This window comes from Serratia quinivorans, assembly GCF_052113645.1.
Taxonomy (GTDB): Bacteria; Pseudomonadota; Gammaproteobacteria; order Enterobacterales; family Enterobacteriaceae; genus Serratia; species Serratia quinivorans_B.
Map to the genome: position 1 here is coordinate 1 of NZ_JBIEIU010000016.1, position 57,671 is coordinate 57,671.

The window sequence follows — 57,671 nt, forward strand, 5'->3', positions numbered from 1 at the left end:
TCGAGGGAGTATTTTGGTTTTGCCATAAAAAACTGCACCTTATTCAGTTGGGTGTCCAACTTTTGGGGTGCAGTTCACATGACTGAACGGGCTTTTCTGAAAGTGGTCGGCGAGAGAGGATGACTAGCATCTGCGATGCTGCCCTGCGGGCCGTTGCCAAAGCAACGTTGTCTCGCTGCGCTCGGCTCAAACCTCCTTCGGAGGTCTCATCCTATAAACTACAGATGTAAAAAAACCCGCTAAAAGCGGGTTTTTTTGAATGTGGTCGGCGAGAGAGGATTCGAACCTCCGACCCACTGGTCCCAAACCAGTTGCGCTACCAAGCTGCGCTACTCGCCGATTTCTTGTTGCAGATACTACTAAATTTTATCGCTTATGTCTATGTAAATATTAAATTTATTAGACATTTTGTGTGGTGCGAAGAGAGGGACTTGAACCCTCACGTCCGTAAGAACACTAACACCTGAAGCTAGCGCGTCTACCAATTCCGCCACCTTCGCACAGTCACAAAACAGCTTAAAATTCTTCACTTCTCTTAGGAAGTGGGGTGGCTAATGGGACTCGAACCCACGACAACTGGAATCACAATCCAGGGCTCTACCAACTGAGCTATAGCCACCATTACTTCTTAACGACTTCACGCGGTAATACTACCACCGCAGCTCTTGCACACAAACTTAATGGTGCGCCCGACAGGATTCGAACCTGAGACCTCTGCCTCCGGAGGGCAGCGCTCTATCCAGCTGAGCTACGGGCGCATAGCGCCGTTGCGGGAGGGGATACTACGGTTTTAACCCAATCCTGTCTAGTGCTTTTTCGCAGAAATGTTGTGTTTGATTACGCTTTGCTCACTCCTGCACAGGAAAGCGCTATCCGCAGCCCCTTTTCACCGGTTATTGCTGTGTTTCTGTCCGTTTTTCAGCCGGATGATGTTTCTTGTGCATGCCGAAAACAAAGTAGCACAGGCTGACTGCCGCTAAGAAAATCGCCCCGACCAGCAGAGAAATACGCGTATCCGGGTTAATTCCCATGCCGATCAGCACGCAGACCAGGAAAGCAATGGTCAGATAGTTCACATACGGGAACATAATCGACTTAAAGCCGTGGGTTTTAATCGCTTCTTTATGAGCACGACGGAAATACAGTTGGCTAATCAGCACCACAAACCACGGCACCATGCCCGGCAGCACGCTGGCACTGTAGACATAGACGAACACCGCCTGCGGATTGGGAATGAGATAGTTCAACCCGGAACCGACCAGCAGACAGGCGATGGTCACGGCGATACAGTTCACCGGCACGCCATTGGCGGACAGCTTGGTCAGCGATGCAGGTAACTGACGGTTCTTGGCCAGCGCATACAGCATACGGCCACCGCTGTACATCCCGCTGTTACAGCCTGAAAGCGCCGCGGTCAGCACCACAAAGTTAATGATACCGGCGGCAGCGACGATGCCGATTTTGGCAAAGGTCAGCACAAAGGGGCTGCCTGCGGTGCCAATACCGTTCCAGGGGAAAATAGTGACAATGACAAAAATAGCGCCAACGTAGAAAATCAGGATGCGCCACAGGATATTGTTAATCGCACGCTTCAATGTCACCTGTGGGTTCTTGGCCTCGCCGGCGGTAATGCCGACCAGCTCAACGCCCTGATAGGACGCCACGACAATGCAGAGCGCAAACAGGAAGCCCTTCCAGCCACCGGCAAAGAAACCGCCGTGTTCGGTCAGGTTGGCGAAGCCTATGGGCTGGCCACCGTTACCGAAGCCAAAGAAGATCACCCCCAGCCCCACCAGAATCATCACAATGATGGTAGTGACCTTGATCATGGCGAACCAGAACTCCAGCTCACCGTAAAGGCGCACCGCCGCCAGGTTGGCCAACGCCACCATCGCCACGGCGATCAACGCCGGTATCCACTGCGGGATTTCCGGGAACCAAAACTGTACGTAGACCCCGACGGCGGTGATTTCCGAGATACCTACGGCAATCCACATAAACCAATAGCCCCAGGCGGTCAGGTAGCCAAAATACGGACTCATGTATTTATGGGCATAAACGGCAAAGGAGCCCGCGACCGGTTCAAGGAACAGCATTTCGCCCATCGAGCGCATGATAAAGAACACGAACAGACCGGCGATGATATAAGCCAACAACACTGACGGCCCCGCCCATTTCAGCGTGCTGGCCGAGCCCATAAACAGGCCGACCCCGATGGTCCCCCCCAGAGCAATCAGCTCGATGTGCCGGGCTTCCAGCCCCCGGTGTAGTCCTTGCGGTTTCTCTTTGTGTGCCATAAATCCTCAATGATATTTTTTGATTATGTTTGCATGCCGGCCGTTACCGGTCGTTATTGTTTTAATGAAAAATAGCGTAAATCCTCTCCCGCCGCTCTGGCGGACATCAGCTTGTGATGGGACGGTCTTACGGCGAGAAAAGCGTCGTTCAGCGCTATCACGCGGGCGCCAACTGCGGGGGATAATTTCCGGACGGTATCGTTTCGCATTTTGCCGCTATAAGCAAACCGCAAATTAAAACTTTATGGAATAAAAACGAGGGAGTTTAGGGGCTGAGGTTATAGGGATGCGGGTTAATCGGCCATAAAGCAGGTTATTTGAACAACGTATTGCATCAGGGCGGAATAATCCGCCCCAACGTCGTCGTTACATCTTGCCGCGATAGTAGTAGCCGACAAACTTCAGCAGCTTCAGTTGGCGGCCAAGGCGGCTCGGTTGGCTTAGCAAACGATAGAGCCACTCCAGACCGAGATGCTGCCAGATCCTGGGTGCACGCTTCACGTGGCCCGTGAACACGTCGTAGGTACCGCCTACGCCCATATACAGCGCCTGGGGATGCACTTTACGGCAGTCACGCATCAGGATTTCCTGTTTCGGCGACCCCATGGCAACCGTCACTATGGCGGCACCGCTGGCGCGGATGCGTTCAAACAATGCGTCCCGCTGTTCAGGCTTGAAATAGCCATCCTGGCTGCCTACCAGGTTCACATTCCACTGGCTGCGCAGCTTCTGCTCGGTTTCCGCCAGTACCGACGGCTTGCCGCCAATCAGGAATACCGGCGTACCCTCACTCCCGGCACGCTGCATCAGCGCTTCCCACAGGTCGGCACCCGCAACGCGTGATACTTCCGCCCCCGGGTATTTACGACGGATCGAGCGCACCATGCTGATCCCGTCGGCATACTTGTATTCCGCTTCATCCAGCAAGGCGTGCAACGCCGTGTCGTCTTCCGCTTTCAATATCTTTTCGGCGTTCATCGCGACCAGCGTGCCCTGTTTTACCCGGCCACCGTCAAACAGAAAATCCAGGCATTGCGCCATATCGCGAAATCCCCACAGGCTGAAACCGCGCAGCACGTATTGAGGAACCGAAATTTTTGCTTCCATCGTTATTATTATCCTTACAGAAGGCCATCGGCCCGCACGGATGATGACAGCGTACGCGTACGCAACACCCGTGCCTTAATCAACCCGGCAGTGTCAAACAGCCAGTACAGCAATTTCGCCACCAGCAAACAGGCACCAAAAATAAGGCAGAAGAACACCACCCGCGAGACAAACGAATCCACCCCTTCCCGCGCCAACACGATGATGTTGAATACCGCGCCAAAACAGAAACTCTGCAATATCGCGGCTTTATAGCGGTTAGGTTCGCTTTTGCCCATCTCATACAGCCAATCAAACCACTTGATGATCATGCCAACCACTATGGCGCCAACCGGAATAAACAGCGCACCGCCCATCACCACCAGCGAGCCGATCAGCGTCGGCGAGATAGCCAGACCGGAATGGTTATTCAACACTTCCCAGGTGAAATAGTTGGCGGTATTGAGCACCGCATCCGGTCGTCCCGGCCACAGCCAGGCCGGAATGAACACGTAGAAATCACGCACTATCGGTGCCAGGCCCTGGAAATCAATCTTGTCGTAGTTTTGCAGCAACAACGCCAGGTTTTCCCACGGCGAGAAGGTATCGCGCGTCAGGTAAAGGAAAGTATAAAACGCTTCGGGACCGCTGACGTCCAGACTGTAGCGCTTCAACGCCAGCCAGAACATGCCGACGATGCCGAACACGCCGGCAGCCACCAGCATCCACAGCGAGATCCAGCCGCGCACGATGCCGATAAACAGAAACAACGAGAAAGCAATAATGATATTGGCGCGGGTACCGCCGACAATCACGTAGGTCAGGAGGCCAAACGCCACCGTCGCCGCCAGGAAAAAGAACCAGGCGCGCAAATCTTGCTTCAGGAAATACACCACCAGCATCGCCGGGATGAAGAAATAGAAGAACCGCTTGAGCGCAACGCCGGAGACGTCACTGGAGAAAATCTGGCTGTAAGAGTTGAGCTTGAACAGCAAGAAACCGTTTTGCATGAAGAAAATGCCCACGGTGCCGATCGCGACCAGCGCCAGCAAAAGCCAGGTCAGATGGGTTTCCACCCGGTTCATGGTGAATACCGGTTTACGCGGCTGCACGCTGCGTTTGCGTAGCCGGGTTTTATAGCTGACGTAATAAATCGCATAAAACGCGGTGGCGGAGAGGATGGCATACAGCAGGAATTCTGCCGGCACCACCTCAACGTCAAACTGAAACGCCAGCAGGCAGGTCAGCGGGAAACCGAAGTAAAAAGTCAGCAGATACAGTAGCGTAAAGAAAACGTTGAAATTAAAGCGGACACGCCGAAACTCCTGGTAAGCCAGCGTAAGAATAAACAGCACGCTCACCAGATAGACGACGAACAACCCGCCAAATTGCGCCAGCGTCATGACTTGTCCCCTGCCGCCAGGGTTAATGCCTGTTGCCAGCCATCAACATAGTTGGGGTTAAAGAAGGCAATAGCCTGCTTATCGACTGACGCCAGTTGCCGCTGTGCTTCGCGCACTACCGCCTCATCCAGCGAATCGCCGTAGAACAGCACCGGCAGATGCTGTTCCGCCAGATCCTGCCAGAACGGGTTCTGCCGGCTCAACACGAACGGGACGCCAAACTGGATCAGCAGACACAGCGTACCTATGCCCTGCTGGCGGTTAAAAATAAAGTAACCGAGATCGCACTCGCGCAGAATATTCAGGTAATCGTCGAACGCCACCTGCTGCGTCAGCACCTGCAGGTTCTTGGCGCTGAACAACGCCAAGCCGGCGGCGCGCACCTGTTCAATATAAGCGTCGTTATTGGCCGGATAGCCCATCGGCAGGATCACGCGAACCTCCGCACCAAACTGCTGATGAATCGCTTGCAGCGCCTCAACGTGGCGGTTGGTGCGATCGCCGGAGTTCCCCACCAGAATGGTCATCGGCCCGGCCAGGTTTTTCTCTACCTCAATACCGGTTAACGCCGGGTCCATCCGTGTCGGGAAATACAGCAGAGAGGCCGGCACGCGCACATGGCGCTGCTGGTAGTGGATCACATCGCCGCGGGTAGCAAACACGTGCCCGACTCTGCCCTGCGCAATACGACGCAGGATATAGAACAGGCGGAATTTCCAGCTGGTCGCATCTTCGTACAGGTCAGCGCCCCAGATATGCCAGCTCACCTGGTGGGCCTTGATTTTACCGCTCAGTAACGCCAGCCACAGCGTGGGGTTAAACTGACCGTGCAGGAAGAAACGCTGATTGCGATCGGCCTGAGCACGGGCAATGACCGCCATCGCCAGGCTTTTCTTGTCCGGATGGCATACAATGTTCAGCTCGGGGAACGGCCCTAACGCCGCAGCGTCTTTGGCGGCTACCATAAAATGACACGTCTGTTCGGACGGCAGGCGTTTCGCCAACACATCGTTGAAGAAACGCAGCACCGTCTGATTGTGATGCGGGATATCAGATCCCAGTACGTGAATCAGTGTGGTCATACTCGTCTACGATAAAGAATAAATACGCAGCTACAGAGCGTGAAATACACGATGTAGGTTGCCATGTAGGCCTGTGCCGCTCCCAGCGCGCCGTGCAAGGGTATCAACCAATGCGAGAACAGCGTTAACAACAGGAACTGACTGACTTCGGTCAGGATATAAAAACGCAGCGACGCCTTGGCGATGACCAGGTAGCCGAACACATAAGCGCCAACCTTCAGGACATCCCCCACCAGTTGCCAGGCAAACAGATCGCGCATCGCGACGAACTTGTCCGTGAACAGCAACCAGATGGCGAAATCGCGCAGCAACCAGACCGTGAAACTCGCCGCCGCCACCGCGGGCAGCACAAATTTCAGCGAGCGCACAATCTCCTGCGAGATGGCGCTTTTTTCCTTCAACCGCGACAGCGTGGGCAACAGATAGACGGTAAACGAGGCGGTGATAAACTGCAGGTAAGCGTCGGAAATACTGCTGACGCCCTGCCAAATCCCCACCTCATCCCAACTGTAATGGCTGGCCAGCAGGTTACGCATCATCACATAGGCCACCGGCAGCGTCACTGAAGTGATCAACGCCATAATGGTGAACTTGCCGAGATGGCTAGCCAACGCTTTGTCCCAGGCCAGCGCCAGATAACGCAGCGGCAAGGTTTTGCGCCGCCACAGCATAAAACCGGCAGGCAGCACCACCAGTGCCGGCACCAGCGCCAACCCCGCCAGCGCGCCTTCATAGCCGCCCAGCTTAAAGCACAGGTAGTAGGCCACCACGCCAATCAGGCTGCCGCCAATCACCGCCAGTGCATTGCCCATCGCATCACGGTAGCCTTTCAGCACCGCCATAAACAGGTTGGCATAGGCAATACCCATCTGAATAAACGCCACCGCCCGCACCACGCCGACATAGTCCGCATGGCCGAACAGCCCGATGCTGATAGGCTCCGCCGCGAACAGAAACACCAGCGCCAACAGCGTGGAGAAGCCCAGCACGATGCTTGACGCCGTGCCGACAGCCAGCCGCAGCCGCTGTGGATCCTGATGATATTCGGCAACGTATTTGGTGATGCCGTTAAAAATCCCGGCACCGGACAGTACGCCCAGCACGGTAATCAACTGGCGGAAGTTACCCGCTTGCCCAACCCCGCTGGGGCCAAACGCCACCGCCAGCAGTTTCACCACCAACAGCCCCACGCCAATTTTGATCAGCGTGGAACCGGCGGTCCAAATCGATGCTTTTGCCAGCGACATATCAGGCGCAGAAGCTAAGAATGGTATTGATCACCGTACGCTGAGTGACATCTGACATATTGTAGAACAACGGCAGGCGTACCAGACGGGCGCTTTCCTGGCTGGTGAAGCGGTCTTCACCGGCAAAACGGCCAAAACGATCGCCCGCTGGGCAGTCGTGCAGCGGGATATAATGGAACACCGCCATGATTTCGGCTTCTTTCATATAATCGATAAATGCCGTGCGGTCTTCAACGTCACGCAGCTTGATATAGAACATGTGCGCATTGTGTACGCAGTCTGCCGGAATGGTCGGCAGCGTGATACGTCCGGCCTTCGCCAATGGCAGGAAACTGTCGTAATACTTCTGCCACAGCGCCAGACGGCGTTGGTTGATACGTTCGGCGGCTTCCAGTTGGCCCCACAGATAGGCAGCCTGCAGATCTGACATCAGATAGCTGGAACCAATATCGCGCCAGGTGTATTTGTCCACCTGTCCACGGAAGAACTGGCTGCGGTTGGTGCCTTTCTCACGAATGATTTCCGCCCGGTCAATCAGCGTCGAATCGTTGATCAGCGTGGCGCCGCCCTCACCGCCTGCGGTGTAGTTTTTGGTTTCATGGAAGCTAAAGCAACCAATATGGCCGATAGTCCCGAGCGCTTTGCCCTTGTAGGTGGCCATCACACCCTGCGCGGCATCTTCCACCACGTACAGGTCATATTTTTTCGCCAGCGCCATGATGGTATCCATCTCGCACGCCACACCGGCGTAATGCACCGGTACGATGACTTTGGTCTTATCGGTGATAGCCGCTTCGATTTTGCTTTCATCGATGTTCATGGTGTCCGGACGCAGATCGACAAACACCACGGTGGCGCCACGCAGCACAAAGGCGTTAGCGGTTGAAACAAAGGTAAAACTCGGCATGATCACTTCATCGCCCGGCTGGATATCCAGCAGGATCGCCGCCATCTCCAATGAGGCGGTACAGGACGGCGTCAACAGCACCTTCGGGCAGCCAAACCGCTGTTCCATCCACTGTTGGCAACGGCGAGTAAAACCACCATCTCCGCACAGCTTGCCACTGTCCATCGCAGCCTGCATATAGTCAAGTTCAGTGCCAACAACCGGTGGAGCGTTAAATGGGATCATGTTTTCCTCTGTATAACCAATACGAGGTGCTTTCAATAACAGCACCCTGTCGTTGATAGAGCCGTAATGCGGCTAAATTGCCGAGCTGGGTCGCCACCCGCAGGCGCTGCTGGGAACCTTGTCGGCACTCTGTAATGGCCGCCGCCATCAAGCGCGCGCCAATCCCTTTGCCTGACGCGCCGGGGAATGCCGCCAGCAAGCCGATTCGCGCCTCTTGGCTGCCGATATCGCGCAGGCTGACAAACCCCTCCGGCTGCCCGGCCTCATCCAACGCCAGCAGGCACTGGTGGTCAAAGGTTCCCAATACCGCTTTCTCGATCCAGGCGGCATAGAAGCGCCCACTGTCTTGGGCATCGTACCAAGGGGCACGGAAACGGCTGGCGGTGAACACGCTGGCTGCCGCCGCACGCAGGGCCGGAATATCAGCCGGTACTGCAGGGCGAATCGCCAGCGGCGGCGCACTTTGCGACGATGCACATTCCGTGCCAATATTCAGCACCAGATCGACTTCAGCCTCGACCAGTTGGAAACCCAGACCAGACAATCCATCTGCCCAAGCGGTTTGATGCGCCGGAATTTTGGCCTGCACCAAGGCATAGGCGGCCAAATCGGCCTCGGTAAGTACCGGGGCTGCCGTGGAAAAGTTGAGTTTTGCGCTGTTAAGGGCGAAAAACTCAGTTTCCCAGGCTAAAGGTTCAATATTGGCGTGGACGCGCATGCAATAAATCCAACAGGTACTTGCCGTAACCGGTTTTGACCAACGCCTGTGCGGCGCGTTTCACGCCATCGTCATCCAACCAACCATTGCGCCAGGCGATCTCTTCCAGACAGGCAATTTTAAAACCCTGACGTTTTTCCACCGTCTGCACGAAGCTGCTGGCTTCCAGCAGGCTGTCATGAGTCCCGGTATCCAGCCAGGCGAAACCGCGGCCCAGCAGTTCAACGGTCAGTTCACCACGTTCCAGATACATCTGATTAATACTGGTAATTTCCAGTTCGCCGCGTGATGAAGGTTTAACCTGTTTGGCAAACTCCACCACCTGACTGTCATAAAAATACAGGCCGGTAACCGCCCAATTGGACTTAGGTACGGCAGGCTTTTCTTCAATCGATAAAGCGCGGAAATTATCGTCAAACTCCACCACGCCAAAACGTTCGGGATCCATCACCTGGTAGCCGAACACGGTAGCCCCTTGCGTGCGCGCAGCGACCGTTTTCAATTTCGGGCTGAACCCTTGACCGAAGTAAATATTGTCACCTAACACCAAACAGCTCGGTTCGCCGGCCAGAAATTCTTCACCGATCAGGAACGCCTGCGCCAAACCATCGGGACTCGGCTGCTCGGCATAGCTGAGATTAATACCGAACTCTTCGCCGCTGCCCAACAGGCGTCTAAATGAAGGAAGATCTTCCGGTGTGGAAATAATCAGGATGTCACGGATCCCCGCCAGCATCAGCACTGACAGCGGATAGTAAATCATCGGCTTATCGTAGATCGGGAGCAACTGCTTGGATACGCCACGAGTAATGGGATGCAAACGAGTACCGGAACCACCCGCCAGAATAATACCTTTCATACTCACTCCAGAATCCACAGGGCTGCCACTCAGGCAACCCGGGTTAGATTTAGTCGGATAAACCTAAACGCTCACCCGCATAGGAACCATCCTGAACGCGACGCCACCAGGTTTCATTGTTCAGGTACCAGGAAACCGTTTTGCGAATGCCGCTTTCAAAGGTTTCTTGCGGGCGCCAGCCCAGCTCCCGGTCAATTTTCCCGGCATCGATCGCATAGCGCATATCATGGCCTGGGCGATCCTTGACGTAGGTGATCAGATCGCGGTATTTCTCCACGCCCTGAGGTTTGTTCGGTGCCAGTTCTTCCAGCAGATCGCAAATGGTCTGCACGACTTCGATATTTTTGCGCTCGTTGTGGCCGCCGATATTGTAGGTTTCACCCACCACACCTTCAGTAACCACCTGGTACAACGCACGCGCATGGTCTTCAACATACAACCAGTCACGCACCTGTGCACCATTGCCATATACCGGCAAAGGTTTACCGGCAACGGCATTGAGGATCACCAGCGGGATCAGTTTCTCCGGGAAGTGATACGGGCCGTAGTTATTGGAGCAGTTGGTGACCAAGGTCGGCAAACCGTAGGTACGCAGCCAGGCGCGGACCAGGTGATCGCTGGAAGCCTTGGAGGCTGAATACGGGCTGCTTGGCGAGTAAGGCGTGGTTTCGGTGAACAGATCGTCCGTTCCGTGCAGGTCGCCATACACTTCGTCGGTGGAAATGTGGTGGAAACGGAAGCTCTGCTTCTTCTCCGCATCCAGCGGCTGCCAGTAATGACGGGCCGCCTCCAGCATGGTGTAGGTGCCCACCACGTTGGTTTCAATAAAGGCTGCCGGGCCATCGATCGAACGGTCGACGTGGCTTTCCGCCGCCAGGTGCATGATCACATCCGGCTGATACTGGGCAAACACCCGATCCAGCGCTGCACGATCGCAGATATCCACCTGTTCAAACGCATAGCGTTCGCTATCGGCAATCACCGCAAGCGATTCCAGGTTACCTGCATAAGTCAGTTTATCCACCACCACCACGCGGTCCTGCGTGGCGTCAATAATATGCCTGACTACTGCGGAGCCGATGAAACCGGCCCCACCGGTAACTAAAATACGTTTCAACGCCATACTCCTTTGGTATCGACTACCCAGGATTGCGTGATCTCTTCCGGCTTTATCGCCTTGAATTGCTTATGATCGACCAGCATCACGAGCACATCCGCCTGCTGCAGCGCATCGGCCATCGCTTTCAGCGTCACATGGCCGGCCAGCGATTTCGGCAGTTGCTCAACGTTTGGCTCTACCACCAGGGTTTCGCCAACGTGCCAATCGGCAATCAAATGCGCCACTTCCACCGCCGGGCTTTCGCGCAAATCGTCGATATTCGGCTTGAAGGCCAGGCCGAAGCAGGCAATTTTCACTTCCGATGCGCGCTTGTCAGTGGCCGCCAGACAGTCGGCAACCGCCGCTTTCACACGATCAACCACCCACAGTGGTTTTCCGTCATTCACCAGACGCGCGGTATGAATCAAACGCGCCTGTTGCGGATTCTGCGAAACGATAAACCAGGGATCGACCGCAATGCAGTGACCACCGACGCCAGGGCCAGGCTGCAGAATATTGACCCGTGGATGGCGATTCGCCAGGCGGATCAGCTCCCAAACATTGATGCCCTGATCGGCGCAAATCAACGACAGCTCATTGGCAAAGGCGATATTCACATCGCGGAAGCTGTTTTCGGTCAGTTTGCACATCTCAGCGGTGCGTGAATTGGTGATCACACACTCGCCCTCGAGGAAAATTTTGTACAGCGCGCTGGCACGGTCCGAGCATTTTGGCGTCATGCCGCCAATCACGCGGTCGTTCTGAATCAGCTCAACCATCACCTGCCCCGGCAGCACGCGCTCCGGACAGTAAGCAATGTTCACGTCGGCGGCCTCACCGGCCTGCTGCGGGAAGCTGAGATCGCTACGTGCCTCGGCCAGCCACTGCGCCATCTGCTCAGTGGCGCCCACCGGTGAGGTGGACTCCAGGATCACCAGATCGCCTTTTTTCAGCACGGGTGCCAGTGATTTGGCCGCGGCTTCGACATACGCCAGGTCCGGCTCATGGTCACCTTTAAACGGCGTCGGTACCGCGATCAGGAAAGCATCTGCGGCCAGGGGTTTGGTCACCGCTTGCAGATAGCCGCCGTCGACCGCGTCTTTCACCACTTTATCCAGATCGGGTTCAACGATATGGATCGCGCCGCGATTAATGGTATCCACCGCATGTTGGTTAACATCTACGCCCACCACTTTCTTCTTGCGGGAGGCAAACGCCGCCGCCGTTGGCAGACCGATGTAACCCAGGCCGATAACCGAAATAGTGTTAAAACTCATAGTGTCACCTGATGATTCTTCAAAGCTTCCAGAATACGCTGGCAGGCATGCCCGTCACCGTAAGGGTTATGCGCCCGGCTCATGGCATGATATTCATTTTCATCCGTCAGCAACCGGTTAACCGCATCAACAATTTTGGTCACGTCGGTCCCCACCAGACGTACCGTGCCCGAATCTACCGCTTCCGGTCGCTCGGTGGTGTCACGCATCACCAACACCGGTTTCCCCAATGACGGCGCTTCTTCCTGAATGCCGCCAGAGTCGGTCAGGATCATATAAGCGTTAGCCATCAGATACACAAAGGGCAAGTAATCCTGCGGGTCGATCAGGATGATATTATCAATCCCTTTCAGAATGCGGTTGACGGGCTCGCTGACGTTGGGATTGAGGTGCACCGGATAGACCACCTGCACCTCTGGATGAGTACGGGCAATTTCTGCCAGCGCACTGCAGATTCGCTCAAACCCACCGCCAAAACTTTCACGTCGATGGCCCGTCACCAGGATCAACTTTTTGTCGGCGTCCAGGAACGGGTAGCGTTGTGCCAGGCTGTCATGTAATACGGCATCCCCCATCACCCGATCGCGTACCCAGAACAACGCGTCGATCACCGTGTTGCCCGTGACGAAGATATGATCATCCGGCAACAGTTCGCGCAACAGGTTCTGCCGCGAGTTTTCCGTCGGGGCAAAATGGTACATGGCCAGATGACCGGTCAGCTTGCGGTTGGCCTCTTCCGGCCACGGGGAGTAAAGGTCGCCGGTACGCAGACCCGCCTCTACATGCCCAACCGGGATACGCTGATAAAACGCCGCCAAACTGGTCGCCAGCGTGGTGGTGGTATCACCGTGAACCAACACCACATCCGGTTTGAACTCTTCAAGAACGCCTTTCAGGCCTTCGAGAATACGGCAGGTGATCTCACTCAATCCCTGGCCCGGCTTCATAATGTTCAGATCGTAATCAGGCACAATCTCAAATAACCTCAATACCTGATCCAACATCTCACGATGCTGTGCCGTCACGCAGACTCTTGATTCAAAGGCTTCATCCTGAGCCAGGGCATGTACCAGCGGTGCCATTTTTATGGCTTCAGGTCTGGTGCCGAAAACAGTCAACACTTTCACAGCGAATCTCTTATTGTCGGTTAGCCGCAGGCGTACCTGCGAATTGGGCGCATACGCGCCCATCAGCGAATTATTATATTATTTTTAATTACGCGGCCGACGCACCAGGGCAACACCTGCGCCAACCAAAGCGCCCATTGCGCCCCACATGATCAACCAGAATATCCGTCGCGGACTGTCACGTTTTACCGGTTCTTCCGGGGTCCGCAAATAGCGGTAAGTCTGAAATTTCTCGTCCAGCGTTGGGCCTACGTTCAAGGTCGCCAGCATCGCACGATTTTGATCATAATCCAGATCGAAAGTGGGTCCCGAAGCCTGTAACCCTTCCAGACGCGCCTGCAGCATAGGTTTACCCAGCAGGAACAAATCGGAGTCTGGCAACTGTTCTGCCGGCGTATCGGTCTGAGTCCGGCTGATCCCCTGCGTCTCGGCAATTTTTAACGCCTGTTGGATGGTGTTAAGCTCGCGCTTATACACCGCCTCCGCCACCGCTTCCTGACGCTTGACCTGCGCTTTCATCGAGGTGGTTCGAGCCGCCCAGGCGCCCTGGATCTCTTCGTTCAAATGTTGAGCCGCACGGTGGCTGGCAAACGCCACATACTGACGCAGCAAGCGGTTGGCATCTACCGCCGTTTCCGCCGTCAGCTTCACACCGTCGTTCGGCGCTTTTTTATCATCGCGCGGCGTGAACTGAATGTTGTTAATCAGTTCATCGAGCAAGGCCGCATCGGCAGCTGCATCGCCTTCCTGCCGTTGTTTGTAATAATCGCTCTGCAGCCAGAAGTCACGGCGCGTGTCATAGGCTGCCAACTGCATAATAAATTCATTATAGGCTTCGTCAGCAATGCCCGGCTGTTCGGAAACTGCAGCCGGCAGAGTACGCACATCCAGATTACGCAGGAATTGTTGCTGGGAATAATACCCCCCCAACGCATTCACCGTTGGCCGATCGGTAATCGCCGCCGCACTCCACTCCTGTTTCACCAGGTAGGAAACCGTCAATGCAACCACGGCAAATAGCGCCGCAATACCGATAATCCATGGCTTACCGCGCCACAGGGTACAGCACAGGCCGCGGATATCGAGTTCGTTATCCACTGGCGGGATAGTCTTGTCAGACGTTGTTTCTGGATTCATCACTGCCCAAAAGCCTCTGGTTAGGATTCTTGCTTATTGTCGGTCGAACGCCGCAGGCGCCGCTTGATACGCTTAATGTAACGTGCAACACGCCAGGCGCGCTTAATGCAGTAACCGTACAAGAAGAAGGCAAGCAAGAATAATGCCAACATCACCCATTCAGGGATAAAAGTAAGACGTTCGCCGAGTACGCCAATCGCCGCCAGCAGCGCCGCCGCCAGAGTAATCAGCACGAAAGCCTGCCGCGGCGTAAAGCCTGCGCGCATAATCAGATGGTGAATATGTTGGCGGTCTGGGGAGAAAGGGCTCATCCCTTTGCGTAAACGACGGTACATGATCGCAATCATGTCCATCAGTGGAATAGCGATAATCCACAGGGCAGTTACCGGATTAATGGAATGGGCTTTGCCTTGTGAACTTTGCAACAGTAGCCAAATGGCGGTAAAACCGATCAGCGTGCTGCCGGCATCCCCCATAAACACCTTGTAACGCCGGCCAAGAATGCCGAGGTTAAGCAGGATATAAGGAACGATGGCGGCAATCATCGCGAAGCACCAGAAGGCCAAATCTGAGTGACCGCTCAGGTACAACAACACGCCCAGCGCACCGAAAGAAACGCACGAAAGCCCGCCCAGCAGACCGTCGATGCCGTCCACCATGTTAAAGGCGTTGATTGCCGCCCAAACGGCAAACAGCGTGACCAGATAGCCGAACGGCCCCAGCTGCATTTCCCAATCGCCCAGCACATGACCAAAACTGCGCAGGTAAAGCCCGGCGAAAACCATCATCGCAACGCCGACCAATGCCTGAACCAGCGCACGAATCTTAACGCTGATGTCGAAACGATCGTCAAGAGCACCGACGAACACTAATACCCCCGCACAAGCGAGGTATAGTTTTCCATGGGCAATCGTTTGGTCAGAGATCAGGAAGGCAAAGCACAGCCCGGCGTAAACAGAAATACCGCCGACAAGTGGGATCAATCCCTGATGGCGTTTGCGGTAATTAGGTTTATCAACCAGACCAATACGTTTTGCTGCTTTGCGAGCAACAAAGAGAAAAGCCAAGGAAAACAGGAAAACAAATAGAATTTCAGTACTCATAGTGAGTAAGTTCACAGTTAACAAGATCTCTGTAGAAGATAAGGCAGCTTAACACGGGCGACAGGTTGCGCCATGAGGTCCCGCTACCTTTCAGTCATTTCCTATGACAACAGCCATTCATTCTTATTTCACGCTTCTGTCTGCCGTTTAAACAGTAGCCATGCGCGAACGACGAAGCGCCGGCCGCAAATAAGATGAATTCTCAGTAAGCCACGAAAATAACTTACGTTTCCATTTCTGTTACTTATCGTATCTGCCAAAAGCAAAAAACGCCACGACTAGGCGTGGCGTTCTCTGAATTTTTTACTCAATTATGAGCGCATCGTCATTTATGAGCGCTTCATCATATCGAAGAATTCATCATTGGTCTTGGTCATCGCCAACTTGTTAATGAGGAATTCCATTGCGTCAATTTCACCCATTGGGTGAATGATTTTACGCAGGATCCACATTTTCTGCAGTTCTTCAGACGTGGTGAGCAATTCTTCTTTACGGGTACCGGAACGGTTGTAGTCGATCGCAGGGAATACGCGCTTCTCGGCGATTTTACGCGCCAGATGCAATTCCATGTTGCCGGTACCTTTAAATTCTTCGTAGATAACCTCATCCATTTTCGACCCGGTATCAACCAGTGCGGTCGCGATGATGGTCAGGCTGCCGCCTTCCTCAACGTTACGAGCCGCGCCGAAGAAACGCTTAGGACGATGCAGGGCGTTGGCATCCACACCACCGGTCAACACTTTACCGGAAGCCGGTACTACGGTGTTGTAGGCACGGGCCAGACGGGTGATGGAGTCGAGCAGGATGATCACGTCTTTCTTATGCTCAACCAGGCGCTTGGCCTTCTCAATCACCATTTCTGCAACCTGGACGTGGCGAGAAGCCGGCTCGTCAAAGGTAGAGGCGATCACTTCGCCCTTCACCAGACGCTGCATCTCGGTCACTTCTTCCGGACGTTCGTCGATCAGCAGGACCATCAGTACGCAGTCTGGGTGGTTGTAAGCGATGCTTTGCGCGATGTTCTGCAGCAGCATGGTTTTACCGGCTTTCGGCGGAGCAACAATCAGACCACGCTGGCCACGGCCAATCGGCGAAGCCAGATCCAGCACGCGAGCCGTCAGGTCTTCGGTTGAACCGTTACCGCGTTCCATCCGCAGACGGGAGTTGGCATGCAGTGGGGTTAAGTTCTCGAACAGGATCTTGCTGCGGGCGTTTTCCGGTTTGTCGTAGTTAACTTCGTTAACTTTCAACAGGGCAAAGTAGCGCTCGCCTTCTTTTGGCGGACGAATCTTACCGGAAACGGAGTCACCTGTACGGAGGTTAAAACGGCGGATTTGGCTAGGGGATACATAGATGTCGTCGGGGCCTGCAAGGTAGGAACTGTCTCCAGAGCGGAGGAAACCAAATCCATCCTGCAATATCTCCAACACGCCATCGCCGAAGATATCTTCTCCACTTTTCGCATGTTGCTTAAGGATAGAGAAGATAATGTCCTGCTTGCGCATGCGGGCAAGGTTTTCCAGCCCCATATTTTCGCCGAGAGTAATCAGCTCAGAAACCGGCGTATTCTTTAATTCGGTAAGATTCATAGTGGTGGGTTCTTAAACTCGGGGTATGTCTCGAACTTATATCGTGAATGGTATGGCAGCGGGATATCTCTTTCGTCATTCTGGTGGTTGCCTTGGCTTCCCTGGCTCACCCTGCAGCACTAAGCTGCGGAGATGCGTTCGGTTGCCGACGGGCCACACTTTGAAATCCAGTGGATATTCGTGCCTGTTTACTGGACGTTCGATCACCGGGCGCTGAGCCGTCACGGTAAGAAATGGCTTACAGAGGACGCGCGCATTGACGGTTTAAGATCGAAGGTACCTTAAAATTGATTTTGCAAAACCGTTTGATTGTCAAAACACGGGCTGAGTTCATTTTTTCTTTCAACGCCAGCGGTTCAACACAGAGTAAAGCTTTAGATTTAGACTCTTTAGATTTAAAACTTCGGGCAAGTTCTATATGCAGTATGGTTAAACTTAACACGCTTCTTGGCAGGCGTCTAGCGGTGAATTGAACATCCCCGCTAGACGCCTGTATACCCCCGCAGTCTCTCACTCCGCGGCTTTATTGACCGCAGTGTCAGAGCCCTTGGGCATAGGGCATCCCGCCCGATTACAGATTCGCGTTAAGGAAATCTTTGAGCTGGCCTTTGGACAGCGCACCAACCTTGGTCGCGGCCACTTCACCGTTCTTGAACAGCAACAGCGTAGGGATACCACGGATACCGTACTTAGGCGCGGTTGCCGGGTTTTGGTCGATATTCAGCTTGGTGATGGTCAGCTTGCCTTCGAACTCATCGGCAATCTCATCCAGAATCGGAGCAATCATCTTGCACGGTCCACACCATTCAGCCCAGAAATCGACCAGGATTGGCCCTTCAGCTTTCAGCACGTCGGTGTCGAAGCTGCCGTCAGTCAGGTGAATAATTTTATCGCTCATGTTCTACTCCAAAGGATTGTGTCTACCTTGTTGGTGTAGCATTAACCAACCTAAGGTGACTTTATTTCACCGGATACGCTTTCGTAAAGCAATAGTTAGCTGATATTCTACCACACTATGAGCAAAACACACTTGACCGAACAGAAGTTTTCCGACTTCGCCCTGCACCCGTTAGTCCTTGAAGCCCTTGAAAAGAAAGGGTTTCAACATTGCACGCCTATCCAGGCGTTAGCATTGCCGCTCACGCTCTCCGGGCGTGACGTTGCAGGTCAGGCGCAAACCGGTACCGGAAAGACGCTGGCATTTTTAGCGTCTACTTTTCACTATTTGCTTTCTCACCCGGCGAAACAGGATCGCCAGACCAACCAGCCGCGCGCCTTGATCATGGCGCCAACGCGTGAACTGGCGGTACAGATCCACTCCGACGCGGAAGCCCTGTCCCAATCCACCGGCCTGAAACTTGGCCTGGCGTATGGCGGCGATGGCTACGACAAACAGCTGAAAGTGCTGGAAAGCGGCGTTGATATCCTGGTCGGTACCACCGGTCGTTTGATCGATTACGCCAAACAGAACTATATCGATCTGGGCGCGATCCAGGTTGTGGTGCTGGATGAAGCCGACCGTATGTACGATCTGGGCTTTATCAAAGACATTCGCTGGTTGTTCCGTCGCATGCCTGCGGTCGATCAACGCCTGAACATGCTGTTCTCTGCCACCCTGTCCTATCGCGTACGCGAGCTGGCTTTCGAGCAGATGAACAACGCCGAATATGTTGAAGTGGAACCGGAACAAAAAACCGGCCACCGCATTAAAGAAGAACTGTTCTACCCTTCCAACGAAGAAAAGATGCGTCTGTTACAGACGTTGATCGAAGAAGAGTGGCCGGACCGCTGCATCATCTTCGCCAACACCAAGCACCGCTGTGAAGACGTCTGGGGCCATCTGGCTGCCGATGGTCACCGCGTAGGCCTGTTGACCGGCGATGTGGCGCAGAAAAAACGCCTGCGCATTCTGGACGACTTCACCAAGGGTAACCTCGATATTCTGGTCGCCACCGACGTCGCCGCCCGCGGTCTGCACATCCCGTTAGTGACTCACGTCTTCAACTACGACTTGCCTGACGACTGTGAAGACTACGTTCACCGTATCGGTCGTACCGGCCGTGCCGGCGAAAGCGGTCATTCCATCAGCCTGGCCTGCGAAGAGTACGCGCTCAACCTGCCGGCGATCGAAACCTACACCGGCCACAGCATTCCGGTGAGCAAGTACAACAGCGATGCGTTACTGACTGACCTGCCTGCGCCGAAACGCCTGGCTCGCCCACGCGGCGGCAACGGTCCACGTCGTAACTCAGCGCCACGTCGTGGCGGTGCGCCACGCAACAACCGTAAACGTTCAGGCTGATAGACAATGCTCAGTTCCAGCGCACTTTATGCCGCTATCGATCTTGGCTCCAACAGCTTCCACATGTTGGTGGTGCGCGAAGTGGCCGGCAGTATTCAGACCCTGGCGCGTATCAAGCGAAAAGTGCGTCTGGCGGCCGGGCTGGATCAGAACAATCTCCTGTCGCATGAGGCCATGCAACGCGGATGGCAATGCCTGAAGTTGTTTGCCGAACGTCTGCAGGACATTCCCCGCGAGCAAATCCGCGTGGTCGCCACGGCCACGCTGCGTCTGGCGTCCAATGCCGATGAATTCCTGCAGACCGCCGAGCAAATTCTCGGTTGTCCGATCCAGGTGATCAGCGGCGAGGAAGAAGCGCGGCTGATCTACCACGGTGTAGCCCATACCACTGGCGGCCCGGACCAACGTTTGGTGGTCGATATCGGCGGCGGCAGTACGGAGCTGGTCACCGGCACCGGTGCGCAGGCCGCTCAGCTGTACAGTCTGTCGATGGGCTGCGTCACCTGGCTGGAACGGTTCTTCACCGATCGTAATTTGGGGCAGGACAATTTCGAGCGTGCCGAACAGGCTGCGCGTGAAATGGTTCGTCCCATCGCGCCGCAGCTGCGCCAGCACGGTTGGCAGATCTGCGTCGGCGCTTCCGGCACCGTCCAGGCGCTGCAGGAAATCATGGTAGCCCAGGGCATGGATGAACGTATTACCCTGTCCAAACTACGCCAATTGAAGCAGCGCGCCATTCAGTGCGGCAAGCTGGAAGAGCTGGAAATAGAAGGGCTGACGCTGGAACGCGCCCTGGTGTTCCCAAGCGGGCTGTCCATTCTGCTGGCCATTTTCCAGGAGTTGGGCATTGAAAGCATGATGCTGGCCGGCGGAGCGCTACGCGAAGGACTGGTTTACGGCATGCTGCATCTGCCGGTCGAACAGGATATCCGCAGCCGCACCATTCGTAACCTGCAACGCCGCTACCTGTTGGATACCGAGCAAGCCGAGCGTGTCAGCCAACTGGCCGCCAATTTCTCGCAGCAGGTGAGCAATGAATGGCAGCTGGATGCGCGATGTCGCGAGTTATTGCACAACGCCTGCCTGATCCACGAAATCGGCCTCAGCGTTGATTTCAAGCAGGCGCCGCAACACGCCGCCTACCTGATTCGCCATCTGGATTTACCCGGTTTCACTCCGGCACAGAAAAAGCTGCTTGCCACTCTGCTGCAAAACCAGAGTAACCCCCTCGATCTGCCGCTGCTGAGCCAGCAAAACGCCCTGCCGCCACGTATGGCGCAACGTTTATGCCGGATTTTGCGCCTGGCCATCATCTTTGCCAGCCGTCGCCGCGACGACACGCTGCCGGCGGTGCGCTTGCGCGCCAATAATGATGACGAGTTGACGGTGATCCTGCCACCAGGTTGGCTGGAGCAGCACCCGTTACGGGCGGAAGCGCTGGAACAGGAAAGTCATTGGCAAAGCTATGTTCACTGGCCGCTGATTCTGGAAGAACAACGTTGATATGACAAGGGCGCTAACCGCGCCCTTAATTTTATGACAAACACCCGAAAAATGGGATTTTCGGATGTTTGGGATAAGCCAGAGACATCATCCTTTGTTTTTATTAGCCCACAGATCGTGTTTTCAACCACAAAGGACTTTGTCAGCAGACTGAGGGCGCTAACCGCGCCCTTTCTTTTAGCTTCCGCCTTTGGCCTTGGCCAACTGAGCACGAATATTGGCCAGATGGCTCTGCCCTTTTTGCATCCTTTCCTGCGGGCTAACCACCTTGCGCTCGCTTTCCCACGCCAGGTCATCCTGCGGTAGTTCCAACAAGAAACGGCTCGGCTCCGGACGCACCAACTCGCCATACTGACGACGCTCGCGGCACAGAGTGAAAATCAGCTCTTTTTGGGCGCGAGTGATCCCCACGTAGGCCAAACGTCGCTCTTCATCGACGTTATCTTCGTCAATACTGCTCTGATGCGGCAATAAACCTTCTTCCATCCCCACCAGGAACACATAGGGGAACTCCAGCCCCTTGGAAGCGTGCAGCGTCATCAACTGAACCTGATCCAGCTCCTCATCGCTTTCACCGCGTTCCATCATGTCGCGCAGGGTGAAGCGAGTGACCACCTGGGTCAGCGTCATCGGCTCATCCAGCTCACTGCCTTCCAGCATTTCCGTCATCCAACCGAACAATGTGTTGACGTTTTTCATCCGCATTTCAGCGGCTTTCGGGCTGGGAGAGGTTTCAAACAGCCAGCTTTCATAATCTACGCCGTGGATCAGGTCGCGTACCGCGGCCACCGGCTCGCGCTCTGCCAATTGGGCAATACCATCCAGCCAGTGGGTGAAGCGCTGTAAAGACTCCAGCCCACGGCCGGTCAGGTGCTGACTCAATCCGAGATCAAAACTGGCGCGGAACAGGCTTTTGTTACGTTGGTTTGCCCATTCACCCAGCTTTTGCAGCGTCGCCGGGCCGATCTCGCGTTTTGGCGTATTGACGATGCGCAGAAAGGCGCTGTCATCATCCTGATTGGTCAGGACGCGCAGATAGGCCAGCAGATCCTTGATTTCCGGTCGCGAGAAAAACGAAGTGCCGCCGGAAATTTTGTAGGGGATGCGGTTTTGCATCAGCATTTTTTCAAACAGCCGCGACTGATGGTTACCACGGTAGAGGATCGCGTAATCGCCGTAGTTGGTTTTCTTCACGAAGTGATGGGCGATCAGCTCCCCCACCACGCGTTCGGCCTCATGATCCTCATTATTGGCGGTCACCACCTTCAGCTCTTCGCCATAACCCAGTTCGGAAAACAACCGCTTTTCAAACACGTGTGGGTTATTGGCGATCAGAATATTCGCCGCCTTCAGGATACGCTCACTCGAACGGTAGTTCTGCTCCAGCTTGATCACCTGCAGCGCCGGGAAATCTTCCTTCAACAGCACCAGGTTTTGCGGGCGTGCACCGCGCCAGGAGTAGATCGATTGGTCGTCATCGCCCACCACGGTGAAACGTGCGCGGTGACCCACCAACAGTTTAACCAACTCGTATTGGCTGGTGTTGGTGTCCTGATATTCGTCCACCAACAGGTAACGAATACGGTTCTGCCAACGTTCGCGCACCTCTTCATTGCGCTGCAACAGCAGGGTCGGCAACAGGATTAAATCGTCGAAATCCAGAACGTTACAGGCACGCATATGCGCGTGATACAGGCCATAGCAATGCGCGAACAGCTTGTCGCGTTCGGAGCGCGCCAGCTCCATCGCCTTTTTGGGATCGACCAGATCATTCTTCCAATTGGAGATCGTGGAAATCAGCTGCGCCACCAGCGTTTTGTCATTCTCCAGCCATTTCTCGGTCAGCTCTTTCAACAGCGCCAGCTGGTCCTGATCGTCGAACAGCGAGAAGTTGGATTTCATCTCCAGCGCGGCGTATTCACGCTTGATGATTTCCAGCCCCAAGGTGTGGAAGGTGGAAATCATCAGCCCGCGCGCCTCTTTGCGCCCCATGGTTTGCGCCACACGCTCTTTCATCTCGCGCGCGGCCTTATTGGTAAAGGTCACGGCGGCGATGTGCCGCGCCTGATAGCCACAGTTATGGATCAGGTGGGCAATTTTATTGGTGATGACGCGCGTCTTGCCGGAACCTGCACCGGCCAGCACCAGGCAGGGCCCGGTAACGAATTCGACGGCTTGTTGTTGGCTGGGGTTTAATCGCATGGCGCTTTATTGCTCGAATTTATAACGTGGAAGAGGATTGTAGCAGAAAGCGCCGATGAGATTTAACGGGTATAATCAGCGCAATTTCTGTATCGATAAAGGCAATACCATGGCAAAGACGGCGTGCGCCCTGCACATTTTGGTAGATAACGAAAAACTGGCCGACGAACTGCTGGCCAAGCTTAAACGCGGCGTCAGCTTCGACACGCTGGCGCGCAAATACTCCACTTGCCCGTCAAAGCGCAACGGTGGCTCGCTGGGCGAGTTCAATAAGGGCACCATGGTGGCCGCCTTCGATAAAGCGGTGTTCAGCATTCCGCTGCTAAAACCCTACGGCCCGGTAAAAACCCAGTTCGGCTACCACATCATCAAGGTGCTGTACCGCAACTGAGTGAGGGGGCAAACGCCCCCTCAGCCATTACTGTGCGCTGGTTTCCGGTGCAGGGGCAGTATCGGTCGGTTTGACCTCTTCCGACACCACGGCCGGAGCCGGAGACATAATGCCGTTATAGGTTTCCTGTAACTGCTTCATGCTCATCTCCGGCTCGCCCTTCGGTTGCATCAACACCAGCGTCGCATCCTGAGAAAGCTGAAGTTTCAGCTCCTGATTCAGCGCTTCCAGCGTCAATCCGCTCAAGAACTCCTGACGCAGTTTCTGATACTGCTCCGGGGCGATATCCACAACGCCGCTCTGCTGCGAACGCAGACGTTGACTCATCAGCACGTCGGTATCGGTGCGGGCATAGGTCGCGAACAACTTGCTCAGTTGATCGGTTTTCTGCGCCAGCAAGGCGTTAAACTCGTCCTGCGACAACCCATTATTGCGCACGTTTGCCAACTCGCGGGCAATAAAGCCCAGGCTGTTGTTCAGGTTGTTATTCGGCGTGTCGAGATGAATCGCACATTGGGCACGTTGGTATTGCACGCGGCAATCGAAGCCCAGATGCAGGTTTTTCTGGTCGCTCTTTTCCAGCACCTGCTGGAGATGCCAGAACAGTGCCTCACGGGCCATATCACCGCGCCAGTAGCGACTCAAATTCTGCGAATCGCGGATCGGGTGCCAGGGCGCATCCCACATGATCGACAACGTATCCTGTTTGACCTGTTCGCTGATCAGGCTGACCGGCTGCGGCGGCAGCGGTGTCAGCGTCGGCATGGTGGCCGGCGTTTCACGCTTGCCTTTCAGCGGCGAGAAGGCCTTGTTGATTTGCTCGCCCAGGCTGCGGCTGTCTACCTTACCCACCACATACAGGGTCATGGCGTCCGGGGTATACCACTGCTGGTAGAATTTTTTCAGCTGATCGACATTCACCGGTCGCTTCGGCGGCTGGGCCGGATCGTGCGCCAACAGCGTCGAGCCTTTCAGGCGGTATCGCCACCAGGCATCTTTCGGATTCGGCGGGAAAGTGCCCACCGGATCGATGCTGGAATTTATTACCGCATGCACCGTATGTTCGTCGATCGCCAGTTTGCCGGTGGTGTCGGAAAGCCACGCCAGCGCTTCTTTCAGCAAATCTGGGCGGTTATTCGGCAAACTGAGATTATACAGGGTGAAATCATAAGAGCTGATGGCCGGCGGCAAAGGCCGCTCGGGGTCCACGCTCTGTTGCCACAGCGAACGCAACTGCGGTGGCGTAAAGCTTTCGCTGCGCGCTAACGACAGGCGCGGCAGCAGATGGGCAAAGCCGATCTGCTGCGAGGACTCGACCAGCGAGCCGGTATTGACCATCAACCGCAGTTCTACCCGATCGCTCGGCCGCTGCGGTGTATCTAGTATCTGCCATGAAAACCCGTTGGCCAGTGCCCCCTGCTGCCAGGCAGGATCGGGTTGTAGTGCTTCAGCCTGCACGCTGCTGTTGGCTGCAGCCAACAGCAGCCCACCTACTATGAGATGAATTCTGGTGCCCTGCATGTGAACCCCTACTTAATTACTATCCAATTTCTTTATGCAAATGCGGATATTCCATTCGCCGGAATACTAGGCCATGACGTACAGCCTATAAAAACGCCCTGAGTTTCACAGTGGGGCGGAAAGCAGAAAGTGTACCATCGAGTTAGACCGCGCGCCTTTGCGGATGTCACTCATTGACGTGAAAAATAATGGATAACCGGTTTTTTAATGCAAGAAATCATTACGCGGGGGGATAAAACGTCACCGGCTGCGGCTGCAACCGGTGATTTGAGGATAAAATCAGGCTGAAGGCAGCGTTTTATCGGCTCCTGATCCGTGTTTGTTGGACAGGGTGTCCTGCAGCTGTTTTTCATCCAGCTGTTTACACCATTTGGCCACGACGACCGTGGCCACACCGTTACCAACCAGATTGGTCAGCGCGCGGGCTTCCGACATAAAGCGGTCGATACCCAGAATCAACGCCAGACCGGCCAGCGGCAAGTGGCCAACCGCGGAAATGGTGGCAGCCAGCACGATAAAGCCACTGCCGGTCACCCCTGCCGCCCCTTTCGAAGACAGCAACAGCACCACCAGCAGAGTCACCTGATGGATAATATCCATATGGGTGTTGGTCGCCTGAGCGATAAATACCGCCGCCATGGTCAGGTAGATTGAGGTGCCGTCGAGATTAAAGGAATAGCCGGTCGGAATAACCAGGCCCACCACCGATTTTTTACAGCCCAGTTTTTCCATTTTGTCGAGCATGCGTGGCAATACCGACTCGGAAGAAGAAGTCCCGAGCACGATCAACAATTCTTCTTTTATATAGCGGACAAACTTGAAAATGCTGAATCCGTTGGCGCGAGCGATAGAACCCAACACCACGACCACGAACAGAACGCAGGTGAGATAGAAGCAGGCAATCAGCTGGCCAAGTTGCAGCAACGAGCCCACGCCATATTTGCCTATGGTAAATGCCATCGCACCGAAAGCCCCCAACGGCGCCAGGCGCATGATCATATTGATGATGCCGAAGATCACGCGGGAGAAGCTTTCGATCACATTGAAGATCAGTTGGCCTTTATCACCCAAGCGGTGCAGGGCAAAACCGAACAGCACGGCAAACAGTAACACCTGCAAGATATTGCCGCTGGCGAAGGCACCGATGACGCTACCCGGAATGATATCCAGCAAGAATGGAATGATGCCCTGCTGCTGCGCCTGCTCGGCGTAAACCGCCACCGCTTTGGCATCCAGCGTGCCCGGGTCGATATTCATCCCGGCGCCCGGCTGTACCAGGTTGACAATCAGCAAGCCGATCAGCAGCGCAATGGTGCTGACGATTTCAAAATAAAGCAGTGCAATCGCACCGGTGCGGCCGACGGCCTTCATGCTCTCCATACCCGCGATGCCGGTCACCACGGTACAGAAGATCACCGGAGCGATGATCATTTTAATCAGTTTAACGAATCCATCGCCCAGAGGTTTCATCTGTGCGCCAATGTCAGGGTAGAAATGGCCAAGCAGGACGCCCAGCGTAATCGCCGTTAGCACCTGAAAATAGAGGCTCTTGAAGATAGTGAGTTTCATATGAACATCCTTTGGGGGGAAGACACGCACCAGGCGGTAGTCTAATTATCTCGCCTGTTCATCGCTTGCGCGGAAAATAACACCCACCTAACAACATGGAAATAATTTGTTGCACCAATAGATACATGTTGATACGAATTTAAGAGCTGAAACGCGTCAGCTCGAATGCAAGGTTGTAAATGACGTAACCCTTTCTTTGCACTAACGCAAAAGGGGTAGGTAAAAACGGGGGATTTCGAACGCAGGGCTAACGGGCGACGTACGTGCCGCCCGGAGCAAAAGGTCAGGAAAGAGGTCAGGCCGACGGCTGGCAGAACTCGGCTTCGAACTCGCTACGCGGTAGCGGACGAGCAAACAGGAACCCCTGGCCGCTATGAATACCGTGCTGCAGCAACCAGTCGCGCTGCTCGGCATTCTCGACGCCTTCGGCCATCACCGGCAGTGCCAATACCTCGGAAATCGAACTGACGATACGCACCATGGCGTCATCCGTCGGCAAGCCCTGAATAAAGCTCTTGTCGATTTTAATCAAATCTATCGGCAGACATTTCAACCGGTTGAGGTAATTCAGGCTGGAATACCCCATGCCAAAATCGTCCAGCGCGATGGAAAGCCCCAGGTCATGCAATTCCCGCAGCAGCGCCAGCGCACGATCGAGATCGTCAATTCGCACCGTTTCGGTAATTTCCAGCAGCAGCTTGCGCGGGTCAATATGGTGTTGCGCCAGCAGGCTCTTCAGGTGCGGGACAAAATTCTCATGCCGCATCTGAATCGGCGACACATTGACCGCCAGCGGCAACGTGATGCCACGGGCCTGCCAATCCGCCAAAATCCGGCAAGCTTCTTCCAACACCCAGTTGCCCAGCGGCACAATCACCCCAAGCTCTTCGGCCAGCGGGATCACGTCTGTCGGCAGGGTAAAACTGCCGTCATACTGTTGCCAACGCAGCAACGCCTCCGCGCCGATCACCGCGTTGGACTGCATATCTATCTGCGGCTGCAAAAACAGGGTAAAGCGACGTTGCTCAATGGCGTGCAAAATCTCGCTTTCCTGCGTCAGGCGCTTTTGGGTGCGCTCCGTCAGGCTGGGTTCGAAGAACAACACCTGGTTTTTGCCTTCGCGATGCGCCGACATCATCGCCGAAGTGGCACTGCGCAACAGCTGTTCCGCGCTCTCCCCTGCATTAAGGTAATGGGCGATGCCAATGCTGGCACTGGGCCGCAGCGGCATTTCCTGCAGGCTCAGCGGCGCATTGATCTGCGCCATAATGCGACGCGCCAACTGCATAGCATGGAACGGCCGCTCAACGCCTTTGGCCAGAATGGCAAACTCGGTGTTGCTCAACTGCGCCAGCACACCGTTTTCATCGATGCTCTCACGCAGCTTTTTCGCCAACGTCGACAGCAAGGCTTCACGCATTGCCGGATTAAGCACCCCGGATGCCTCGTGCAACGTTTCAATGCCAATAACCAGCAGATTAAAACGCTCAGGCCGCAGGCTGGAAGCAATGTGCTGTTCCAGCAACGCGGTGAACAGCGCCTGGTTCGGCAACTCGGTGACCGGGTGGCGAGTGCTCATGCGGCTCATTTCGGCATAGGCCTTGGCCAGCCGCTGCTGATTGCGGTTGTAGTTGCGCACCAACAGCCCCAGCTCATCGTCCTGATGCAACGCCGGCAGCATCAATTGATGATAAGGCGCTTCTTCCTGCGAAATGTTTTCCAGCTCTTTGGCCATCGCGCGCAGCGGGTGCACCATCAGTCGGTTCATACACCAGCTAATGGCGACCGACAGGATCAGCGCCAGCAGCAAATAGGTCGACAACATGGTCGACAGCATGCTGAGAATAAATTGATACATGCGGAACGAATCGGCCTGCAGCACCAGATAGGCCAATGGCTGCGGGTTCGCCGGCACACGCTCCAGCGAATAGAGCGGAACGGAAATCTGGATCGGCAACTCGAACAGGCGGGCGATCATTGTCGGTACCGGGCGTTCCGGCGGGAAGTTGGCGTGCAATGCCTGGAATTCGTTCGGCAACACGATATCCGCGCGCGTCAGGATCCCCACCGGCAGCAATGTATTCAGCACCCGTTTGGTTTCCGGCACGTCCATGCGCAGCACGGCCTCCGCCAGTGGCTGACGGACGGAATGAGCAATATTTTCCAGTTGCTGGGCATAGTCATCCCTGCGCTGCTGCACAAAATGGAATAACTGGATCACGATAAAGATGCAGATCGTCACCAGCGCCACACCGGACACCGTTGCCATCTGTTTAATCGTTAATGAACGCCTGACCCGCAAACCTGCTCTCCGCTAATTCGGGCTGAAATAAAAAAGGGATGAATAATACCCATCCCTTGAACCGGTCTGAGTATACTCGATTGTCTGACGCTTTTACCCTGCCAAACCACTGGCCCACCAAGAAAACCGCGGGTTTCAGTCTTTTCCTAATGGGAATAAACACAGGGTAGCAAAACTACCCTGCGTCAGACTGCTGACAAAGCCCGTTATTAGGGAGAGCGTGCCGAAGGGGTCGTAGCAGCCTTGGCTGCCGGAGCGCCCCTCGGTGCGCTAGGCCCGGGTATCTCGGGTTTAAAGACAACTTCGTCTTCAAACTCACACAGGGTAGCAAAACTACCCTGCGTTCGACACTCCGAATCTCCCTGCATGGGGTTACTTGAAGTCGGCGTACGGCGTCAGCGGCTGCGGCGGCAAATCCAGGTCGCCCTGCCAACCGGCCATCGAATAGCGCAGATAAATCAAAGCATGGCTCGGGGTATAGTCTTTCGCCTGCTGAATGTCGATGCCCGCGCCCAGCGTCCAGTGCGAACTAAGCCGACGCTCAATCAGCGCCCGCAGGGTATAACCGACGCCGGAAGAAGAACTGCCGTCCTCGATGACGGACTTGTCCGGCAACGAATCCGGGATCAGCCCCTGCAACGGATAGCGCCGCTGACTGTTGGTTTTCGAATGGGACAGCGACACCGACCCGCCCAGTTCCCAGGACCAGTTCTCGGTACGCTGGCGATAATTGACCGGCACCGCCAGCGACATATATTGCTGCGGACTGTAATAGCCCCCCTGACCGAGAGAGTAACCGCTCAAATCCTTCTGGTAGTGCCACAGCATGGTGTTCAACCCGACGGTGACACGGCGATTATCTTCGTTGATCAATTTATAGTAATAACCGGCCATAAAGCGCTCACGCTGATTGTCCTCAACGTTTTTGCCGGTCAACTGATGTGCGCTGAGATCGGCCCAGACGCCGTGCGCTTCACCGCGATCGTAGCTGGCGCTCAGGCTGACCCCGGTCGCACGCACACCGCCCCAGGTGGTACCGGTGTTCGGGTCCCTGGTGCCGCCAAACGCCAGCAATGAGCTGGAAATGGGCCGTCGCGAGGCCGCCAGCGTCCAACCGATGTGGTTCCAGTCATTGCTGTAGGCCAGCCCGCCGACCCAGTCGACCACCTCAAAGCCCATCGGGGTGGTACCGATATCCCCCGCCCAGCGATCGTTTTTCCAGCCGACCGCCACGCTGGTACCGGTGGTTTTCTGGTGTTCGTCGCCGCTACAGCCCTGAGTATTACAGGTGCCGAAGGTCTCGTAATATTTGCCGCTGCCGTCGGTGGAAAAACTGCCGGCATCCAACTGCACGGTATCGGAACGGAAAAATGCCCGCCCGTCGTACAGCGGCATATCCACCTGCAACATGGTGTCGTGCGCTTTGTAATCGGAGATGCCGCCCGTGCCACTGGAGCCCCAGTAATCGTGATCGAGCGTGACGTTAACGTCCTGTTGACGGTACAGGTCCGCCGCATCCGAACGAATGCCTCGCTTGAGCCAGTCATCAGTCGGATTGTTGCGCGTCAGATAGGTGTAACGGTCGTTATCCTGCGGCACGCTCGGCGTAATACCGCTGGCCACCATCGCCTGTTGATAATCCTGTTGCGCCAGCACCTGCTGCAGCTGATCGCGTTCGAGACGTGCCGCATCGCGGTAAATCAGCGCCTTCGCCTGGCTTGCCGGCGCCGGCTGCGCCGCCGTTTTCAGCCGGGTAAAAATCTCGGACGCTTTCTGCGGTTCGCCAACGGCATACCAGGCGTTAGCCACCCGCCGCTCGCTGTTGCTGGACTCATCCCGCTCCGGTGTCGCGGTTTGCAGCCGCTGACGCGCCTCGCTCAGCTTGCCCTGCGCCACATAGGCCTCTATTTCGCCCAACCGCGCATCCGGATTGTTCGGCTCACGCGTGCGCACCCGCTGATAGTCCGCCAATGCAGCATCATACTCACCGCGGGCCAGCGCCCAATCGGCCAACTGGAGATCGATGCGGGTATCCGCCGGCTGCCGATGCAAATAAGCCACCGCTCCTGCCTCATCGCCCGCAGCCCGCAGCCGCTCGGCATGTTCCAGCGTCGCCTGCATCTTCAACCGCTGCGCCAGTTCGCGCATGTTGTCGTTCCACTGCGCGGTGGGCAAGGCATTCAACTGTGCCAACGCCTGCCGGTCACGATCGCTGCCGGAAAGATACAGCGCATAGGCGTACGCCAGTTGCGGGTTACCGCGCTGTTTTTGCGCCAGTCGGCTAAACAGAGCATCGGCCTGTTCCGGTTGCCCGGCCTGGCGCAGCGTCTGTGCATAATGGTAAGTCAGCCAGACGTCATCGGGATCCTTCTGCTGAGCACGACGGTATTTTTCCGCCGCCTGATGCCACTGCTGTTGTTGTACCAACTGGTCGGCCTGCTGCTTCAGCATATCGAGCTGCAAACCTTCGAGCGTGCCGCGCAGCTTGTTTTGCTGGCCGCGCGGCAGGCTATTGAGATAGGCCAGCGCCTTTTCCGGCGACTGACGCTGATAGATATTCACCAAACCGCGCACCGCACTGCCGCTACCCGGTTCCAGCCGCAGCGCCTGTTGATAGAAGCGCTCGGCGGTGGCGTCATCTTTTCGCGCCACCGCAACATCGCCCAGGCCAATCAGCGCACTGCTGTCACGGCTGTCGATCTGCCGCGCCTGTTGGTATTTTTGCTGCGCCAGCGCCAGATTGCCGGCTTTCAAGGCCTTGTCGCCCTCGTCGACCGCCAGCCAGTAGCTGTTGCTCTTGATCAGACTCTGCCACTTACTGCTGCCGTAACCGTTTTTATCGGCCTGCAAGGCCTGACGGAACAGGCTCAACGCCTGCGGGCGATTACCGGCACGGGAATAGGCCTGCCCGAGCGCACCCAGCACTTCGGCATCATTGGGTGAGGCCGCCAACGCTTTCTTCAGTTCAGGAATGGCGGCACGGCTGCCGCCCTTATCCACCTGCGCCAACCCGCGTACCCGTGCCAAATAAACCGGATCCGCCAACAGCGCCTGCTGGCGGGCCAATTCTTGTCGGGCGCTGGCCGCCTGATCGCCAGTTTCAAATACCCCGAGAAAACGGTTAAGGGCTGCGACGCTCTGCGGACTGACTGGCATGGCTTTGACTTTCTCCAGCCACAAATCGGCCGCGTCTCCGCGCCCGGCAGGATCGGCGGCTACTTTCTGCAGTAAATCATAGGCCTGTGCGTCACGATCCTGACTAAATAGCATCCGCGCCAGCGACATGCGCAGCGGCACGTTGCCGGAATATTGCTGATCCAGCGTCTGTAACTGTTTCAGCGCCGCGGCTTCCTGACCCGGCAACCGCGCGACCAGCCGCCAGTACTCCACCGCCAACTCCAGCGTCGGCGGATCGCCGTGGAACAGCGCGTCATACTGCGCTTTCGCCTCCGGCAAACGGCCGGCGGTCGCCATCAGGCGCGCCTGCTGCAGCTTTTGGCGGGTTTCCGGCTGGGTCAGCAGCATGTTCATTTGCGCCTGCCGGTAGGCACCGGACTGCGGCGCCGTCTTTTTCAGCTTATCCAGCTGTTGCTGCGCCAACGCCAGGTTGCCCTGCCGCAATGCCAGACGCATACGCGCTGAAATCACATCCGGGTTATTCGGATCCATCAGTTCGAGCCGGTAGAGCGACTGGCGAACCAATTCATCTTTATTGCCAGCCTCCCCAACGCGCACCTGCTCGAGCAGCCACTGCTCCGGCGCAACGGTTTCTGCCCCCTGCGCCTGCGGCAGCATCGCCAGGCTTAACGGCACCAGGCCCAGCCAGTTTATTCGGAAGTTACGCATTGGCCGCCCCAGGAGGGTTGAAGTTCACCCTGCCGATTAAAACGATAACGTTGTTGATCCCATCCCTGACCAAACAGCGCCAGCGAGGCGCTGAAATAGGCCTGATCGCCAGGCGGGTTTTGTTTGATACGTTGGCGCTGCACCTGCAAGGCCTCTGGCTCGTGCGCCAGCATCGGCAACATCGACGCGGAGAAACCCACCGGACCCTCACCGCGGGTTTTACCGCTGGCGGTGTCGGTTTTCTCCGGCGGGGCTCCCTGTTGCACCGTAAGCCGCGCCATCGGTTGCAACTGTTTAAGCAACTCCGCCTTGTGTTGATCGTCGTCCGCCAGCATACCGGCCCACAAATAAACCCGGATGGCGTCGTAGCTGCCGATGTTCGGCTTGACGGTATCCGGCTGCCAACCCTTGCCCACCTGCCACACCACCCAGTCCGGCGAAAAGCCGTGCGGCGCGGTTTCCAGCCACAGCCGCTGGTTGGTTTGCTGCATCTTCCACCATGGGCCATTCAGCACGGCAAAACGTGCCAGCAGTTGCGGCGGCAGATAGCTCGGATTGAGGCGCCAGCGATCTTCCGCCACGAAGCCCACCTTGCCCGGCAGCAACATCAACCCCAACCCCGGGATATCTGCCACTTCTTCGCGCGCGATACGTTGCAACAGCAGCGTGCCCAGAGTTTGGTAGCGCCGACTTTTCCACAGCCGGCCCGCCTCCAGCAGGTTATAAGCAATCCACAGATCGGCATCGGATGCGGAATTGCTGTCCAGCACCGTCCACTGCTTTTTCTCGTTTTCACCCCACAGCCAGGCAGGCAAATGCGCGCTGAGATCGCCCGCCGCCAGGTTGTTTTCCGTCCATGCCAGCAGAAGGTCGAATGCAGGCCGATCGTTCGCCACCAGGGCGAAGAACAGACCGTAACTCTGGCCTTCCGAGGTGGTGATGCGGTTAGGGCTGCTGGGATCGATCACCCGCCCTTGCTCGCTGATATAAAACTGTTTGTACTGCTGCCAGGCCGGCCACTCGCAGGCCGCTGCCGTGCTGAACGCACACAGCAGCAGCATGCCGAAGGTCAGACGTTTCAACCTCGCGGGCATGGTAATTAATCCTGGTCTTCAGGCGACAGACGACGACGGCTGAAGGCCTTCAGACCGCGCCACAGCATCAGCGCCAGGATCACCACCACTACCACCGCGATCACCGCAAGCCACACCGGATGCGTCGACAGCGCGTGCCAGATACGCTCCCACCACGGCAAATGACCGACATAATAAACGTCGCCCACTCGCAGGCTGTTCACGCCAGATTCCCGGATCACCGCCACCGATCCAAACACCGCCGCCCGCTTGCCGCTGTCCAGCAGCGCGGTATTCAGCAGTTCGTAACCCCGCGGGCTGTCCGCCAGCAACGCCACGATGCTGCGCTGATCGTTAAACGGCGACTGCACGCCGATAATCGCCGACATCGCTCCTTCTGAACTGATGGTGGTTTTGCTGTCCGGCTTGGTGTCTTCCGCCACCACGTCCATGGTGGGCAGCGGCAGTTGCCGCGTCGGCTGTTTCACCCAGCTCTGGGTCGCATCCACCAGCAGGCTGATTTTTTTATCGTCCTTCAGCTCTGGCGGGATCGTGCCGATCATCAGAATATCGGCGTCCCGATCCTTGGCCTGCGACCAGTCGTCGCTCACCGTCACCGCCAGCGCCGGGTAACCGGTCTGGGCACCGATGATGCCCATCGCGTTCAGCATGGCGCTGACCTGCGGCGGTTGCGGCTGCTTGTTCACCAACACCAACGTCTGCGACAAATCGGCCAAACGGCTGAACGGGAAACCGGCATTGGCGAACGCCCGCAGGTCCGGCATCGCCATAAAGTGGCGGTAACCGGAGAAATCAATGGTCGACGCGCCGTCGATCACCGCATGGTTCGCCGTAAAGGAGTAGGTTTCGCAGCGCCCTTCCGCACCACTGGCCAGCAGCGTGGTGTAGTCAAAATCGAAACGCAGTTGGTTGTTCGCCCCCAGACGCAGCGCCGGAATATTGACGCTCTTGTCCGAGTCGATCAGCCCCTGGGTCAGTGGCAGGCGCAGTAACTGGGCGCCCTGCTCATGCTCCGGCACCAGAGAATAAGCCTGTACGAACTGGTTGTTCAGGCTGACGCTCAACCGCGAACCGTCCTGAATACGCGGTGCGGTGTAGCGGTATTTCAGGTGCATATCGATGCCGGTGCTGCGGATCAGGAACAGATCTGGCGGCAAGTTCATGGTCAACGAAATAGGGCCTGGCTCGATGCCGCTGGTTTGCAGCTGCTCAGCGTACTGCTGCAGCTCGGCGAAAGTCATCGGCCGATCGGTGCGCACCCAGTTAGGCGCATCGTAGGGCTGGCGCGGCGCCAGTTGTTCGACCTTGTCCACCGTGACGTTTTGACCACGGAACAGAATGTTGCCCTGCGCAATGCCTTTCACCGCGGTGATCAAATCGTTGTCATCGCGCCCCTGCACCAGCAGCAGCTTGATGTACGGGTTGTCCGGATGGCTGATCATCTCCACCGTCGGTCCATTGACCGGCGGATAATCGCGCAGGAAGTCCGGGCGCTGCTTGTTGGTCGCGAAGACGATGGCATGTTGTTCCGGCAGCTTGTTATACAGCGCAGGGAACGACTGACCGCGCCACTGCGCTTTACTGCCGAACCACGAAGCCAAAATACCCGCCGCACGCTGCTGGGTGACATCCGGCTGGCCGGCAAACACCATCGGCAAGGTCAATGGCCGGTTGTCGCGGCTGTCGAAGAAGGGTTCCGGGAAATGCGACAGTTCGTTTTTCACCGGCAAGGTCTGGAAACGCAGGTTCAACGAGCTGGATTTACTGACCTCCAGCCACAGCGTAGTGCTGGCCGGGTTTTCGCAAATGTTCTGGTAATGGCCAACGAATACCAGTTTTACGCGGTTAAAATCGGTGATATAGCGGGGATCTATCGCCATCTGGATACGATTCGGCTTACCGAGCTGCTCTTTGGCGAGGGTCGTCACGCCCATCAGTTCATCATTGAGGTACACCTTGACGTGCGATTCCACCGGGATCAGCGACGGTGACGGCGTGAATTCCAGATCAAGCATCGCCTGCGACACCACTTCATCGCTGCGCACGCCAAATTCAACCTGACCATCCGGCCGGGTCCCGCGCAGGGTAAAGGTCCCCGGCGGCGGCGCTATGTTGGCGAACGGCAATTGCACGTCGCGCACCGGCGCATTCGGATCCACCGGCGCAGCCGAGCCCATCGGTGTGGTGACCGGCGCATCGGCAGGCACGCTCACGGGCGGTTGTGCGCCAAGGATAGGCGCGGTGGCGGTTTCAGCCTGAGACAGGGTGCTGATGCCTAAGGCCAGGGCGGTAAACCAGGTTATTTTTCTCGTCATCGTATCATCATCAATGTTATAGCCTGGGAGCCAGGCGAGTGAGCGGGCGGTTTGCCTATACCACTGTCTCTTTTTGGCTGAAGGCCGGAGCTCTGCCGACGCCGTGCGGAATAAATGACACTATCCACGCAATCAACGTCGTGAACCCGACCAGCAGGCGGCGCACCATCGGCGGTGCGTAATCCGCCATACGTACGTAACCCCGGAAGCCCAACGCCAGCACATCGCGCAGGCTTTCGATCGGTTTATCTTCAGGGAACCCGTCCTGCCACAGCGCCCAGGTATCGGCGCGGGCAAAGGTGCACTGAATAAAATCAATATGTTCGCGGGTGGTCATGGAAACCATGCGGATCCCTACCTTGCTGCCGAAGGCGCGGGTCACTACGCACGGGAAGCTGTATTCCTGCTGTCCGCGCTTGAGCAACAGCGACACTTTGTCGCCGTCTTTCAGCGCATCCGCAATGCGCATTTCAATGCCCACCCCGCCGTCGGAATAGTCGCGCAGCGTACAAGGGAACAAGTGGCCGTCGGCGCGAGCTATCGCGGCCGGCATGGCAATTTCCACCCGGTGCGCCTGACGAACCTGCTTGGCCTCCACCGCCACCGCCACCGCACCGCCGAGGATCGTCATGTTGTACAGCACCCACACCAGGCTGATGATCACCGTCATGACTTCATCCGCCGGGCCGTAACCCAGTCGCCAGACGCCGAAGAACAGCCCGGCCAGATTCAAGATCACCAGGAACATATAGGGCCGGGTAATCACCCAATCGACGTGCTCTTCTTCCACCAGCCCGCCTTTGGCGGTGACGTTGAATTTACCCTTGTGCGGATTGAACAGCGCCACCGTCGTAGGCCGGGCGATATACCAGGCCAATACCGTCTCGTAGATCTCGCTCCAGAATGAGTGGCGGTATTTTCCCTGAATACGCGAGTTGGTCAGGCTGGCGTGGATCATATGCGGCAGAACATACAGCGCGATCGCCAGCGCCGGCGCGAAGATGATATAGGCGTGCAGCAGCAGGAAGGCTAAAGGCGCGGTCAGGAAGATCAGCCGTGGAATACCGGACAGGAAGTGCAGCATGGCGTTGGCGTAACACAGCCGCTGCGCCAACTTCAGCCCCTTGCCGAACAGCGGGTTATCCAGCCGGAAGATTTGCACCATGCCGCGCGCCCAACGAATACGCTGACCAATGTGCGCCGACAGGCTTTCTGTCGCCAGCCCCGCCGCCTGCGGGATACGGATATACGCCGAGGTGTGTCCGCGACGATGCAAACGCAGTGAGGTATGGGCATCTTCAGTGACGGTTTCCACCGCAATGCCGCCGATTTCATCCAGCGCACTGCGGCGCAGAATGGCGCAAGAACCGCAGAAGAAGGTCGCGTCCCACATATCGTTGCCGTCCTGCACCAAACCATAGAACAGCGTCCCTTCGTTCGGCGTCTGACGAAAACGTCCCAGGTTGCGTTCAAACGGATCCGGCGAGAAGAAATGGTGCGGGGTCTGCAACATCGCCAGTTTTTTGTCTTTGAAGAACCAGCCCATGGTCAGTTGCAGGAACGAGCGCGTCGGCACGTGGTCACAGTCAAAAATCGCCACAAACTCGCCGGTGGCCTGCTTCAGCGCGTTATTGATGTTACCGGCCTTGGCATGTTCATGGGTGGGTCGGGCGATATATTTCACCCCCACTTCTTCGGCGAAGGCCTTGAATTCAGGCCGGTTGCCGTCATCTAGGATATAGATGCTGACCTTATCCTTCGGCCAGTCGATGCCCAGTGCGGCGTAGATGGTGGGCTTCACCACCCCCAGATCTTCGTTGTAGGTCGGGACCAGCAGATCAATCGTCGGCCAGGTCGCGCTGTCGGCGGGCATCGGCACCGGCTGGCGGTTCAGCGGCCAGACGGTCTGGAAATACCCCAATACCAGCACCACCCAGGCATAGGTTTCCGCCACCAACAGCAGCAGACCGCAGGTCAGGCTGAGCGGATCGTCCCAGTTCAGCGTGGCGGTATAACGCCACCACAGGTAACGGCAGGAGACGGTCAGCGACAGCACGATCAACATCAGCCCCGGCAGACGCCCCGGCACCCGGCGCACCACCATGGCAATGGCCCACAACAGCACCACGAACACAAACTGTGCCGGTAGATCGAACGGCTGCGAAATGCAAAGTATGGCGAGGATCGCCGCCAGCACGCCAACAATGATAAACAGCACGCGACGCATACCCTGGCTCATCCGGCCCAGACGCGCCGCCGAACGCTGCTCCAGCCCGGCGCTTTCCAACTGCTGCGGAACCCTTTGCAACGCGTTGGCATAGCGCAATTGCAAACGCCGCCAACCGGCGAAATGATGACGGCCCATGGGCGCACGGTCAGTGCGAAACACCAACAGCCACACTCCCTGCAACAGATAACGCAACGCATCCGCCGGCCGTGGGCGGCTGGAGGACAGGTGTGGGAACCAATAGGCGCGCCCGGCCCGCAGCCGTTGCCAGCCAGGGGATTCGAAACGCAGGAAAATCCAGCCCAGCGCCACCAGCAAGGTGGTGAAGAACGCGGTAAACACCGATGAACCCTGGCGACGATAGGCACGGTAACGCGTCTGCACCGCCTGACGGACCGGTGGCACCAACAACAGGCTCATCACCCGGCTCATGGCGCCACATCCTTCAGATTGATCAAACACCAGTTAGCCAGCGTCAGCACTTCATCCGCCGCCAGGCTTTCCGGCCGATACTCTCCCAACGGCTGCTTCACCGCCATCGCTTCGGCCATCGCCTCGTCGCGGTGGATAACCACCGGTAACAGCCCACCCAACGTTTGCAGCCACAGCTGGTGCAAATCCTGCTGTAACTGACTGGCGGCAAAATAGTGGTTAATCAGGAAACGGCAGCCCTCCGGCAGCGCTTGCTGATGCAGCCGCACCTGGCAGTTGGCATCCGGGGCAATCAGCATAAAGACGCAATCCGCCAGCAGCAGCGCCTGCCGGGCCAACGCTTCATCATCCGCCGGCAGATCCAACAGGATCCAGTTGTACTGCGCACCGGCCTTTAACTGCGCCAGTGGGGCCTGCCAGCGGGCAGGCTGTTGCCGACAAGCCTGTTGTACATTCAACCGTTCCGCCAGGGTAAGTTGGCCAAAGGGAAGAAAGTCGAGGTTTTCGCAGTAGCGCATCGCGCCTTGCTGCCAATCGCCCCCGTCCTGCTCGGCCCTGGCCCAACCGCGTGCCAGTTCGAACGGCGTATTAAAATGCAGGCGCAGCAGGTTATCCGGCGCGAAATCAATCGCCAAGACCGACTCGCCCAGTTGCTGTAACGCCCATGCGAGCGCCGCGGTAACCGACGTCGCCCCCATTCCGCCTCGCAGACCTTGCAGAGCAATCACTGGCATAAATTAGCGGCTCCCCGTGGTCTGCGCTAATTCGGCCAGCAGCGGCCAGGTGGCCATCATCTGCGTTAACCGCTCCTGACGTGCAATATCGACATAGCTTAATGTTGGCAGCGAAAATGCCTGGCTGAGCGCCAGCAAATCGTCCTGAGTTTCCGGTGGGACCACCGCATGAAAGCGCGTTAATTGATTATTCATTCTGCCGCCTTTAAAAATAGGCTAATGTTAATTAACTATAGCAACGCTAAAAAAAAGGCATGGCCAATAAGATGATTATTAAGAGATATTATTACACATATTGGCGTACATATGATTATCGATGTTACAATTATTAAAAAGCCATATTAGTTGGCCCACAACGACACTTTCAACGAAAGTAGAAAAATATCCTATGGCGCAATCTTTCTCATTAGGTATTCGGCAGATTTGGGAAGAACTGTCTGTCATGCAGGCTCCTGGATTGTATTGGGTGAATGTTGACCGTCAAACCGATGCCAACCTGCTCTGCCAACAAACAATAGCTGCCCAGGCCGCAACCAGCCAGGTGGCGTTGATTTGCAGCGGAGAAAAACCCGACCGGTTGCTGACCGAACTTGTCTCCCCTGCCTTGAAAAAAATCCCGCTGTACCAGCTCCCCGAAAAGAAAGCGGCACTGGCACATTTCAGCGACGATCTGATGCGCGCCCTAAAACCGCAAAACCGCTTATTGATCCTGCTGGCCCACGCCAGCCTGTGGCAAACCTTCACCCGCGAAGAGCTACGTGACTGGACCCGCACCACCGGCAACTGGCTGCGTCGGCAAGGCTGCACGCTGCTGATCCTCAGCCACGGCGGCGGCGTGAATAAGCTCAAAGGGCAACTCAGTACCCAACACCGGATCCTTAACGGGTTGGCCAGCCTGCAGTGGCAGCAGGACAGTGCGCAGTACCTGGTCAACTGGTGGAGCACCGAAAACGGCATCAACGCCAACCAACTGCTGACGCTGTATGCCGGCGAGCACGGCTGGCAGGGTGACGACGACAGCAACAAACCGTCCCCGACCGCGATCCGCAGTGATGAAGGGCGCTATCTGGCCCAGCAGAGCATTCTTGAAGGCGCACCGCCGCTGTCAGCCAACTGGCAACTGCTGGACACCAATGCACAACTGGCGCAGCACGGCATGTTGACGCTCTCGGCTACGCTGATCTTTGCCCTGTACCAAAGCGATGAAATCGATGCGCTGGCGCATCAAATTCATAGCCTGCGCCGTCAACGCGGCAACGGACTGAAAATCGTGGTGCGCGAGATGAGCGCCAGCCTGCGCTACAGCGACGAACGCCTGCTGTTGGCCTGCGGCGCTAACCTGATCGTACCGCACGTGGCACCTCTGTCGCGCTTTTTGACCATGCTTGAGGGGATCCAGGGACAGCGCTTTTCCCGCCACGTTCCGGCAGATATCGACGCGCTGTTGGCCGGGCTGCGGCCACTGCAACTGAAGGGCTACATGCGGCCGGACGATTTTAGTCAGGCGGTGCTTTCACTGATGGGCAACACGCTGCTGCCGGAAGACGGCAAAGGCGTGATGGTGGCGCTGCGCCCGGTGCCGGGGTTACGGGCCGAACAGGCGATGACCCTGTGTTTTTTGCGCCGCTTCGGTGACGTAATGACCGTGGTGCAAGGCCGGCTGGTGCTGTTCCTCTCCACCTGCCGGATTAACGATCTGGATACCGCCCTGACATTCATTTTTCGGCTGCCGGTGGATGAAGCCTTCAGTAACCGGGTGGTGTGGCATCAGGACGTAGATATTATTTCAGAAATCAAACGGCTGGCGCACAACGCCCCTCTTGCGTTGGCCACGGCAACCGCGCCGGCAGCACCACGCCAGACCCTGGCGACAGAAAGCCCGCAGGAGCGTCGTCAACCGGTGGCCTTCACGCTGACTACCGGTGCACAGGAGAATAAGCATGTTGAATCTTAGCGATATTGTGCAACTGATTATCCTGTGCGCGATTATTTTTATTCCACTGGGTTATACCTTTCACCGGCGTTTCCCGCACTGGCGCCAATACTGGCAAAACCTGTTGTTATCACCGCGCTATTTAAAATCCGTCGGGTTATGGGTGCGCGAAGGTTCTTCATCTCAGATTAAACGTAAGAAGCAGCCATGAAGCCAACAAACAACCCGCAATCCGATAACTCCCTGTGGCGCTACTGGCGTGGGCTGGGCGGCTGGAACTATTACTTCCTGGTCAAGTTTGCCCTGCTGTGGTTCGGTTACCTGAACTTCCACGCCTTGCCCAACCTGGTATTCATGGCGTTTCTGCTGATGCCGATACCGGCGATGCGTCTGCATCGTTGGCGCCATTACGTGGCGATCCCGATAGGTATCGCACTGTTCTATCACGACACCTGGCTGCCTGGCCTCAACAGCATCATGAGCCAGGGTTCGCAACTGACCGGCTTCAGCGCCCAGTATCTGCTGGAGCTGATCAACCGCTTTATCAACTGGCAGATGATCGGCGCCGCCTTCGTAATGCTGATTGCCTACCTGTTTCTGGCCCAGTGGGTGCGCGTTACGGTATTCACCGTTGCTGCGCTGGTGTGGCTGAATCTGATCAACATTGCCGGGCCGGCCGTGTCACTGCTGCCGGCCAGCACCAATGCGTCGACCAGTAGCACCGCGGCGACACCCCCCCCGGCGGCCAGCGATAGCGCACCGGCGGACAGCGCACCGCCCACCAACGCCAACCTGACGGCCTATCTGAACCAGTTCTATGACAAGGAAAAAAACCGCGTTACCGCCTTCCCGGCCAGCCTGCCTGCCGATGCTCAGCCGTTTGACCTGCTGGTGATCAACATCTGTTCGCTGGCCTGGGCAGACATGGATGCGGCGAAGCTGGAAAACCACCCGCTGTGGTCGAAGATGGACATTATGTTCGACAACTTCAACTCGGCAACCGCTTACAGCGGCCCGGCGGCGATCCGGCTGCTGCGCGCCAGTTGCGGCCAGCCTTCGCACCACGATTTGTATCAGCCGGTGAATCAGCAGTGCTATCTGTTTGAGAATCTGGCCAAGCTGGGCTTCAAAGAGCAACTGATGCTGGACCACTCCGGCGTGTTCGGCAACTTCCTGAAAGAGCTGCGCGAGCAGGGCGATATGCAGGCGCCGTTGATGTCTCAGGCCGGTATCGGCAATGAGCTGGCCTCGTTCGACGGAGAACCGATATACAACGATCTGGAACTGCTCACCCGCTGGCTGGATCAGCAACAGAAAGCCGGCGATACCCGCAGCGCCACCTTCTTCAACATCATTCCGCTGCATGACGGTAACCGTTTCGTCGGTTCGAACAAGAGCGCGGACTATCAACCCCGGGCGCAAAAGCTGTTCGACCAGTTGAACACCTTCCTGGAGCAACTGGAAAAATCCGGTCGTAAGGTGATGGTGGTGATTGTGCCGGAGCACGGCGCAGCACTGGTGGGCGACAAAATGCAGATGTCCGGGCTGCGTGATATCCCCAGCCCGAACATTACCCACACGCCGGTGGGCATCAAACTGGTTGGCATGAAAGCGCCGCATCAGGGCAGCCCATTGCAGGTCAAAACGCCGAGCAGCTACCTGGCGCTTTCCGAACTGGTTTCCCGTTTGGTCGACGGCAAGGCATTCACCGCATCGAGCCTAGACTGGCAGGCGCTGACGCAAAACCTGCCGCAGACGGCGGTCATTTCGGAAAATGACAATGCCATCGTGATGCAATACCAGGGTAAAGCTTACATCCGCCTGAATGGCGGTGATTGGGTACCGTACCCACAGTAACCCTATTGTTGTTATTACTCAGGCACGCCTTCGGGCGTGCTTTTTTTATAGCTGAGGTAATATAAAAGTCAAAAAGACAGCCTGATTAAAATGAACAGCCCTTTATTATTATCATGCGAAGATTCTTAACAGCAGGTTATTTCGTCAGGATTTCGTTAAGAGAAATAGGTACCGCTAATACAAATAAAATATCTACTCAATAAACTAATTAATACGCTGATGATTGAAAGCAAAAAAAAATGCCGGCGTAAATGCCGGCATTTTCAATGATAACAAAGTTATGCTGCAGGATTTTCATCCTGATCGACCGCAAAGCAGGCCACCATCTGATCGCCGTATTGCTTCAATTGAGGTTGCAGTTGGGTGCAAGGCCCGAAAGCACGGCGGCAGCGGGCATTGAATGCACAGCCTGGCGGCGGATTCATCGGGCTCGGCAGCTCGCCGGTCAGCTTGATGCGTTCGCGGCGCATATCCGGGTTCAGGCGCGGTGTCGCAGACAGCAATGCCTGGGTATACGGATGACGCGGGTTGTTGAAAATGGCGTCTTTACTGCCCTTCTCCACGCAGCGGCCGAGATACATCACCATCACTTCGTCGGCAATGTGCTCTACCACCGACAAATCGTGGGAGATGAACACATAGGACAGCCCCAAATCCTGCTGCAGATCCATCATCAGGTTCAACACCTGCGCACGCACGGACACGTCCAACGCGGAAACCGGCTCATCAGCAATCACCACGTCCGGGTTCAACATCAACCCGCGCGCAATGGCGATGCGCTGCCGCTGCCCGCCGGAGAACATGTGCGGATAGCGATCGTAATGTTCGGTTTTCAGCCCGACCTTGGCCATCATCTCCAGCGCTTTCTCACGGCGCTGCGCGCTGTTCAGCTCGGTATTGATCTGTAACGGCTCCTCGAGGATCTGCCCGACCTTCTTGCGTGGGTTGAGCGATCCATAAGGATTTTGGAACACGATCTGGATCTTCTGGCGCCGCAGCTTCTCGGCGGTGACATCCGGCTTCAGCAGATCCTGCCCCTGGTAGTACAGCTCGCCGCCGGTCGGCACTTCAATCATCGTCAGCAGGCGGCCCAGCGTCGATTTACCGCAACCGGACTCGCCCACCACCGCCAGGGTCTTCCCGCGCTCAAGGGTAAAGGAAACCCCATCCAGCGCTTTCACCAGCCGTTCCGGGGCAAATATCCCCTTCTTGACCGGGTAGTGTTTTTTCAGGTCAATCGCCTGCAATAAGGGTTGGTTCTGGCTCATACGGTCGGCCTCCCCGCATCATCCAGCGGTGTGTGACATTTAACCTGACGGCCGGGAATGCTGCGCAGTTCCGGCTCCTCAACACGGCAACGCTCAGTGGCGTACGGGCAACGCGGGTTGAGCAAACAGCCGCTTGGACGATCATATTTACCCGGAACCACACCCGGCAACGAAGCCAGGCGCGCCTTGTCGGTAGCAAATTCCGGCAGTGCGCGCAGCAGCGCCTGAGTATAGGGGTGACGCGGCGCACGGAAAATTTCCGATGCCTTGCCGGATTCCACCACCTGGCCGGCATACATCACGATGATGTGATGCGCTGCCTCGGACACCAGCGCCAAATCGTGTGTAATCAGCAGCAGCGCCATATTTTCACGCTGCTGCAGCTCCAGCAGCAGTTCGATAATTTGCGCCTGGATGGTCACGTCGAGTGCGGTGGTCGGCTCATCGGCAATCAGCAGTTTTGGCCGACAGGCAATCGCCATGGCGATCATCACGCGCTGGCTCATGCCGCCGGACAGCTGGTGCGGGTACACGTCCAGACGCGAAGCCGGATCGGGAATGCCCACCTGCGTCAGCAAGTCGACAGCCCGTTGACGACGAGTGCGACGGTTACCGCCCTGGTGCACCTTCAGCGCTTCCATAATCTGGAAACCGACGGTGTAACACGGGTTCAGGCTGGTCATCGGATCCTGGAAAATCATCGCCACTTCCGAGCCCACCAGTTGGCGGCGTTCTTTTTCGGAAATTTTGCGCAGGTCCTGGCCGTTAAACTCCAGTTTTTCGGCCATCACCTTACCGGGGTAATCGATCAGCCCCATGATCGCCAGCGAGCTGACGGACTTGCCGGAGCCGGACTCGCCGACAATACCCACCACCTGGCCCTGTTCCACGCTGTAACTGATACGGTCTACTGCGCGAAACGGGGTGCCTTCGTCACCGAAGTGCACCGAAAGCTTGTCTACATTTAATAAAGCCATCTCTCTCGTCCTCTGTTACTGCTTGAGTTTGGGGTCGAGAGCGTCACGCAAGCCGTCCCCCATCAGGTTAAATGCAAGCACCGTCAGCAGAATCGCCACGCCGGGGAAGGTCACGACCCACCAGGCGCTTTGAGCGAACTGCAGCACGTCGGAGAGCATGGTGCCCCACTCCGGCGTTGGCGGTTGCGCACCCATACCCAGAAAGCCGAGAGCGGCCATATCCAGAATGGCGTTCGAGAAGCCAAGAGAAGCCTGGACGATCAGCGGCGCCAGGCAGTTTGGCAAGATGTTGATAAACATTTGGCGCATCGCGCCGGCCCCCGCCACGCGGGAAGCGGTGACGTAGTCGCGATTCACTTCCACCAACACCGCCGCGCGGGTCAGTCGCACGTAGTGCGGCAAGGCGACGAAGGTTAACGCCAGCGAAGCATTGACGATGGACGGACCGAAGATCGCCACCAGCACCAACGCCAGCAGCAGGCTCGGCAACGCCAACATGATGTCGACGATACGCATGATGATCGCATCCACCACACCGCCGAAATAACCGGCCAACAGGCCCAGCACCACGCCCATGATCAGCGACAGTACCACCACCAGACAGCCGACCAGCAGCGACAGTCGCGCACCGTACATCAGGCGCGACAACACATCGCGGCCCACATCGTCGGTACCGAGGAGATATTGCCAACTGCCGCCTTCCTGCCACACCGGAGGCTTAAGCAGCGCGTCGCGGAACTGATCCGCCGGTGCATGCGGCGCCAAGACTCCGGCTCCGATGGCAATCACGAACATCACAATGATATAGACCAGGCCGACAACGGCCCCTTTATTGCGCTTGAAATAGTGCCAGAACTCCTGAAACGGGGTCATGGGCTTCGGCGCACCTTTAACTACAGACTCAGTGATTTGAGACATCAGAGCGCCCCTTATTTCTTGTGGCGAATACGCGGGTTGACCACGCCGTAGAGCACGTCTACCAGCAGGTTAACCAGAATAATCATACAGGCGACCAGCAATACGCCGCCCTGAACAACCGGATAGTCGCGACGTTGCAATGCATCCATCAACCAGCGCCCCAGGCCTGGCCAGGAGAAGATGGTTTCGGTCAGGATTGCGCCGGCCAGCATGGTGCCGACTTGCAGACCGATCACCGTCACCACCGGCAGCAAAGCGTTGCGCAAAGCATGCACCACAATCACCCGCATGCGGCTCACGCCTTTGGCGCGCGCGGTACGGATGTAATCTTCGCCCAACACTTCCAGCATTGAGGAGCGCGTCATACGCACGATCACCGCCAGCGGAATGGTGCCGAGCACGATAGCCGGCAGGATCATATGCATCACGGCATCAGCGAAATCGCCCGGCTCGCCCCAGATCAGGGTGTCGATCAGCATAAAGCCGGTTAACGGCAAGGTATCGTCAAGGAACACCGTGTCGCTGACCCGTCCCGACACCGGCGTCAGGTTTAGCTGCACCGAAACCAGCATGATCAGCATCATGCCCCACCAGAAAATCGGCATCGAATAGCCGGTCAGCGAGATGCCCACGGCGGTGTGATCGAATATTGAGCCTCGCCTGACCGCCGCCAGCACCCCCACCGGGATACCCACCAGCACGGCGAAAATCATCGCGCAGAACCCTAATTCCAGCGTGGCCTTGAAGCGTGGAACAAACTCATCCCATACGGAGATGCGGCTTTTGAGGGACGTACCCAAATCACCCTGCAACACGTTGGATACGTAAGAGAAATATTGTTGATAGAGCGGTTTGTCCAGCCCCATTTCCGCCATCAACTGCGCATGGCGTTCTGCGGAGATCCCGCGTTCCCCGGCCATGATGGTCACCGGGTCGCCGGGGATCATATGGACGAATGCAAAAGTCAGCAAAGTTATGCCGATAAACGTTGGGATAACTAACCCCAAACGTCGGAGTATGAACTGCAACATATCCCGAACTCTCTGTATAAATGCCCGGCAGCTCATCGTCCGCCAGGCTTATTAAAGCTCACACACTTTGAACAACCCTGATGCCATACGCCGGAGACTGGTCAGCAGAAGCGCAATCTGTTGCGCCCCTGCCAAGTCCATTCGTGTGTCGCCGGCTTAACGGTCAGAATTAATCTAGAGAAACATTCTCAAAGTGATGCTTACCAAGCGGATCCACAACATAGCCCTTCACTTCTTTACGCACTGGCTCGTAAACGGTGGAGTGGGCGACAATCAGTGCCGGAGCCTGATCGTGCATCACTACCTGAGCCTGTTTGTACAGTTCGATGCGTTTGTCGTGGTTCGATTCAGCGCGTGCCGGTTGGATCAGGTCTTCAAACGGCTTGTAGCACCAGCGAGAGTAGTTGGAGCCATCTTTCGCCGCGGCACAGCTAAACAGCGTAGCGAAGAAGTTGTCCGGATCCCCATTGTCACCGGTCCAGCCCATCATCACCGTCTGATGTTCGCCCGCTTTGGCGCGCTTGAGGTATTCGCCCCACTCATAGGTGACGATTTTGGCTTTCACGCCGATTTTCGCCCAGTCGTTCTGGATCATTTCCGCCATGCGGCGGGCATTCGGGTTGTACGGACGTTGTACCGGCATCGCCCACAGATCGATGGTGAAACCGTCTGCCATGCCCGCTTCTTTCAGCAGTTCTTTGGCCTTGACCGGATCATAGGTGTAATCCTTCACCGCGTCGTTATAGCCCCACATGGTCGGCGGGATCAGGTTTTTGGCCGCCTGGCCAGCCCCCTGGTACACCGCGTCGATGATCGCCTGCTTGTTGACCGCCAGGGTCAACGCCTGGCGCACCTTCAGGTTATCCAGTGGTTTCTTCTCAACGTTGAACGACAGGTAACCGACGTTCAGCCCCGGTTGTTCCATCAGGTTGATGGTTTTGTCCTGCTTCATGCGCGCGATGTCAGCCGGGTTCGGGTATGGCATCACCTGACATTCGTTCTTCTGCAGTTTGGCGTAACGTACCGAGGCGTCTGGTGTGATGGAGAACACTAAACGATCGATCTTCGGTTTGGTGCCCCAGAAACCGTCGAATGCCTTATAAAGGATTTTGGAGTCTTTCTGGTATTGCAGCAGTTGGAATGGCCCTGTCCCGATAGGGTTCAGGTCAACTTTCTCCGGCGTGCCGGCCTTCATCATCGCGTCGGCGTATTCGGCAGACAGAATGGATGCGAAGTCCATGCCCAGGTCAGCGACAAACGGCGCTTCCGGACGGGTCAGCACAAAGCGCACGGTGGAATCGTCCACCTTCTCGATTTTGGCGATCAGCTTCGGCATGTCCATGCCTTCAAAGTACTCATAGCTGCCGCCGGAGACTTTGTGATAGGCATTATTCGCGTCCAGCTGGCGTTCGAAGGAGAACACCACGTCGTCGGCGTTGAAGTCACGGGTCGGTTTGAAATCCTTGCTGCTCTGCCACTTCACGCCTTTACGCAGGTGGAAGGTGTAGATTTTGCCGTCTTCACTGACGTCCCATTTTTCCGCCAGGCCCGGCTGCAGTTCGGTGGTGCCGATTTTGAATTCAACCAGACGGTTGTAGATTGGCACCGAGCTGGCGTCATAGGTGGTACCCGAGGTGAACAACTGCGGGTTGAACCCTTCCGGGGAACCTTCAGAACAGTAAACCAGAGTCTTGGCTTGCACGCTGGCCGCAACGGTCAACGCAATCAGCCCAATACCGAATTTCAGAATCCCTGTTTTTCCCAAGGAACTTGTCATCGCTAGTGCTCCATTATGTGATGTGATGTGTGTATTACCGCCAGGGCCTGTATTTTTTATTGCGTGGCCTGTGCAGTCAGTGCCCGAAGGCTGGGAGGGATAGTTGCGCGAGAGAGCCGGGTTGAACGCATCCCGGTGGGGGCGTCTGAGCGCGTGGAATTCACTCAAACAACTCTCGCTCTTACCCCTGAGGCTACCAAATTGCCAACTGTTTGGGGTGTCGTCAATATAACCAGTAGGGATTTACACAGACTGTGAGAAACAGCAAACAAACATAAAAAAAACCTTTCTTTAACATATGCAGCATTAAAAATTATGCTATACGCTCATTTTTAGTTCGAATATCTGCGTTACAGAAAGTTACTGGTGTTTAACTCCGATAAAAAACTAAAAAAGTTTGTTGCTGAATGATGAATATCTGAACGGTTATTTTTGTGATCTGCGTTAAAAACAGGATGAAATGCTGATCCCCTACCCGAAAGAGTGAGACGCCGGAGGGCTTTTTGATCGAGGTAGCCTCACAATCTATGCGTCGTGAAAAAACTTTCGGCTGCCAAAAAGCCGGGGGCAAAAGGATATCCCCCGGCAACGTGCTACAACCGATTTATTGCGTGCCGGCGCTGTTACCCAGACTGCTGTTCATATTGTTCAGAATATCGCCGTTGTCGGCGTCAATTTCCCAAGAGAACAACCCGCCCAACTGCTTATCCAGCACATACTTGCCCTTCGCCTGCACCGATCGCGCATCGTCAAAGGTGATCAGGTCGCCGGTAGAAGGTTTGAAGACATACGGCGCTTCGGCGGTGGCGTCATAGCTGTACTGCCATTCGCCGCTCATAAACTCATTGGCGATTTGGCGGTAATCCACGATGCCGTTTTCCCAGGTCCCTTTCACCGGGCCAGTCGCGGTGCCGGTAAACGGAATGTTGTTCTGGTAGCCATTCACTCCGGTCCAGCCACGGCCGTACATGGCGGTACCCACCACGATTTTGCCCGGTTTCACCCCTTGCGACAGCAGGGCATTAACGCCATTCACCGTGGTATACGCCGTATCCGGTTTCCAGGACGGCGCTTTCAGCGCAGTCTGGTGGCCCAGATTTTTCAGATCGAATGCACCGTAGAAGTCGTAGCTCATCAGGAAGATGTGATCCATCGAGTTCTGCGCGGTGTTGTAATCCACCTTGTCGATTTTATCCTTGCCGGCGCTGATCGCAGAGGTCAGCTCATACTTACGACCCGTTTGCGCAGAAAGCTGATCCAGCATGGCGCGCAGCTCTTTCATCAACTGTACATAGGTCGCCCCGTCCTGTGCGCTGCCCAGTTTCGGGTTAGCGCCCTGCCCGCCCGGGAATTCCCAGTCGATGTCCACGCCGTCAAAGAACTTCCAGGTTTGCAGGAACTCTTTCACCGAGCCGACGAAACGATCGCGCTTCACCTTGTCGCCCATAAAGAAGAACGGGTCGGACAACGTCCAACCACCGATCGACGGCAGGATTTTCAGGTCCGGACGGGCCTGTTTCAGCGCCATCAACTGACCAAAGTTGCCTTTGTAGGGGTCATCCCAGGCAGTCACGCCCTTCTGCCCTTTTTGCAGCGCGGCGAACGGATCGTGGATCGACACTTTAAAATCTTCGCGGCCCTGGCAAGAACGCTGCAACGCCTGGAAGCTGCCTTCGATCTCTTTCAGGCTGTCGTTGATGCCGTCACCGCCGCAGATGGGAATAAAGCCGTACAACAGGTGCGTCAGGTTCTGTGCCGGGAGTTTGTCGACGGTGAAATTACGGCCGTAAACGCCCCACTCAACGAAATAAGAACCGACCACTTTGCCGGAGTCTTGTTTATAAGGCTTATTCTTTTCCAACAAGAGTTCTTTTAACGGTGCCAAATGGCTGCCATCGGTATCTGCCACCACAATTTCAGTGGCATCGCTGGCAGTACAACCGTCGGCATTGCATAACGCCACCTGCATTTGATAACGGCCTCCCTTATTCACCTTAAAGTTTGCCGTACCCGAAGCGCCGGTTGAAGCACCGCTCCAGACTTCTTTGCCATTTAATAATACTTTGGCCGTGGTACCGGTATCGCCATTCCATAAATTCCATGAAACAGCAACGTCGGCGGCATCTTTTACCTTAACCAGATTATTATAAGCCGTCGCGGCCTGATCGACCTCAACAATGGCGAACTTGGTATTGCCCCAGGCCAGCGTAGGCTTACCCGGCGCGGCGGCCTGCGCCGCAGAGCACAGCGTGCTGCCGATCAGCAACGCCAACAGCGGTTTATTAAATTTGCGCATAACTGATTCCTTTATTCCGAGAGGATAAACGTAAAATAATTAATGACGGCAGCCCATTGTCGGAGCAAAATAATTCCGCAATAATCCTGGCCGATTAAAGTCAATAAATAATCATTCATCTTTCCACGCAACGGAAATCTATCATTCCCATTTCGTGCATTCAGACTATAGATAAAATAATCATTAAAACAAGATAGCCATCAACCGGGTTTTATTGAGCAACGATGAATTCATTTGATAATGAATAATGGCTGCCAATAGGAATAAGGAATGTGAATTAAATACAGGGGAAGGATAAATATTTGTCATGGTTTTGATGTCATCGTTGACATCAAATTTAATTTAATGGTAGCGTAAACTTCAACAAGGAATGTTCAATGCCGGCGACACTCGTAATGAACAGACGCATTTGGCTGGACACAAACAGTTTGCTCAGCCTGGTTGTCTGGGACGTCACCCCCTCAGTGAAAGGCAGCAACCATAAGTACAAATATCGTTTGGCCTATGTGGTAAAGGATAAATGCGTATTACGCTATGACAATGAAGCGGGGAAAGGCGACCATAAGCACCTGGGCACCGCCGAGATCCCGATAAAGTTTATTGATATTAACAAGCTGGTTGATGATTTCGTTACAGAAGTGAACCAGCTCAGGAGGCCAAAATGCGCACTCTGATGGTAAGTGTAATGCCTGTCCAACAGGCGATAGATGGGCTGAAAACTGATTTTTCCAAAGCGTTATCCGGCGCGGATATGGGCAGCAGGCTGATATTCCCTGATGTCAAAACACTGACCTACGTATTGCTGAACACTAACCGGATGACGTTGCTGGAAACAATGACCGGTGCGGAAGCCATGTCGATCCGGGAGCTCTCGCGACGGATGAATCGGGATTTCAAAGCCGTACATACGGATGTTCAAGCTCTGCTGAATGCCGGTGTTCTGAATAAGAAAGGCGCGAAGATCATCTTTTCTTATGACGAAATCCATTTTGACTTCGTCACAGGCAAAGCGGCCTGAATGGCAAATAACGGGCGAAAAAAACCTGCTTTAAAAAGCAGGTTTTTCGAATGTGGTCGGCGAGAGAGGATTCGAACCTCCGACCCACTGGTCCCAAACCAGTTGCGCTACCAAGCTGCGCTACTCGCCGATGCGGGGCGCATCTTACTGCTGGGGATAATACGCGTCAATCACTTTTTCAACCCAGGCAGCCAAGTGGCGATAAAAGCGGCATAAAGCGCGCTGCGGTGCCCTGTAGCGCGCTTTTGCATCATGCCTTCGCGGTTTTCAATACCGGTGATTGTGCACGCAGGAACGGCAACAGGAACAGCGCGGACAGGCAGGCGGCGATGGAAATCACCACGAAGAAACCGTTCCAGTGCCAAATTTCCATGATCCGGGCGATCGGGTAGCCGGACAGCGCTGCCCCCAGATAAGCAAACAGGCCGACAAAACCGGTCGCCGCACCGGCAGCATCCTTGTGCGAACATTCCGCCGCCGCCATGCCGATCAGCATCTGCGGGCCAAAGATGAAGAAACCGATGGCAAAGAAGCAGGCAGCCTGCAGCAGGAAGGTGACACCCGGCATGATCCACAGTGCCGCAACCGACAGAAAGATACCGATGGCGAAGATCAGGTTCATGGGGCCACGGTTGCCGCGGAACAGTTTGTCAGAGCCCCAGCCCGCCACCAGCGAGCCGATAAAGCCCCCCACTTCGAACAGGGAAATCGCCGAGTTGGCGGTCATCAACGAATAGCCTTTTTCCTGCGTCAGGTACAGGTTGCCCCAGTCGTTGATCGCCGTACGCACGATGTACACCAGCACATATGACACCGCCAGCAGCCAGATGTATTTATTGGTCAACACGTAACGCTTGATGATCTCGCGGTTGGTCAGCCCCTGGCCTTCCGACTCCTGTACCAGTTCCATGGCGTCGTTACGCCATTTACCGACGCTGGGCAGCCCCATGGTCGACGGCTTGTCACGCAGCCGCCAGCACATCAACAGACCCAACACCACGCCGATGATGCCCGGAATAATCATGCCGTAGCGCCAGCTGAAGTGCAGCGAGATAAAGCCGACCAGCAGCGGGATCAGCGCGCCACCGAAGTTGTGCGAAGTGTTCCAAATCGCCCACCAGCCGCCGCGTTCGGAGCGGGAATACCAACTGGTGAGAATTTTTGAACACGGCGGCCAACCCCAACCCTGGAAGAAGGCGTTGAGGATCCACAGTGTCCCCAGCATCAGCAACGACGAGCTTAGCCCGAAGAAAATGTTGAGTATGCCGGTCATGATCAGGCCCAGCCCCATAAAATAGCGCGGGTTGGAACGATCGCTGATCATGCCCGAGATAAACTTCGAGCAGCCATAGGTGATGTAGAACAACGTGCCCAGAATGCCGACATCGGACATCGTCAGGCCAAGATCGCTCAGCATCGCCGGCATGATGAAGTTGAAGCTTTTGCGCGTGAAGTAAAACGCGGCATAACCGATGTACATCGTCCACATCAGTTGGATACGCCAGTATTTATAGCTGGCATCGATCTGTTTTTGATCGGTAACCGGCGGCACATCCTGGCGGCTTTTAAGGAAAGACCACATGTGAAACCTCAGAGAATAGGAAAAGTGCCGCTATCATGCTGCGCGCGCGCGAAAATGGCTTACGCCGGATTCCCGACGCAGTTAGGAGTATTTCCTAGTTTGGCTCTTCTGCCGTTGAAACTGTGGGTAAGATCACATTCAAACAGGTGCCGCTCTCCGACGTGAGCCGCAGCCGGCCGCCCAGTGCGCTAATACGTTCTTGCATGCCGCGCAGGCCATAACCCGGCTCATGGTTGGCCAAATCGATACCGATGCCGTTATCGCGAATGGTCAGCAGGATTTGCGGCGGCCGCCCCTTAGGGTGACGAAGACGCGCATCCAACTCAATGCGACTGGCGGCAGCGTGGCGACAGACGTTGGTCACGCCCTCCTGACACACCCGGTACAGGGTGATTTTCAGCGTTTCATCCAGCAGCTCATCCGGCACCTGCCACCGCATCGTACTCACCAGCGACGTATCCTGCGGCAGCGACTCACGCAACATCGCCGCCACCGCCGCCGACAGGGGCAGATTATTCAGCGCGGCGGGCCACAGTTGGGTCAGTACGTCATGCACGCCGTCATACACCCGCAGCGCCAGCGTATCTATCGCTTCTGCACAGCCTATCACTGGCGGCTGAGGCGCCAGGCGCTTGATAATACTGGCCTGGGTACGGATGACGGTGATGGTCTGGCCGACTTCGTCGTGCAGCTCCCGCGCAACTTCTCGCCGGGTCTGTTCTTCGGCCGTCACCAGCGCGCGCGCCAGCTGGCGATTTTCGGTCAATCGCAGCCGCAGTTGATGATTCAGCTCGCGCTGGCGTTGAATGCCGGCCCCGAGCAGCAGGCCGGTCAGGCTTTGGGCCAGCAGCGACAACAGCAGATCACGATGCGATTCAGGCTGAGGCGGCTCGTTGGCCACCAACACCACGCCGTTGAGCAACGTCGCCAGCAGCGCGCCCTGCCAGCCGTAGCGATAGGACATAAAAACGATCGGGATAGCCAGACAAAACGGCGCAAAGCGACGCAGCTCGGCGGCATTCACCTGCTGCTGCAGCCAAATACTGAGCGCAAACAGCAGCAAATAGCTGGCCAGATGGCGCAGCCGCAGCGTGACCGGTTTATGGATCAGGCCCGGTTCGAGCGGCACCCAGATCTGCCGCGCCAGATAGTGCCACAACAGCAGACAGGTCGGGGCGATGGTGAAACCGCCCGCCAGCCCAAGTAACAGTGCGCGAGCCCCCTCGCCGTTCGCCACCTGCCACACCAGCGCCTGCAGCAGTGCGGCCACCGCCACCACGGCTCCCTGCATCAGCGGCCATTGCCATTCGCTGTCGTTTTGCTGATGGCGTAGCAACCAGGGGGAAGCGACCAGACTGAGCAATACCGTTAACACCAGCACCACCACCGAAGCCCACAGCGCCGGCCCGTAACCGAACTGATCTGCCAGCAACGCCATCAGCAGCAAATCGGCCAGCAGGATCCCCGGCCAGAAGCGGTAAGGGCTTTGCAGCAGAATGCCCATCCGTAAACCAAACGGGAACAACAACAGCGCCTGCCAGGGCGGGTCGATCAGCGCGGTGCCGATGCCCCACAGGCAAAATGCGCTGGTGGCATAAATAAAAAACAGCGCCAGTTGGGTGATCAGGCGCTGCATCACAGATTCAGCATCCGCTTCGCCAGTTCGACGTTGTTATTGATGCCCAGCTTGGCGAACAGATTGGCGCGATGCACATGCACCGTTTTCGGCGACAACCCCAGTGCGACGGCAATCTCCCGCACTTCTTGACCCTGAGCCAGCAGCAGCGCGATTTCACGTTCGCGGCGCGTCAGGGGATCCACCTTCACCCGCGCCAGCTGCTGGGCGATTTCAGGCATCAGGTACACGCCACCGCTGGCGACGGTGCGCACCGCCGTGATCAAATCTTCCGGCTTGCAGCGTTTGGACAAGAAACCGCAGGCACCGCGTTCCAGCGCCATTTCCACCAGTGCCGGGTTGTCATGCATCGACAGCATCACCACCCGGATCCCGGAAGGGATGTCCGCCAGCAAATCCAGCCCGCTGCCATCCGGCATCGAAATGTCGCAGATGCAGATTTCCGCCTCCAGGCCGGGCAAACCGGCGCGCGCCTGAGCCGCGCTGCTGAATTCCCCCACCACCTGAATATCTGCTTCCAGCGACAGCAGTTGCACAAAGCCCGATCGCACAATGTCATGATCGTCAATAAACGCCACGCGCAAGGTCATGGAAAACTCCGGTTCGAAGGGGAAAGTGCGCAAGTATAGCGCAAGCCTGAGCCGGATTAATTGATGAAAGGAAGGTATAAGCAGATTTTACCGGGCGCAATGCGCCCGGTATTGAGGAGGTTACAGCTGCGCTGCCGGTGTTTTATCCTGCGGAATATTGCACCAGTTGTTTTTCGCCACTATACCGCCGTTCGGCGAGGTATAACCGAGGCAACCGAGAATGGAATCGAACAGCTCTACGTGGCGGTGCGTTTTGCCAACGCGCTGCTGCGCCTGCAATTGCTCAAATGCGCCACGGTGCTGGGGATCTTCCAGGAATTTGTCGGACGCCCATACCATCATCGGCACGCGGAACTGCTCCGGCGGGGCCATTTCACGCGGCGTACCGTGCAGGTGCGAGTTCTCGCCTATCGATTCGCCGTGGTCAGACGAATAGAACACAATCGCCTTCTTCTCGCGTACCTGATCAATCACGTTAGCGATAAAGCTGTCGGTATACAGCACCGAGTTATCGAAGGCGTTGATCAACTGATCCTTGGAACAGAAGTCGTCGACGCCGATACACTCCGGCTGATAACGCGCGTAGCTACGCGGATAACGCTGTGAATAGAGGTAATGCGAGCCTTTGGTGTGCAGGATCACCATATGCTTGCCCTGCGGATAACGGGCCAGCGACTCTTTCATTTCGTCCACCAACAGCATGTCGTCAACCGATTTACCGTCGTTACGTTTCTCGGAGGCAATCATTTCGCGGAACGAATAGTTGTTCACTTCGGTATTGTTGTAGAACCAGACCTCGCTCTGCATGGCGAACAGCTCAGAGGTGAAGCCCAGCCCCTTGAGTACCGCAAACACATTTTGCTCTTTCAATGTACGTTGCGGGTTGTCTGAGGTACCGCCTTCCCGCACGAACATGCAGCGCAGCGAGAGTTTCGTCGAGGTATCGCAGGATTCGCCGCGGAACGCGACCAGGTTTTTCTCTTTGGACAACCGTGGCGTGGTGTCACGGTCGTAGCCCAGAATCCCCATGTGATCCCAGCGCGTGGTTTCACCGATAATAAACACCACGTAGGTGTCATCGATATCGGCCGGCGGCACATAGGTAAAGTTCTTGGCCGGGTCGAACAAATTGGCCTGATCCTGACTTTCGTCGTAACGGGTATAGGCAAACAGCCCCAGCGCCGACAGCCAGTT

At 56.2% G+C, this 57,671-nt stretch carries 43 protein-coding genes, 5 tRNA genes and 1 other RNA gene (1 of these 49 running past the window's edge); 8 read left to right on the forward strand and 41 right to left on the reverse strand.

Annotated elements, in window-relative coordinates; translation table 11 throughout:
• Nucleotides 1-103 precede the first annotated feature (103 nt).
• The 20 genes from ACGS9J_RS22535 to trxA form a co-directional block, all read right to left on the reverse strand.
• Nucleotides 104-231: non-coding RNA, RtT sRNA (locus ACGS9J_RS22535), on the reverse strand.
• 31 nt (nucleotides 232-262) lie between these two features.
• A tRNA-Pro gene (locus ACGS9J_RS22540) sits at nucleotides 263-339 on the reverse strand.
• A 74-nt stretch (nucleotides 340-413) separates the two neighbouring features.
• Nucleotides 414-500: transfer RNA gene (locus ACGS9J_RS22545), tRNA-Leu, on the reverse strand.
• Nucleotides 501-543: 43 nt separating this feature from the next.
• Nucleotides 544-619, reverse strand: a tRNA-His gene (locus ACGS9J_RS22550).
• A gap of 62 nt (nucleotides 620-681) precedes the next feature.
• A tRNA-Arg gene (locus ACGS9J_RS22555) sits at nucleotides 682-758 on the reverse strand.
• Between the two features lie 135 nt (nucleotides 759-893).
• The gene (gene thrP / locus ACGS9J_RS22560; RefSeq protein ID WP_442232960.1) at nucleotides 894-2,297 is read right to left on the reverse strand and encodes a bifunctional threonine/serine APC transporter ThrP; all 1,404 of its coding nucleotides are present in this window, start codon (nucleotides 2,295-2,297) and stop codon (nucleotides 894-896) included.
• A gap of 366 nt (nucleotides 2,298-2,663) precedes the next feature.
• Complete coding sequence (gene wecG, locus ACGS9J_RS22565) at nucleotides 2,664-3,404, reverse strand: lipopolysaccharide N-acetylmannosaminouronosyltransferase (RefSeq protein ID WP_442232961.1); 741 nt, start codon at nucleotides 3,402-3,404, stop codon at nucleotides 2,664-2,666.
• A gap of 14 nt (nucleotides 3,405-3,418) precedes the next feature.
• A complete protein-coding gene (wzyE, locus tag ACGS9J_RS22570) occupies nucleotides 3,419-4,786 on the reverse strand; it encodes an ECA oligosaccharide polymerase (protein WP_442232962.1) in 1,368 nt (455 codons plus the stop codon).
• Nucleotides 4,783-5,868 (reverse strand): TDP-N-acetylfucosamine:lipid II N-acetylfucosaminyltransferase, encoded by a 1,086-nt coding sequence (locus ACGS9J_RS22575; protein ID WP_442232963.1) that lies wholly within the window; start codon nucleotides 5,866-5,868, stop codon nucleotides 4,783-4,785. Before ACGS9J_RS22575 ends, wzyE begins: the two co-directional genes overlap by 4 nt.
• Nucleotides 5,865-7,115 carry a lipid III flippase WzxE gene (gene wzxE / locus ACGS9J_RS22580; protein ID WP_442232964.1) on the reverse strand — a complete coding sequence of 417 codons (1,251 nt, stop codon included), beginning with the start codon at nucleotides 7,113-7,115 and terminating at the stop codon, nucleotides 5,865-5,867. The genes ACGS9J_RS22575 and wzxE overlap by 4 nt, the downstream gene beginning before the upstream one ends.
• A gap of 1 nt (nucleotide 7,116) precedes the next feature.
• Nucleotides 7,117-8,247: a dTDP-4-amino-4,6-dideoxygalactose transaminase gene (gene rffA / locus ACGS9J_RS22585; protein WP_442232965.1), complete on the reverse strand. Its 1,131-nt coding sequence runs from the start codon at nucleotides 8,245-8,247 to the stop codon at nucleotides 7,117-7,119.
• Nucleotides 8,234-8,965: a dTDP-4-amino-4,6-dideoxy-D-galactose acyltransferase gene (gene rffC / locus ACGS9J_RS22590; protein ID WP_442232966.1), complete on the reverse strand. Its 732-nt coding sequence runs from the start codon at nucleotides 8,963-8,965 to the stop codon at nucleotides 8,234-8,236. Before rffC ends, rffA begins: the two co-directional genes overlap by 14 nt.
• A complete protein-coding gene (gene rfbA / locus ACGS9J_RS22595) occupies nucleotides 8,943-9,824 on the reverse strand; it encodes a glucose-1-phosphate thymidylyltransferase RfbA (RefSeq protein WP_442232967.1) in 882 nt (293 codons plus the stop codon). Before rfbA ends, rffC begins: the two co-directional genes overlap by 23 nt.
• Before the next feature lie 49 nt (nucleotides 9,825-9,873).
• Entirely contained in the window at nucleotides 9,874-10,947 is a 1,074-nt protein-coding gene (rffG, locus tag ACGS9J_RS22600) for a dTDP-glucose 4,6-dehydratase (RefSeq protein WP_442232968.1), read from the reverse strand.
• Nucleotides 10,938-12,200 carry a UDP-N-acetyl-D-mannosamine dehydrogenase gene (wecC, locus tag ACGS9J_RS22605; protein WP_442232969.1) on the reverse strand — a complete coding sequence of 421 codons (1,263 nt, stop codon included), beginning with the start codon at nucleotides 12,198-12,200 and terminating at the stop codon, nucleotides 10,938-10,940. The genes rffG and wecC overlap by 10 nt, the downstream gene beginning before the upstream one ends.
• The gene (gene wecB, locus ACGS9J_RS22610; protein WP_442232970.1) at nucleotides 12,197-13,327 is read right to left on the reverse strand and encodes a non-hydrolyzing UDP-N-acetylglucosamine 2-epimerase; all 1,131 of its coding nucleotides are present in this window, start codon (nucleotides 13,325-13,327) and stop codon (nucleotides 12,197-12,199) included. Before wecB ends, wecC begins: the two co-directional genes overlap by 4 nt.
• An 84-nt stretch (nucleotides 13,328-13,411) precedes the next feature.
• Nucleotides 13,412-14,464 (reverse strand): ECA polysaccharide chain length modulation protein, encoded by a 1,053-nt coding sequence (gene wzzE / locus ACGS9J_RS22615; RefSeq protein WP_442232971.1) that lies wholly within the window; start codon nucleotides 14,462-14,464, stop codon nucleotides 13,412-13,414.
• A 20-nt stretch (nucleotides 14,465-14,484) separates the two neighbouring features.
• Nucleotides 14,485-15,582: a UDP-N-acetylglucosamine--undecaprenyl-phosphate N-acetylglucosaminephosphotransferase gene (gene wecA, locus ACGS9J_RS22620; protein ID WP_442232972.1), complete on the reverse strand. Its 1,098-nt coding sequence runs from the start codon at nucleotides 15,580-15,582 to the stop codon at nucleotides 14,485-14,487.
• Nucleotides 15,583-15,896: 314 nt separating this feature from the next.
• Entirely contained in the window at nucleotides 15,897-17,156 is a 1,260-nt protein-coding gene (gene rho, locus ACGS9J_RS22625) for a transcription termination factor Rho (protein ID WP_004950874.1), read from the reverse strand.
• Between the two features lie 571 nt (nucleotides 17,157-17,727).
• Nucleotides 17,728-18,054 (reverse strand): thioredoxin TrxA, encoded by a 327-nt coding sequence (gene trxA / locus ACGS9J_RS22630; protein WP_037422813.1) that lies wholly within the window; start codon nucleotides 18,052-18,054, stop codon nucleotides 17,728-17,730.
• A gap of 117 nt (nucleotides 18,055-18,171) precedes the next feature.
• Here trxA and rhlB point away from each other — a divergent pair, with 117 nt between their 5' ends.
• Together rhlB and ppx are read left to right on the forward strand one after the other, a co-directional pair.
• Nucleotides 18,172-19,458 carry an ATP-dependent RNA helicase RhlB gene (gene rhlB, locus ACGS9J_RS22635; protein WP_020824747.1) on the forward strand — a complete coding sequence of 429 codons (1,287 nt, stop codon included), beginning with the start codon at nucleotides 18,172-18,174 and terminating at the stop codon, nucleotides 19,456-19,458.
• Between the two features lie 6 nt (nucleotides 19,459-19,464).
• The gene (gene ppx / locus ACGS9J_RS22640; RefSeq protein ID WP_442232973.1) at nucleotides 19,465-20,961 is read left to right on the forward strand and encodes an exopolyphosphatase; all 1,497 of its coding nucleotides are present in this window, start codon (nucleotides 19,465-19,467) and stop codon (nucleotides 20,959-20,961) included.
• Between the two features lie 177 nt (nucleotides 20,962-21,138).
• Here ppx and rep read toward each other — a convergent pair whose 3' ends face one another.
• Nucleotides 21,139-23,163, reverse strand: coding sequence for a DNA helicase Rep (gene rep, locus ACGS9J_RS22645; protein WP_442232974.1), 2,025 nt, complete (start codon nucleotides 23,161-23,163; stop codon nucleotides 21,139-21,141).
• A 109-nt stretch (nucleotides 23,164-23,272) separates the two neighbouring features.
• Here rep and ppiC point away from each other — a divergent pair, with 109 nt between their 5' ends.
• Nucleotides 23,273-23,554: a peptidylprolyl isomerase PpiC gene (gene ppiC, locus ACGS9J_RS22650; RefSeq protein WP_037422904.1), complete on the forward strand. Its 282-nt coding sequence runs from the start codon at nucleotides 23,273-23,275 to the stop codon at nucleotides 23,552-23,554.
• A gap of 27 nt (nucleotides 23,555-23,581) precedes the next feature.
• Here the strand turns inward: ppiC and ACGS9J_RS22655 are convergent, their stop codons facing one another.
• The 9 genes from ACGS9J_RS22655 to bcsR form a co-directional block, all read right to left on the reverse strand.
• A complete protein-coding gene (locus ACGS9J_RS22655) occupies nucleotides 23,582-25,075 on the reverse strand; it encodes a M16 family metallopeptidase (RefSeq protein ID WP_442232975.1) in 1,494 nt (497 codons plus the stop codon).
• Between the two features lie 279 nt (nucleotides 25,076-25,354).
• On the reverse strand, nucleotides 25,355-26,644 hold the full coding sequence (locus ACGS9J_RS22660; RefSeq protein WP_442232976.1) for a dicarboxylate/amino acid:cation symporter: 1,290 nt from the start codon (nucleotides 26,642-26,644) through the stop codon (nucleotides 25,355-25,357).
• A gap of 295 nt (nucleotides 26,645-26,939) precedes the next feature.
• A complete protein-coding gene (hmsP, locus tag ACGS9J_RS22665; protein ID WP_442232977.1) occupies nucleotides 26,940-28,946 on the reverse strand; it encodes a biofilm formation regulator HmsP in 2,007 nt (668 codons plus the stop codon).
• Nucleotides 28,947-29,318: 372 nt separating this feature from the next.
• Nucleotides 29,319-32,792 carry a cellulose synthase complex outer membrane protein BcsC gene (bcsC, locus tag ACGS9J_RS22670; protein ID WP_442232978.1) on the reverse strand — a complete coding sequence of 1,158 codons (3,474 nt, stop codon included), beginning with the start codon at nucleotides 32,790-32,792 and terminating at the stop codon, nucleotides 29,319-29,321.
• Nucleotides 32,774-33,886, reverse strand: a complete 1,113-nt coding sequence (bcsZ, locus tag ACGS9J_RS22675; RefSeq protein WP_442232979.1) for a cellulose synthase complex periplasmic endoglucanase BcsZ — start codon at nucleotides 33,884-33,886, stop codon at nucleotides 32,774-32,776. The genes bcsC and bcsZ overlap by 19 nt, the downstream gene beginning before the upstream one ends.
• 5 nt (nucleotides 33,887-33,891) lie before the next feature.
• Nucleotides 33,892-36,201: a cellulose biosynthesis cyclic di-GMP-binding regulatory protein BcsB gene (gene bcsB / locus ACGS9J_RS22680; protein ID WP_442232980.1), complete on the reverse strand. Its 2,310-nt coding sequence runs from the start codon at nucleotides 36,199-36,201 to the stop codon at nucleotides 33,892-33,894.
• Between the two features lie 55 nt (nucleotides 36,202-36,256).
• Nucleotides 36,257-38,860 (reverse strand): UDP-forming cellulose synthase catalytic subunit, encoded by a 2,604-nt coding sequence (gene bcsA / locus ACGS9J_RS22685; RefSeq protein ID WP_442233015.1) that lies wholly within the window; start codon nucleotides 38,858-38,860, stop codon nucleotides 36,257-36,259.
• Complete coding sequence (bcsQ, locus tag ACGS9J_RS22690) at nucleotides 38,857-39,594, reverse strand: cellulose biosynthesis protein BcsQ (protein WP_442232981.1); 738 nt, start codon at nucleotides 39,592-39,594, stop codon at nucleotides 38,857-38,859. Before bcsQ ends, bcsA begins: the two co-directional genes overlap by 4 nt.
• Nucleotides 39,595-39,597: 3 nt before the next feature.
• The gene (gene bcsR, locus ACGS9J_RS22695) at nucleotides 39,598-39,789 is read right to left on the reverse strand and encodes a cellulose biosynthesis protein BcsR (RefSeq protein WP_442232982.1); all 192 of its coding nucleotides are present in this window, start codon (nucleotides 39,787-39,789) and stop codon (nucleotides 39,598-39,600) included.
• 193 nt (nucleotides 39,790-39,982) lie between these two features.
• Between bcsR and bcsE the strand changes: the two genes are divergently transcribed.
• From bcsE to bcsG, 3 genes are read left to right on the forward strand one after another with little or no spacing between them, the layout of a single operon-like run.
• Nucleotides 39,983-41,548, forward strand: coding sequence for a cellulose biosynthesis protein BcsE (bcsE, locus tag ACGS9J_RS22700; protein WP_442232983.1), 1,566 nt, complete (start codon nucleotides 39,983-39,985; stop codon nucleotides 41,546-41,548).
• Nucleotides 41,535-41,738: a cellulose biosynthesis protein BcsF gene (gene bcsF / locus ACGS9J_RS22705; protein ID WP_442232984.1), complete on the forward strand. Its 204-nt coding sequence runs from the start codon at nucleotides 41,535-41,537 to the stop codon at nucleotides 41,736-41,738. Before bcsE ends, bcsF begins: the two co-directional genes overlap by 14 nt.
• Entirely contained in the window at nucleotides 41,735-43,384 is a 1,650-nt protein-coding gene (bcsG, locus tag ACGS9J_RS22710) for a cellulose biosynthesis protein BcsG (RefSeq protein ID WP_442232985.1), read from the forward strand. The genes bcsF and bcsG overlap by 4 nt, the downstream gene beginning before the upstream one ends.
• A gap of 278 nt (nucleotides 43,385-43,662) precedes the next feature.
• On the opposite strand, the gene dppF is transcribed toward bcsG, so the two are convergent.
• The 6 genes from dppF to ACGS9J_RS22740 all read right to left on the reverse strand — a co-directional run bounded on the left by dppF (nucleotide 43,663) and on the right by ACGS9J_RS22740 (nucleotide 51,651).
• Nucleotides 43,663-44,652, reverse strand: a complete 990-nt coding sequence (gene dppF / locus ACGS9J_RS22715; RefSeq protein WP_129936250.1) for a dipeptide ABC transporter ATP-binding subunit DppF — start codon at nucleotides 44,650-44,652, stop codon at nucleotides 43,663-43,665.
• Nucleotides 44,649-45,629 carry a dipeptide ABC transporter ATP-binding protein gene (dppD, locus tag ACGS9J_RS22720; RefSeq protein ID WP_442232986.1) on the reverse strand — a complete coding sequence of 327 codons (981 nt, stop codon included), beginning with the start codon at nucleotides 45,627-45,629 and terminating at the stop codon, nucleotides 44,649-44,651. Before dppD ends, dppF begins: the two co-directional genes overlap by 4 nt.
• Nucleotides 45,630-45,644: 15 nt before the next feature.
• Complete coding sequence (gene dppC / locus ACGS9J_RS22725; RefSeq protein WP_442232987.1) at nucleotides 45,645-46,547, reverse strand: dipeptide ABC transporter permease DppC; 903 nt, start codon at nucleotides 46,545-46,547, stop codon at nucleotides 45,645-45,647.
• An 11-nt stretch (nucleotides 46,548-46,558) separates the two neighbouring features.
• A complete protein-coding gene (gene dppB / locus ACGS9J_RS22730) occupies nucleotides 46,559-47,578 on the reverse strand; it encodes a dipeptide ABC transporter permease DppB (RefSeq protein ID WP_020824728.1) in 1,020 nt (339 codons plus the stop codon).
• Nucleotides 47,579-47,747: 169 nt separating this feature from the next.
• The gene (gene dppA, locus ACGS9J_RS22735; protein ID WP_442232988.1) at nucleotides 47,748-49,355 is read right to left on the reverse strand and encodes a dipeptide ABC transporter periplasmic-binding protein DppA; all 1,608 of its coding nucleotides are present in this window, start codon (nucleotides 49,353-49,355) and stop codon (nucleotides 47,748-47,750) included.
• Nucleotides 49,356-49,959: 604 nt separating this feature from the next.
• Entirely contained in the window at nucleotides 49,960-51,651 is a 1,692-nt protein-coding gene (locus tag ACGS9J_RS22740; RefSeq protein ID WP_442232989.1) for a glycosyl hydrolase family 18 protein, read from the reverse strand.
• Nucleotides 51,652-52,028: 377 nt separating this feature from the next.
• Between ACGS9J_RS22740 and ACGS9J_RS22745 the strand changes: the two genes are divergently transcribed.
• The gene (locus ACGS9J_RS22745; protein ID WP_442232990.1) at nucleotides 52,029-52,325 is read left to right on the forward strand and encodes a toxin-antitoxin system TumE family protein; all 297 of its coding nucleotides are present in this window, start codon (nucleotides 52,029-52,031) and stop codon (nucleotides 52,323-52,325) included.
• Nucleotides 52,313-52,669 carry an HVO_A0114 family putative DNA-binding protein gene (locus ACGS9J_RS22750; protein ID WP_442232991.1) on the forward strand — a complete coding sequence of 119 codons (357 nt, stop codon included), beginning with the start codon at nucleotides 52,313-52,315 and terminating at the stop codon, nucleotides 52,667-52,669. Before ACGS9J_RS22745 ends, ACGS9J_RS22750 begins: the two co-directional genes overlap by 13 nt.
• 53 nt (nucleotides 52,670-52,722) lie before the next feature.
• On the opposite strand, the gene ACGS9J_RS22755 is transcribed toward ACGS9J_RS22750, so the two are convergent.
• The 5 genes from ACGS9J_RS22755 to eptB form a co-directional block, all read right to left on the reverse strand.
• Nucleotides 52,723-52,799 (reverse strand) — tRNA-Pro (locus ACGS9J_RS22755).
• A 120-nt stretch (nucleotides 52,800-52,919) separates the two neighbouring features.
• Nucleotides 52,920-54,251, reverse strand: coding sequence for an MFS transporter (locus ACGS9J_RS22760; protein WP_442232992.1), 1,332 nt, complete (start codon nucleotides 54,249-54,251; stop codon nucleotides 52,920-52,922).
• 94 nt (nucleotides 54,252-54,345) lie between these two features.
• Nucleotides 54,346-55,887 carry a signal transduction histidine-protein kinase/phosphatase UhpB gene (gene uhpB, locus ACGS9J_RS22765; RefSeq protein ID WP_442233016.1) on the reverse strand — a complete coding sequence of 514 codons (1,542 nt, stop codon included), beginning with the start codon at nucleotides 55,885-55,887 and terminating at the stop codon, nucleotides 54,346-54,348.
• Complete coding sequence (gene uhpA, locus ACGS9J_RS22770; protein ID WP_020824721.1) at nucleotides 55,887-56,477, reverse strand: transcriptional regulator UhpA; 591 nt, start codon at nucleotides 56,475-56,477, stop codon at nucleotides 55,887-55,889. Before uhpA ends, uhpB begins: the two co-directional genes overlap by 1 nt.
• A 120-nt stretch (nucleotides 56,478-56,597) precedes the next feature.
• On the reverse strand, nucleotides 56,598-57,671 hold the 3' portion of the coding sequence (eptB, locus tag ACGS9J_RS22775; RefSeq protein ID WP_442232993.1) for a kdo(2)-lipid A phosphoethanolamine 7''-transferase. 621 nt of this gene lie beyond the right edge of the window; the window shows 1,074 of its 1,695 coding nt (coding positions 622-1,695); the start codon falls outside the window, past its right edge — the gene reads right to left on this strand; the stop codon is at nucleotides 56,598-56,600.

Excerpts from the sequence above, each read along its gene's own strand:
- thrP (WP_442232960.1), bottom strand. The coding sequence starts at position 2,297 with ATGGCACACAAAGAGAAACCGCAAGGACTACACCGGGGGCTGGAAGCC.
- wecG (WP_442232961.1), bottom strand. The coding sequence starts at position 3,404 with ATGGAAGCAAAAATTTCGGTTCCTCAATACGTGCTGCGCGGTTTCAGC.
- wzyE (WP_442232962.1), bottom strand. The coding sequence starts at position 4,786 with ATGACGCTGGCGCAATTTGGCGGGTTGTTCGTCGTCTATCTGGTGAGC.
- ACGS9J_RS22575 (WP_442232963.1), bottom strand. The coding sequence starts at position 5,868 with ATGACCACACTGATTCACGTACTGGGATCTGATATCCCGCATCACAAT.
- wzxE (WP_442232964.1), bottom strand. The coding sequence starts at position 7,115 with ATGTCGCTGGCAAAAGCATCGATTTGGACCGCCGGTTCCACGCTGATC.
- rffA (WP_442232965.1), bottom strand. The coding sequence starts at position 8,247 with ATGATCCCATTTAACGCTCCACCGGTTGTTGGCACTGAACTTGACTAT.
- rffC (WP_442232966.1), bottom strand. The coding sequence starts at position 8,965 with ATGCGCGTCCACGCCAATATTGAACCTTTAGCCTGGGAAACTGAGTTT.
- rfbA (WP_442232967.1), bottom strand. The coding sequence starts at position 9,824 with ATGAAAGGTATTATTCTGGCGGGTGGTTCCGGTACTCGTTTGCATCCC.
- rffG (WP_442232968.1), bottom strand. The coding sequence starts at position 10,947 with ATGGCGTTGAAACGTATTTTAGTTACCGGTGGGGCCGGTTTCATCGGC.
- wecC (WP_442232969.1), bottom strand. The coding sequence starts at position 12,200 with ATGAGTTTTAACACTATTTCGGTTATCGGCCTGGGTTACATCGGTCTG.
- wzzE (WP_442232971.1), bottom strand. The coding sequence starts at position 14,464 with ATGAATCCAGAAACAACGTCTGACAAGACTATCCCGCCAGTGGATAAC.
- rho (WP_004950874.1), bottom strand. The coding sequence starts at position 17,156 with ATGAATCTTACCGAATTAAAGAATACGCCGGTTTCTGAGCTGATTACT.
- trxA (WP_037422813.1), bottom strand. The coding sequence starts at position 18,054 with ATGAGCGATAAAATTATTCACCTGACTGACGGCAGCTTCGACACCGAC.
- rhlB (WP_020824747.1), top strand. The coding sequence starts at position 18,172 with ATGAGCAAAACACACTTGACCGAACAGAAGTTTTCCGACTTCGCCCTG.
- ppx (WP_442232973.1), top strand. The coding sequence starts at position 19,465 with ATGCTCAGTTCCAGCGCACTTTATGCCGCTATCGATCTTGGCTCCAAC.
- rep (WP_442232974.1), bottom strand. The coding sequence starts at position 23,163 with ATGCGATTAAACCCCAGCCAACAACAAGCCGTCGAATTCGTTACCGGG.
- ppiC (WP_037422904.1), top strand. The coding sequence starts at position 23,273 with ATGGCAAAGACGGCGTGCGCCCTGCACATTTTGGTAGATAACGAAAAA.
- ACGS9J_RS22655 (WP_442232975.1), bottom strand. The coding sequence starts at position 25,075 with ATGCAGGGCACCAGAATTCATCTCATAGTAGGTGGGCTGCTGTTGGCT.
- ACGS9J_RS22660 (WP_442232976.1), bottom strand. The coding sequence starts at position 26,644 with ATGAAACTCACTATCTTCAAGAGCCTCTATTTTCAGGTGCTAACGGCG.
- bcsC (WP_442232978.1), bottom strand. The coding sequence starts at position 32,792 with ATGCGTAACTTCCGAATAAACTGGCTGGGCCTGGTGCCGTTAAGCCTG.
- bcsZ (WP_442232979.1), bottom strand. The coding sequence starts at position 33,886 with ATGCCCGCGAGGTTGAAACGTCTGACCTTCGGCATGCTGCTGCTGTGT.
- bcsB (WP_442232980.1), bottom strand. The coding sequence starts at position 36,201 with ATGACGAGAAAAATAACCTGGTTTACCGCCCTGGCCTTAGGCATCAGC.
- bcsA (WP_442233015.1), bottom strand. The coding sequence starts at position 38,860 with ATGAGCCGGGTGATGAGCCTGTTGTTGGTGCCACCGGTCCGTCAGGCG.
- bcsQ (WP_442232981.1), bottom strand. The coding sequence starts at position 39,594 with ATGCCAGTGATTGCTCTGCAAGGTCTGCGAGGCGGAATGGGGGCGACG.
- bcsR (WP_442232982.1), bottom strand. The coding sequence starts at position 39,789 with ATGAATAATCAATTAACGCGCTTTCATGCGGTGGTCCCACCGGAAACT.
- bcsE (WP_442232983.1), top strand. The coding sequence starts at position 39,983 with ATGGCGCAATCTTTCTCATTAGGTATTCGGCAGATTTGGGAAGAACTG.
- bcsF (WP_442232984.1), top strand. The coding sequence starts at position 41,535 with ATGTTGAATCTTAGCGATATTGTGCAACTGATTATCCTGTGCGCGATT.
- bcsG (WP_442232985.1), top strand. The coding sequence starts at position 41,735 with ATGAAGCCAACAAACAACCCGCAATCCGATAACTCCCTGTGGCGCTAC.
- dppF (WP_129936250.1), bottom strand. The coding sequence starts at position 44,652 with ATGAGCCAGAACCAACCCTTATTGCAGGCGATTGACCTGAAAAAACAC.
- dppD (WP_442232986.1), bottom strand. The coding sequence starts at position 45,629 with ATGGCTTTATTAAATGTAGACAAGCTTTCGGTGCACTTCGGTGACGAA.
- dppC (WP_442232987.1), bottom strand. The coding sequence starts at position 46,547 with ATGTCTCAAATCACTGAGTCTGTAGTTAAAGGTGCGCCGAAGCCCATG.
- dppB (WP_020824728.1), bottom strand. The coding sequence starts at position 47,578 with ATGTTGCAGTTCATACTCCGACGTTTGGGGTTAGTTATCCCAACGTTT.
- dppA (WP_442232988.1), bottom strand. The coding sequence starts at position 49,355 with ATGACAAGTTCCTTGGGAAAAACAGGGATTCTGAAATTCGGTATTGGG.
- ACGS9J_RS22740 (WP_442232989.1), bottom strand. The coding sequence starts at position 51,651 with ATGCGCAAATTTAATAAACCGCTGTTGGCGTTGCTGATCGGCAGCACG.
- ACGS9J_RS22745 (WP_442232990.1), top strand. The coding sequence starts at position 52,029 with ATGCCGGCGACACTCGTAATGAACAGACGCATTTGGCTGGACACAAAC.
- ACGS9J_RS22750 (WP_442232991.1), top strand. The coding sequence starts at position 52,313 with ATGCGCACTCTGATGGTAAGTGTAATGCCTGTCCAACAGGCGATAGAT.
- ACGS9J_RS22760 (WP_442232992.1), bottom strand. The coding sequence starts at position 54,251 with ATGTGGTCTTTCCTTAAAAGCCGCCAGGATGTGCCGCCGGTTACCGAT.
- uhpB (WP_442233016.1), bottom strand. The coding sequence starts at position 55,887 with ATGCAGCGCCTGATCACCCAACTGGCGCTGTTTTTTATTTATGCCACC.
- uhpA (WP_020824721.1), bottom strand. The coding sequence starts at position 56,477 with ATGACCTTGCGCGTGGCGTTTATTGACGATCATGACATTGTGCGATCG.